Origin of the sequence: Nocardioides furvisabuli (assembly GCF_021083185.1) — a bacterium.
Classification (GTDB): domain Bacteria; phylum Actinomycetota; class Actinomycetes; order Propionibacteriales; family Nocardioidaceae; genus Nocardioides; species Nocardioides furvisabuli.
Window position 1 is genome coordinate 337,636 of record NZ_JAIGQB010000005.1, and the last position, 54,530, is coordinate 392,165.

60 protein-coding genes (1 of these 60 running past the window's edge) are annotated in these 54,530 nt (G+C 71.9%); 29 read left to right on the top strand and 31 right to left on the bottom strand.

What is annotated here, in order from left to right; translation table 11 throughout:
- On the bottom strand, positions 1-1,967 hold the 5' portion of the coding sequence (gene paaZ, locus K4G59_RS12675) for a phenylacetic acid degradation bifunctional protein PaaZ (protein WP_231251416.1). Its footprint begins 55 nt before the window's first position; 1,967 of the gene's 2,022 nt are visible here — the first part of the coding sequence; its start codon is at positions 1,965-1,967; the stop codon falls past the left edge of the window.
- 129 nt (positions 1,968-2,096) lie between these two features.
- Here paaZ and paaA point away from each other — a divergent pair, with 129 nt between their 5' ends.
- Genes paaA through paaI form a run of 6 tightly spaced genes read left to right on the top strand, consistent with a single transcriptional unit; the run spans position 2,097 to position 6,403 of the window.
- Positions 2,097-3,062: a 1,2-phenylacetyl-CoA epoxidase subunit PaaA gene (paaA, locus tag K4G59_RS12680; protein WP_231251417.1), complete on the top strand. Its 966-nt coding sequence runs from the start codon at positions 2,097-2,099 to the stop codon at positions 3,060-3,062.
- Positions 3,059-3,427, top strand: coding sequence for a 1,2-phenylacetyl-CoA epoxidase subunit PaaB (gene paaB / locus K4G59_RS12685; RefSeq protein ID WP_425572362.1), 369 nt, complete (start codon positions 3,059-3,061; stop codon positions 3,425-3,427). The genes paaA and paaB overlap by 4 nt, the downstream gene beginning before the upstream one ends.
- Before the next feature lie 8 nt (positions 3,428-3,435).
- On the top strand, positions 3,436-4,389 hold the full coding sequence (gene paaC / locus K4G59_RS12690; RefSeq protein ID WP_231251418.1) for a 1,2-phenylacetyl-CoA epoxidase subunit PaaC: 954 nt from the start codon (positions 3,436-3,438) through the stop codon (positions 4,387-4,389).
- The gene (gene paaD, locus K4G59_RS12695) at positions 4,386-4,874 is read left to right on the top strand and encodes a 1,2-phenylacetyl-CoA epoxidase subunit PaaD (protein ID WP_231251419.1); all 489 of its coding nucleotides are present in this window, start codon (positions 4,386-4,388) and stop codon (positions 4,872-4,874) included. Before paaC ends, paaD begins: the two co-directional genes overlap by 4 nt.
- Complete coding sequence (paaE, locus tag K4G59_RS12700; protein ID WP_231251420.1) at positions 4,874-5,959, top strand: 1,2-phenylacetyl-CoA epoxidase subunit PaaE; 1,086 nt, start codon at positions 4,874-4,876, stop codon at positions 5,957-5,959. Before paaD ends, paaE begins: the two co-directional genes overlap by 1 nt.
- A gap of 21 nt (positions 5,960-5,980) precedes the next feature.
- A complete protein-coding gene (gene paaI / locus K4G59_RS12705) occupies positions 5,981-6,403 on the top strand; it encodes a hydroxyphenylacetyl-CoA thioesterase PaaI (protein ID WP_231251421.1) in 423 nt (140 codons plus the stop codon).
- On the opposite strand, the gene K4G59_RS12710 is transcribed toward paaI, so the two are convergent.
- Positions 6,324-6,992 carry a TetR/AcrR family transcriptional regulator gene (locus tag K4G59_RS12710; protein ID WP_231251422.1) on the bottom strand — a complete coding sequence of 223 codons (669 nt, stop codon included), beginning with the start codon at positions 6,990-6,992 and terminating at the stop codon, positions 6,324-6,326. The genes paaI and K4G59_RS12710 overlap by 80 nt on opposite strands.
- Before the next feature lie 59 nt (positions 6,993-7,051).
- Here K4G59_RS12710 and paaK point away from each other — a divergent pair, with 59 nt between their 5' ends.
- From paaK to K4G59_RS12725, 3 genes are all read left to right on the top strand, one after another.
- Positions 7,052-8,359 carry a phenylacetate--CoA ligase PaaK gene (paaK, locus tag K4G59_RS12715; RefSeq protein WP_231251423.1) on the top strand — a complete coding sequence of 436 codons (1,308 nt, stop codon included), beginning with the start codon at positions 7,052-7,054 and terminating at the stop codon, positions 8,357-8,359.
- 202 nt (positions 8,360-8,561) lie between these two features.
- Positions 8,562-10,676, top strand: a complete 2,115-nt coding sequence (locus K4G59_RS12720; protein ID WP_231251424.1) for a DEAD/DEAH box helicase — start codon at positions 8,562-8,564, stop codon at positions 10,674-10,676.
- A 72-nt stretch (positions 10,677-10,748) separates the two neighbouring features.
- Positions 10,749-11,216 (top strand): DUF5709 domain-containing protein, encoded by a 468-nt coding sequence (locus K4G59_RS12725; RefSeq protein WP_231251425.1) that lies wholly within the window; start codon positions 10,749-10,751, stop codon positions 11,214-11,216.
- Positions 11,217-11,359: 143 nt separating this feature from the next.
- Here the strand turns inward: K4G59_RS12725 and K4G59_RS12730 are convergent, their stop codons facing one another.
- The 6 genes from K4G59_RS12730 to K4G59_RS12755 form a co-directional block, all read right to left on the bottom strand.
- A complete protein-coding gene (locus K4G59_RS12730) occupies positions 11,360-11,863 on the bottom strand; it encodes a CHRD domain-containing protein (protein WP_231251426.1) in 504 nt (167 codons plus the stop codon).
- A gap of 100 nt (positions 11,864-11,963) precedes the next feature.
- Positions 11,964-12,707 (bottom strand): SDR family oxidoreductase, encoded by a 744-nt coding sequence (locus tag K4G59_RS12735; RefSeq protein WP_231251427.1) that lies wholly within the window; start codon positions 12,705-12,707, stop codon positions 11,964-11,966.
- Positions 12,708-12,715: 8 nt separating this feature from the next.
- The gene (locus tag K4G59_RS12740; protein WP_231251428.1) at positions 12,716-13,396 is read right to left on the bottom strand and encodes a histidine phosphatase family protein; all 681 of its coding nucleotides are present in this window, start codon (positions 13,394-13,396) and stop codon (positions 12,716-12,718) included.
- On the bottom strand, positions 13,393-14,475 hold the full coding sequence (locus K4G59_RS12745) for a phosphotransferase family protein (RefSeq protein ID WP_231251429.1): 1,083 nt from the start codon (positions 14,473-14,475) through the stop codon (positions 13,393-13,395). Before K4G59_RS12745 ends, K4G59_RS12740 begins: the two co-directional genes overlap by 4 nt.
- Positions 14,472-15,233: an SDR family NAD(P)-dependent oxidoreductase gene (locus K4G59_RS12750; RefSeq protein ID WP_231251430.1), complete on the bottom strand. Its 762-nt coding sequence runs from the start codon at positions 15,231-15,233 to the stop codon at positions 14,472-14,474. The genes K4G59_RS12745 and K4G59_RS12750 overlap by 4 nt, the downstream gene beginning before the upstream one ends.
- On the bottom strand, positions 15,230-16,480 hold the full coding sequence (locus K4G59_RS12755) for an acyl-CoA dehydrogenase family protein (RefSeq protein WP_231251431.1): 1,251 nt from the start codon (positions 16,478-16,480) through the stop codon (positions 15,230-15,232). The genes K4G59_RS12750 and K4G59_RS12755 overlap by 4 nt, the downstream gene beginning before the upstream one ends.
- Before the next feature lie 40 nt (positions 16,481-16,520).
- Here K4G59_RS12755 and K4G59_RS12760 point away from each other — a divergent pair, with 40 nt between their 5' ends.
- On the top strand, positions 16,521-17,129 hold the full coding sequence (locus tag K4G59_RS12760) for a TetR/AcrR family transcriptional regulator (RefSeq protein ID WP_231251432.1): 609 nt from the start codon (positions 16,521-16,523) through the stop codon (positions 17,127-17,129).
- A 3-nt stretch (positions 17,130-17,132) separates the two neighbouring features.
- Here the strand turns inward: K4G59_RS12760 and K4G59_RS12765 are convergent, their stop codons facing one another.
- Both K4G59_RS12765 and K4G59_RS12770 read right to left on the bottom strand, forming a co-directional pair.
- Complete coding sequence (locus K4G59_RS12765; protein WP_231251433.1) at positions 17,133-18,746, bottom strand: MXAN_6640 family putative metalloprotease; 1,614 nt, start codon at positions 18,744-18,746, stop codon at positions 17,133-17,135.
- A gap of 51 nt (positions 18,747-18,797) precedes the next feature.
- Entirely contained in the window at positions 18,798-19,193 is a 396-nt protein-coding gene (locus K4G59_RS12770) for an FAD synthase family protein (RefSeq protein WP_207084559.1), read from the bottom strand.
- Between the two features lie 37 nt (positions 19,194-19,230).
- On the opposite strand from K4G59_RS12770, the gene K4G59_RS12775 reads away from it, so the two are divergent.
- Positions 19,231-20,517, top strand: coding sequence for a DUF445 domain-containing protein (locus K4G59_RS12775; RefSeq protein WP_231251434.1), 1,287 nt, complete (start codon positions 19,231-19,233; stop codon positions 20,515-20,517).
- A 25-nt stretch (positions 20,518-20,542) separates the two neighbouring features.
- Here K4G59_RS12775 and K4G59_RS12780 read toward each other — a convergent pair whose 3' ends face one another.
- A complete protein-coding gene (locus tag K4G59_RS12780) occupies positions 20,543-21,733 on the bottom strand; it encodes a phospholipase D-like domain-containing protein (RefSeq protein ID WP_231251435.1) in 1,191 nt (396 codons plus the stop codon).
- A 36-nt stretch (positions 21,734-21,769) separates the two neighbouring features.
- Here K4G59_RS12780 and K4G59_RS12785 point away from each other — a divergent pair, with 36 nt between their 5' ends.
- Positions 21,770-22,030, top strand: coding sequence for an RNA-binding S4 domain-containing protein (locus K4G59_RS12785; RefSeq protein ID WP_231251436.1), 261 nt, complete (start codon positions 21,770-21,772; stop codon positions 22,028-22,030).
- 6 nt (positions 22,031-22,036) lie between these two features.
- On the opposite strand, the gene K4G59_RS12790 is transcribed toward K4G59_RS12785, so the two are convergent.
- The 3 genes from K4G59_RS12790 to K4G59_RS12800 form a co-directional block, all read right to left on the bottom strand.
- Positions 22,037-22,378 (bottom strand): FKBP-type peptidyl-prolyl cis-trans isomerase, encoded by a 342-nt coding sequence (locus K4G59_RS12790; RefSeq protein WP_207085415.1) that lies wholly within the window; start codon positions 22,376-22,378, stop codon positions 22,037-22,039.
- A 55-nt stretch (positions 22,379-22,433) separates the two neighbouring features.
- Positions 22,434-22,865 carry a CBS domain-containing protein gene (locus K4G59_RS12795; protein WP_231251437.1) on the bottom strand — a complete coding sequence of 144 codons (432 nt, stop codon included), beginning with the start codon at positions 22,863-22,865 and terminating at the stop codon, positions 22,434-22,436.
- Between the two features lie 80 nt (positions 22,866-22,945).
- Entirely contained in the window at positions 22,946-23,842 is an 897-nt protein-coding gene (locus tag K4G59_RS12800; RefSeq protein ID WP_231251438.1) for an inositol monophosphatase family protein, read from the bottom strand.
- A 41-nt stretch (positions 23,843-23,883) separates the two neighbouring features.
- Between K4G59_RS12800 and K4G59_RS12805 the strand changes: the two genes are divergently transcribed.
- Entirely contained in the window at positions 23,884-24,345 is a 462-nt protein-coding gene (locus K4G59_RS12805; protein ID WP_231251439.1) for a DUF2231 domain-containing protein, read from the top strand.
- A gap of 9 nt (positions 24,346-24,354) precedes the next feature.
- Here the strand turns inward: K4G59_RS12805 and rsgA are convergent, their stop codons facing one another.
- The 4 genes from rsgA to K4G59_RS12825 all read right to left on the bottom strand — a co-directional run bounded on the left by rsgA (position 24,355) and on the right by K4G59_RS12825 (position 28,994).
- Complete coding sequence (rsgA, locus tag K4G59_RS12810) at positions 24,355-25,362, bottom strand: ribosome small subunit-dependent GTPase A (RefSeq protein WP_231251440.1); 1,008 nt, start codon at positions 25,360-25,362, stop codon at positions 24,355-24,357.
- Positions 25,359-26,648 (bottom strand): 3-phosphoshikimate 1-carboxyvinyltransferase, encoded by a 1,290-nt coding sequence (gene aroA, locus K4G59_RS12815; protein ID WP_231251441.1) that lies wholly within the window; start codon positions 26,646-26,648, stop codon positions 25,359-25,361. Before aroA ends, rsgA begins: the two co-directional genes overlap by 4 nt.
- A 16-nt stretch (positions 26,649-26,664) precedes the next feature.
- A complete protein-coding gene (locus tag K4G59_RS12820; protein ID WP_231251442.1) occupies positions 26,665-27,195 on the bottom strand; it encodes a DoxX family membrane protein in 531 nt (176 codons plus the stop codon).
- A gap of 68 nt (positions 27,196-27,263) precedes the next feature.
- Positions 27,264-28,994 carry a sigma-70 family RNA polymerase sigma factor gene (locus tag K4G59_RS12825; protein WP_231251443.1) on the bottom strand — a complete coding sequence of 577 codons (1,731 nt, stop codon included), beginning with the start codon at positions 28,992-28,994 and terminating at the stop codon, positions 27,264-27,266.
- Positions 28,995-29,225: 231 nt separating this feature from the next.
- On the opposite strand from K4G59_RS12825, the gene K4G59_RS12830 reads away from it, so the two are divergent.
- The 6 genes from K4G59_RS12830 to K4G59_RS20665 all read left to right on the top strand — a co-directional run bounded on the left by K4G59_RS12830 (position 29,226) and on the right by K4G59_RS20665 (position 32,544).
- On the top strand, positions 29,226-29,957 hold the full coding sequence (locus K4G59_RS12830) for a hypothetical protein (RefSeq protein WP_231251444.1): 732 nt from the start codon (positions 29,226-29,228) through the stop codon (positions 29,955-29,957).
- Positions 29,958-29,994: 37 nt separating this feature from the next.
- Complete coding sequence (locus tag K4G59_RS12835; protein WP_231251445.1) at positions 29,995-30,741, top strand: SOS response-associated peptidase; 747 nt, start codon at positions 29,995-29,997, stop codon at positions 30,739-30,741.
- Positions 30,738-31,400, top strand: coding sequence for an alpha/beta hydrolase family protein (locus tag K4G59_RS12840; RefSeq protein WP_231251446.1), 663 nt, complete (start codon positions 30,738-30,740; stop codon positions 31,398-31,400). Before K4G59_RS12835 ends, K4G59_RS12840 begins: the two co-directional genes overlap by 4 nt.
- A gap of 63 nt (positions 31,401-31,463) precedes the next feature.
- The gene (locus K4G59_RS12845; protein ID WP_231251447.1) at positions 31,464-32,123 is read left to right on the top strand and encodes a sigma-70 family RNA polymerase sigma factor; all 660 of its coding nucleotides are present in this window, start codon (positions 31,464-31,466) and stop codon (positions 32,121-32,123) included.
- On the top strand, positions 32,120-32,392 hold the full coding sequence (gene rsrA / locus K4G59_RS12850) for a mycothiol system anti-sigma-R factor (RefSeq protein WP_231251448.1): 273 nt from the start codon (positions 32,120-32,122) through the stop codon (positions 32,390-32,392). The genes K4G59_RS12845 and rsrA overlap by 4 nt, the downstream gene beginning before the upstream one ends.
- A 77-nt stretch (positions 32,393-32,469) precedes the next feature.
- Entirely contained in the window at positions 32,470-32,544 is a 75-nt protein-coding gene (locus K4G59_RS20665) for a 50S ribosomal protein bL37 (RefSeq protein ID WP_369759046.1), read from the top strand.
- Between the two features lie 74 nt (positions 32,545-32,618).
- Here K4G59_RS20665 and K4G59_RS12855 read toward each other — a convergent pair whose 3' ends face one another.
- Both K4G59_RS12855 and K4G59_RS12860 read right to left on the bottom strand, forming a co-directional pair.
- Entirely contained in the window at positions 32,619-32,819 is a 201-nt protein-coding gene (locus tag K4G59_RS12855; RefSeq protein WP_231251449.1) for a hypothetical protein, read from the bottom strand.
- A 129-nt stretch (positions 32,820-32,948) separates the two neighbouring features.
- Positions 32,949-33,323, bottom strand: coding sequence for a thioesterase family protein (locus K4G59_RS12860; protein WP_231251450.1), 375 nt, complete (start codon positions 33,321-33,323; stop codon positions 32,949-32,951).
- Positions 33,324-33,447: 124 nt separating this feature from the next.
- Between K4G59_RS12860 and K4G59_RS12865 the strand changes: the two genes are divergently transcribed.
- The gene (locus K4G59_RS12865) at positions 33,448-33,966 is read left to right on the top strand and encodes a SigE family RNA polymerase sigma factor (RefSeq protein ID WP_231251451.1); all 519 of its coding nucleotides are present in this window, start codon (positions 33,448-33,450) and stop codon (positions 33,964-33,966) included.
- On the top strand, positions 33,963-35,372 hold the full coding sequence (locus tag K4G59_RS12870; protein WP_231251452.1) for a hypothetical protein: 1,410 nt from the start codon (positions 33,963-33,965) through the stop codon (positions 35,370-35,372). Before K4G59_RS12865 ends, K4G59_RS12870 begins: the two co-directional genes overlap by 4 nt.
- A gap of 1 nt (position 35,373) precedes the next feature.
- Here K4G59_RS12870 and K4G59_RS12875 read toward each other — a convergent pair whose 3' ends face one another.
- The 3 genes from K4G59_RS12875 to K4G59_RS12885 are packed head-to-tail and all read right to left on the bottom strand — an operon-like array spanning position 35,374 to position 38,433.
- Positions 35,374-35,856: a GNAT family N-acetyltransferase gene (locus K4G59_RS12875; protein WP_231251453.1), complete on the bottom strand. Its 483-nt coding sequence runs from the start codon at positions 35,854-35,856 to the stop codon at positions 35,374-35,376.
- A gap of 10 nt (positions 35,857-35,866) precedes the next feature.
- Positions 35,867-37,546 (bottom strand): acetolactate synthase, encoded by a 1,680-nt coding sequence (locus K4G59_RS12880; RefSeq protein WP_231251454.1) that lies wholly within the window; start codon positions 37,544-37,546, stop codon positions 35,867-35,869.
- 32 nt (positions 37,547-37,578) lie between these two features.
- Entirely contained in the window at positions 37,579-38,433 is an 855-nt protein-coding gene (locus tag K4G59_RS12885) for a DUF2785 domain-containing protein (protein ID WP_231251455.1), read from the bottom strand.
- A gap of 69 nt (positions 38,434-38,502) precedes the next feature.
- Here K4G59_RS12885 and K4G59_RS12890 point away from each other — a divergent pair, with 69 nt between their 5' ends.
- A complete protein-coding gene (locus tag K4G59_RS12890) occupies positions 38,503-39,972 on the top strand; it encodes a sensor histidine kinase (RefSeq protein ID WP_231251456.1) in 1,470 nt (489 codons plus the stop codon).
- A gap of 33 nt (positions 39,973-40,005) precedes the next feature.
- Here K4G59_RS12890 and K4G59_RS12895 read toward each other — a convergent pair whose 3' ends face one another.
- Positions 40,006-40,257, bottom strand: coding sequence for a WhiB family transcriptional regulator (locus K4G59_RS12895; protein ID WP_056601527.1), 252 nt, complete (start codon positions 40,255-40,257; stop codon positions 40,006-40,008).
- 204 nt (positions 40,258-40,461) lie between these two features.
- Here K4G59_RS12895 and K4G59_RS12900 point away from each other — a divergent pair, with 204 nt between their 5' ends.
- Positions 40,462-40,833 (top strand): hypothetical protein, encoded by a 372-nt coding sequence (locus K4G59_RS12900; RefSeq protein WP_231251457.1) that lies wholly within the window; start codon positions 40,462-40,464, stop codon positions 40,831-40,833.
- A 12-nt stretch (positions 40,834-40,845) separates the two neighbouring features.
- Here the strand turns inward: K4G59_RS12900 and K4G59_RS12905 are convergent, their stop codons facing one another.
- The 3 genes from K4G59_RS12905 to sodN form a co-directional block, all read right to left on the bottom strand.
- Positions 40,846-41,682 (bottom strand): RNA polymerase sigma factor SigF, encoded by an 837-nt coding sequence (locus K4G59_RS12905; RefSeq protein WP_231251458.1) that lies wholly within the window; start codon positions 41,680-41,682, stop codon positions 40,846-40,848.
- A gap of 1 nt (position 41,683) precedes the next feature.
- A complete protein-coding gene (locus K4G59_RS12910; RefSeq protein WP_231251459.1) occupies positions 41,684-42,406 on the bottom strand; it encodes an ATP-binding protein in 723 nt (240 codons plus the stop codon).
- A gap of 289 nt (positions 42,407-42,695) precedes the next feature.
- Positions 42,696-43,097, bottom strand: a complete 402-nt coding sequence (gene sodN / locus K4G59_RS12915; RefSeq protein ID WP_231251460.1) for a superoxide dismutase, Ni — start codon at positions 43,095-43,097, stop codon at positions 42,696-42,698.
- Between the two features lie 50 nt (positions 43,098-43,147).
- Between sodN and K4G59_RS12920 the strand changes: the two genes are divergently transcribed.
- The 4 genes from K4G59_RS12920 (at position 43,148) to K4G59_RS12935 (ending at position 46,494) form a co-directional block, all read left to right on the top strand.
- Entirely contained in the window at positions 43,148-43,489 is a 342-nt protein-coding gene (locus tag K4G59_RS12920; RefSeq protein WP_231251461.1) for a S24 family peptidase, read from the top strand.
- Between the two features lie 20 nt (positions 43,490-43,509).
- The gene (locus tag K4G59_RS12925) at positions 43,510-44,682 is read left to right on the top strand and encodes an NAD(P)-dependent malic enzyme (protein ID WP_231251462.1); all 1,173 of its coding nucleotides are present in this window, start codon (positions 43,510-43,512) and stop codon (positions 44,680-44,682) included.
- A gap of 151 nt (positions 44,683-44,833) precedes the next feature.
- Entirely contained in the window at positions 44,834-45,802 is a 969-nt protein-coding gene (locus tag K4G59_RS12930) for a zinc-binding dehydrogenase (RefSeq protein WP_231251463.1), read from the top strand.
- On the top strand, positions 45,799-46,494 hold the full coding sequence (locus tag K4G59_RS12935; protein WP_231251464.1) for an SDR family oxidoreductase: 696 nt from the start codon (positions 45,799-45,801) through the stop codon (positions 46,492-46,494). Before K4G59_RS12930 ends, K4G59_RS12935 begins: the two co-directional genes overlap by 4 nt.
- On the opposite strand, the gene K4G59_RS12940 is transcribed toward K4G59_RS12935, so the two are convergent.
- The 3 genes from K4G59_RS12940 to K4G59_RS12950 are packed head-to-tail and all read right to left on the bottom strand — an operon-like array spanning position 46,495 to position 51,048.
- Positions 46,495-47,019 carry a nitroreductase family deazaflavin-dependent oxidoreductase gene (locus tag K4G59_RS12940; RefSeq protein WP_231251465.1) on the bottom strand — a complete coding sequence of 175 codons (525 nt, stop codon included), beginning with the start codon at positions 47,017-47,019 and terminating at the stop codon, positions 46,495-46,497.
- Between the two features lie 6 nt (positions 47,020-47,025).
- Entirely contained in the window at positions 47,026-47,202 is a 177-nt protein-coding gene (locus tag K4G59_RS12945; RefSeq protein ID WP_207084593.1) for a DUF6104 family protein, read from the bottom strand.
- Between the two features lie 21 nt (positions 47,203-47,223).
- Positions 47,224-51,048, bottom strand: a complete 3,825-nt coding sequence (locus K4G59_RS12950) for a multifunctional oxoglutarate decarboxylase/oxoglutarate dehydrogenase thiamine pyrophosphate-binding subunit/dihydrolipoyllysine-residue succinyltransferase subunit (RefSeq protein WP_308189395.1) — start codon at positions 51,046-51,048, stop codon at positions 47,224-47,226.
- 162 nt (positions 51,049-51,210) lie between these two features.
- Between K4G59_RS12950 and K4G59_RS12955 the strand changes: the two genes are divergently transcribed.
- Entirely contained in the window at positions 51,211-51,831 is a 621-nt protein-coding gene (locus K4G59_RS12955; protein ID WP_231251466.1) for a hypothetical protein, read from the top strand.
- Positions 51,828-52,757, top strand: coding sequence for an LCP family protein (locus K4G59_RS12960; RefSeq protein WP_231251467.1), 930 nt, complete (start codon positions 51,828-51,830; stop codon positions 52,755-52,757). Before K4G59_RS12955 ends, K4G59_RS12960 begins: the two co-directional genes overlap by 4 nt.
- Before the next feature lie 15 nt (positions 52,758-52,772).
- On the opposite strand, the gene K4G59_RS12965 is transcribed toward K4G59_RS12960, so the two are convergent.
- A complete protein-coding gene (locus tag K4G59_RS12965; protein WP_231251468.1) occupies positions 52,773-54,224 on the bottom strand; it encodes a choice-of-anchor P family protein in 1,452 nt (483 codons plus the stop codon).
- Between the last annotated feature and the right edge of the window lie 306 nt (positions 54,225-54,530).

Here is a 54,530-nt window from a genome sequence, read left to right on the forward strand (position 1 = left end):
TCGTCGCCGTTGACCACCAGGGCGTCCCAGCGGACCTCGCCGTAGTCGGCCGAGGAGCGCGGGGTGATCTGCTTGACCGTCAGCGTGACCCGGATCGCGTCGCCGGCCTTGACGGGGGTGAGGAAGCGGAGGTTGTCGACGCCGAAGTTCGCCAGCACCGGACCGGGCGCGGGGTCCACGAAGAGGCCGGCGGCCATCGAGACGATGAGGTAGCCGTGCGCGACGATCCCGCCGAAGAGCGGGTTCTGCGCCGCCGCCTCGGGGTCGGTGTGGGCGTAGAACGTGTCGCCGGTGAAGTCGGAGAAGTGGTCGATGTCCTCGCGCGAGATCGCGCGCGGCTCGGAGACGATCGTGTCGCCGACAGCGAGCGTCGCCAGCGAGTGGCGGAACGGGTGCTCGGGCGTGACCGTGCGCTGCGAACCGCGCGTCCAGCGACCGGTGATCGCGGTGAGCATGTCGGGCGAGGCCTGGATCGCCGAGCGCTGCATGTGGTGCAGCACCCCGCGCACGCCACCCAGCTCCTCGCCGCCGCCGGCGCGACCGGGCCCGCCGTGCACCAGCATCGGCAGCGGCGAGCCGTGGCCGGTCGACTCGGGCGCGTCGTCGCGGTCCAGGACCAGGATGCGGCCGTGCCACGGTGCCAGGCCGAGGACGAGGGCGCGGGCGACGCCGGGGTCGTGCGTCACGACGGAACCGACGAGCGAGCCCTTGCCGCGCGCGGCGAGCGCCATCGCCTCGTCGAGCGAGTCGTACGTCATCACCGTCGACACGGGCCCGAAGGGCTCGACGTCGTGGGGCTCGACCGCTCCGGCGCGGGCGCGCAGCAGCACCGGCGACATGAAGGCGCCCCGCCCGTCGTCGCCGGTGACCTCGACCTCGTCGAGCACGACGTCGCACGACGACCGCAGCGCCTCGACGGCCTTCCGGACCTCTTGGCGCTGGCCGAGCGAGGCGAGCGGACCCATCCGCACCGACTCGTCGTCCGGGTGCCCGACCGTGATCGAGGCGAGCCTGGTCCGGATCGCCTCGGTCATCTCGTCGGCGACCGCGGAGGGGACGACGACGCGGCGGATGGCGGTGCACTTCTGGCCGGCCTTGGCGGTCATCTCGGTGACGACACCCTTGACGAACAGGTCCCACTCGGGGTCTCCGGGAGCGACGTCTGGCCCAAGCACGGAGCAGTTCAGCGAGTCGGCCTCGACCTGGAGCTGCACGCCCCCGTGCAGCACCGACGGGTGCTGGCGCAGGATGCCGGCGGTGTGCGCCGAGCCGGTGAAGGCGACCGAGTCCTGGACGCCGAGGTGGTCGAGCAGGTCGCCCGCCGAGCCGGACAGCAGCTGGAGGGACCCCTCGGGCAGGATGCCCGACTCGATGATCCGGCGCACGACCAGCTCGGTGAGGTACGCCGTCTGGCTGGCCGGCTTGACGAGCGACGGGAGACCGGCGACGAAAGCCGGCGCGAGCTTCTCCAGCATGCCCCAGACGGGGAAGTTGAAGGCGTTGATCTGCACGGCCACGCCCGGGCGCGAGGTGTAGACGTGCTGGCCCATGAAGACGCCGGTGCGGCCGAGCTGCTCGAGGTCGCCGTCACACACGACGACGTCGTTGGGGAGCTCGCGGCGGCTCTTGGAGGAGTAGCTGAAGACCGTGCCGAACCCGCCGTCGATGTCGATCATCGAGTCGCGCCGCGTCGCCCCGGTGCGCAGCGACAGCTCGTAGAGCTCGTCCTTGAGACCCGTCAGGTGGGTCGCGAGCTCCTTGAGGAGCAGGGCGCGCTCGTGGAAGGTCAGCGCGCGGATGGCGGGCCCGCCCACGCTGCGGGCGTGGTGGGCCATGGCGCCGAGGTCGAGGCCGGTGCTGGAGATGCGCGCGACCTCTTCGCCCGTGGAGGCGTCGAGCAGTGGGTCGCCCTCCGCCGTGGAGGTGAACCAGCGTCCTGCGGCATAGCTCTCGAGCAAACGGGTCACGACGACTCCATCGGGTCCGGGGGAGGGGCGGCGCACGCGGGTGCTCCCCGGGTGCTTGCACGCACGGGGCGCGTCGTGCAAAAGTAATACAGACCGTTCGGTCAGTAAAGCCCATCCGGAGGAGGAGCGGTGACCACGAGCGACACGGCGACCGACGCCCAGCTGTCCGCGCTGGAGACGCGCTTCGAGGACACGATCGCGCGCAGCGAGCGCATCGAGCCCCGCGACTGGATGCCGGAGGGATACCGCAAGACCCTCGTGCGCCAGATCGCCCAGCACGCGCACAGCGAGATCATCGGCATGCAGCCGGAGGGCAACTGGATCACCCGTGCCCCGAGCCTGCGCCGCAAGGCGATCCTGCTGGCCAAGGTGCAGGACGAGGCCGGCCACGGGCTCTACCTCTACTCCGCCGCCGAGACCCTCGGCGTCTCGCGGGGCGAGCTCACCGAGATGCTCATCGAGGGCCGCCAGAAGTACTCGTCGATCTTCAACTACCCCACGCTGTCGTACGCCGACGTCGGCACCATCGGCTGGTTGGTCGACGGTGCGGCGATCTGCAACCAGGTGCCGCTGTGCCGCACGTCGTACGGCCCCTACGGCCGCGCGATGATCCGGGTGTGCAAGGAGGAGTCCTTCCACCAGCGCCAGGGCTACGAGCTGCTGATGACCATGATGCAGGGCACCGACGAGCAGCGCGCGATGGTGCAGGAGTCGGTCGACCGGTTCTGGTGGCCGGCGCTGATGATGTTCGGCCCGCCCGACGAGGACTCGCCCAACACCGCCCAGTCGATGGCGTGGGGCATCAAGCGCAACACCAACGACGACCTGCGCCAGCGCTTCGTCGACATGTCGGTGCCGCAGGCCGAGGCCCTCGGCGTCACCTTTCCCGACCCGGACCTGAAGTGGAACGCCGAGCGCGGGCACCACGACTTCGGCGAGCCGGACTGGGAGGAGTTCATGCAGGTCGTGAAGGGCAACGGTCCGTGCAACGCCCAGCGCATCGCCCACCGCCGCGCGGCCCACGAGGACGGCGCCTGGGTCCGTGAGGCGGCCCTGGCGTTCGCCGACCGCCAGCGAGAGGCGGCGCGCGCGTGAGCGGGCAGGACTTCACCGCCGAGGGCGGTCACGGCGCGGTCCCGCTGGAGGGTGTCCCCGCGGCCAAGGCGGGCCACGGCTCGGAGCGCGAGTGGCCCCTCTACGAGGTGTTCGTGCGCGGCAAGCGCGGGCTCAACCACGTCCACGTCGGCTCGCTGCACGCCGCCGACGACGAGATGGCGCTGCGGCACGCCCGCGACGTCTACACCCGCCGCAACGAGGGCGTCAGCGTCTGGGTCGTGCAGGCGCGCCACGTCGCGGCGTCGAGCCCGGACGAGAAGGACCCGATGTTCGCCCCGAGCGGCGACAAGGTCTACCGCCACCCCACCTTCTACTCCATCCCCGACGACGTCCCGCACATGTGAGGAACCCGATGTCGCACCTCACCCCCGACCCCAACGAGTCCGCGGGCAGCGCCTACGACGGCCTGCTCGAGCACCACGAGGTCGCCGGAGACTCCTCCCAGTGGGCCTTCGGCACCGACTTCGAGGACCCGCTCGCCGGCGTCGACACCACGGTCCCCGCCGACGTCGACCCGGCGGCCCTGGCGGTCTACTGCCTGATGCTGGGCGACGACGCGCTCGTGATGTCGCACCGGCTCTCGGAGTGGTGCAGCCGTGCCCCCGACCTCGAGGAGGACATCGCGCTGGCCAACACCGCGCTCGACCTCCTGGGCCAGGCCCGGCTCCTGCTGGCGCGCGCCGCGGCCGCCGACCCCGGCGTCGTGCCTGCGCTGCCCGAGGGCTCCCCGGTCCCGGCCGAGGACGCACTGGCGTTCTTCCGCGAGGCCGGCGACTTCCGCAACGTCCGGCTCGCGGAGGTCCCCAACGGCGACTTCGCGCACACGGTCGTGCGGCTCCTGCTCTTCTCCAGCGTGCGGCTCGCCCTGTTCGAGCAGCTCGCCTCCAGCAGCGACCCGGTCCTGTCGGCCATTGCGGTCAAGGGCGTCAAGGAGCTGGCCTACCACCGCGACTACGCGGGTCGCTGGTTCCTCACGCTCGCCCAGGGCACGGACGAGTCACGCCACCGCCTCGAGGAGGCGCTGCGCGATCTCTGGCCGCTCTACCCCGAGCTCCTCACCACGCACCCGGTCGAGCAGGTCGTGTCCGAGGCCGGCGTCGGCGTCGCGCCGGACTCCGTGGCCAGTGCGGTCGAGGTGGTGCTCGAGCAGGTGCTCGCCGTGAGCGAGGTCGACCGGCCCCAGGGCCAGCCGCTGGCCGGCGTACGCGGTCGCACCGGGCGCGACGGCCTGCACTCCGAGGCGCTCTCGCGGATGCTCGCCGAGATGCAGGTCGTGGCGCGCGCCCACCCCACGGGCCGGTGGTGAACGTGCGCGCGCGCGAGGTCGCCGCGTCGGTCACCGACCCCGAGATGCCGATGCTGACGCTCGAGGACCTCGGCGTGCTGCGCGGGGTGCGCGAGGAGGCGGACGGTGTCGTCGTCACGATCACCCCCACCTACTCCGGCTGCCCGGCGATGGCCACGATGCGCGACGACCTGGTCCACCGACTCGCCGACGCCGGCTACGCCGCCACGGTGGAGGTCTCGCTCTCCCCGGCGTGGTCCAGCGACTGGATCACCGACCGCGGCCGGCAGGCGCTGCGCGACCACGGCCTCTCCGCCCCCGGTCCCGCACCGCACCGCGCCGGACCCGTCCCGCTGACGCTCCTGCCCGTGCGTCGCGACCTCACCTGCCCGCGCTGCGCCTCGGCCGCGGTGGAGCTGACCTCGGAGTTCGGCGCCACCGCCTGCAAGGCCCTCTACCGCTGCACCGCGTGCGCGGAGCCCTTCGAGCACGTCAAGGAGATCTGATGACCGTCCTCGACACCCCACGGCGTACGCGCTCGGCGGCCTTCCACACGCTCACCGTGGCCCGCGTCGAGCCGCTGACCGACGACTCCGCCGCGATCACCTTCGACGTCCCGGCCGACCTGGCGGGGGAGTACGACTTCGCGCCCGGGCAGTCGCTGACCCTGCGGCGCACAATGGACGGGCGCGAGGAGCGCCGCACCTACTCGATCTGTGCCCCCGCGGGCGCGGCCCCGCGCATCGGCGTGCGGGAGATCCCGGACGGCCTGTTCTCCCGCTGGTTGGTGCGGGAGGTCCGTCCCGGCGACGAGGTCGACGTGCAGGTCCCCAGCGGCAGCTTCACCGTCGATCCCGCCACCGGTGGTCGGCACCTGTGCCTCGCCGCGGGCTCCGGGATCACCCCGATGCTGTCGATCGCGGGGTCCCTGCTCGCGGGCGGGGACGCCGAGGTGGCGCTCGTATACGGCAACCGCACGACCTCCTCGGTGATGTTCTCCGAGGAGCTCGGCGACCTCAAGAACGCCCACGGCGCGCGCCTGCAGCTGGTGCACGTGCTGTCGCGGGAGCCGCGCGACGTCGAGCTGTTCTCCGGACGGCTCGACGCCGACCGGATCCGGCGCATCCTCACCTCGCTGCTCCCGGTCGACCGGTTCGACCACGTGTGGCTGTGCGGGCCGTACGCCATGGTCGAACAGGCCCGCGAGGTGCTGCGCGAGCTGGGTGTGGCCGACGACCAGGTGCACGCCGAGCTGTTCTACGTCGACGCGCCGCCGCCCGAGCTCCACCGCCCCGTCGCGGTGCGCGAGGGCGCGACGACCGACGTGACGGTGGTGCTCGACGGCCTCTCGGCCACTGCGGCGCTGCCACAGGACCAGAGCATCCTCGACAGCGCCCAGGCGACGCGCTCGGACCTGCCCTTCGCCTGCAAGGGCGGCGTGTGCGGCACCTGCCGCGCGAAGGTGGTCGAGGGTGAGGTCGACATGCGCCGCAACTACGCCCTCGAGCCCGCCGAGGTGGAGGCCGGGTTCGTCCTGACCTGCCAGAGCTTCCCGCTCGGGGACGCCGTCACCGTCGACTTCGACGCCTAGGCCGACGTGCACGACGCGGCGATGGGGATGTGGGCCGACGACGCGGCGAGCGCGATGCTCGGCATGCAGGCCGTCAAGGTCGCTCCCGGTCGCGCGCGGGTGTCGATGCTCGTGCGCCCCGACATGGTCAACGGCCACGACCTCTGCCACGGCGGGGTGATCGCGAGCCTGGCCGACTCCGCCTTCGCACTGGCCTGCAACTCCCACGGCCCGGTGACGGTGGCGGCGGGGTTCGCGATCGACTTCCTCCTGCCGGGACGGCTCGGCCAGGTCCTCCACGCCGAGGCGCGCGAGGTCTCGCGGCACGGCCGGTCGGGGATCTACGACGTCACGGTGCGCGCCGACGACCCGGAGGCCGGCGAGGTCATCGCGGAGTTCCGCGGCCGGAGCCGGACCCTGCCTGATTCGAGGGGCGCCGACCGGGGGAGTGCGCCCCGTGCGTGAGCCCGTCGAAGGCCAGCGCCACGACGGCATCGGTCAGCGGTGCCGCATCGGTGCCCGGGCGCACCCACTCGACCAACGAGTTCACCATCCCGAAGAGCAGCCGGCTGATCACGAGCGGGTCGAGGTCGTCGCGGAGCACGCCGTCGTCGACCGCCTCGCGGACCATGTCGGCCAGCCGCTGGTCGATGCCGCGCCGCCGTGCGAGCGCCGCCTTCTCCACCGGGGTGTTGCCGTGCACGCGCAGCAACAGGGTCACTGCGGGCAGGTGGTCGACCAGCACGGTCACGCTGCTGCGTACGGCGGCGCGCAGGCGCTGCTCGGCGTCGAGGCCAGCGGTGGCCGAGACGGCGTCGAGCGCCGCGGTCAGCGCGTCGAGGGCCTCGTCCACGGCGCTCTGGAGCAGGTGCTCCTTGCTCGGCACGTGGTGGTAGATCGCCGACTTCGTCAGCCCCAGCTCCCTGGCCACGTCGCCGACGCTCGTGGCGTCGTAGCCCTGCCGGTTGAAGAGGTCGACGGCCACCCGCACGACGGCCTGCTGGTCGTGACCGGGGCGTCCCCGGCGCGACGCGCCCTCCGACCTGTCTGCCATGCCGGACACCTTCCCACGACCGACAGTCCCGACACGCCCGCGACCCGGAGGACCACACCGTGCTCGACCTGACACCCCGGCCCGGCGACCTCGACCCGATCGAGACCGCACCGCTGGAGGACCTGCGCGCACTGCAGCTCGAGCGGCTCCGGTGGTCGGTGCGCCACGCCTACGACCACGTCGCCCACTACCGCCGCGCCTTCGACGCGGCCGGCGTCGGCCCGGACGACATCAGGTCGCTGGCCGACCTGGCCCGGCTGCCGTTCACGACCAAGGCGACGCTGCGCGACAACTACCCGTTCGGCATGTTCGCGGTGCCGCGCGAGGACGTCGTACGCCTCCATGCCTCCAGCGGCACGACCGGCAAGCCGACCGTGGTCGGCTACACCCACGACGACCTCGACATGTGGGCCGACGTCGTCGCCCGGTCCATCCGCGCGGCGGGTGGGCGGCGCGGGATGGTGCTGCACAACGCCTACGGCTACGGGCTCTTCACCGGCGGTCTCGGCGCCCACGGCGGGGCCGAGCGCCTCGGTTGCACGGTCGTGCCTGTGTCCGGCGGAATGACGCAACGCCAGGTGCAGCTGATCCTCGACTTCGAGCCCGACGTGATCATGGTGACGCCGTCCTACATGCTCTCGATCATCGACGAGCTCGAGGCGCAGGGCGTCGACCCGCGCTCGACCTCGCTCAAGGTCGGGATCTTCGGCGCCGAGCCGTGGACCAACGACATGCGCCGCGAGATGGAGGAGCGCACCGACATGCACGCCGTCGACATCTACGGCCTGTCCGAGGTGATCGGTCCCGGCGTCGCGAGCGAGTGCGTGGAGACCAAGGACGGCCTGCACGTGTGGGAGGACCACTTCTACCCCGAGATCATCGATCCCGTGACCGGCGAGGTGCTGCCCGACGGTGAGGAGGGCGAGCTGGTCCTCACCACGCTCACCAAGCAGGCGATGCCGGTCATCCGCTACCGCACGCGCGACCTCACTCGGCTGCTGCCCGGCACCGCCCGCACGATGCGGCGGATGGAGAAGATCACCGGCCGCACCGACGACATGATCATCCTGCGCGGGGTGAACCTCTTCCCGACCCAGATCGAGGAGATCGTCCTCGGGCTGCCGGCGCTGTCGCCGCACTTCCAGTGCCACCTCGACCGCAGCGGCAACCTCGACACCCTCACCGTCCGCGTCGAGCGCCGCGAGCACACCACGCCGGACGAGGTCGCTGCCGCCGAGGCCGAGCTCGCCCGCAGGATCAAGGCGTCGATCGGTGTCAGCGTGACGGTGGACGTCGTCGACGTGGCGTCGATCGAGCGCTCGGTCGGCAAGATGCGCCGCATCGTCGACCACCGCCCGGCACGCTGATCTCCAGGACATTTACCGACAACCACCGGGCGGGGGCTACAGTGGTCGCAGCGTTCCAGACGCCGTGCCGCTGTGATCACCCCCGATCCGCCGGCCGCTGCGCACCTGACGCCCGCTCCACACCTCCACGCCGTGGCGTGCGGGCAGAGCCGCACCCGGGCTCGCCCTTGCTGCGACGCGTACCCAAGTCCGGGAGGACCCCTTGGCCCAGCGCCAGCGCTCACGCGGCGGTCGTCGCACCCCTGCGCAAGCCCGTCACAAGGACAACGAGGGCATCGTCCCCGTGCTGGCCCGCGCCGTGCGCGAGCTCGAGTCCGCCGTCCAGCGCGGACCGCTCGCGCCGGGGCAGCGGGTGCGGTTCCAGGTGGTGGCCCTGCTGGTGCGCGAGCACCGCGGCGACGTACGTGCCTCGTCCGAGCTGACCGACGCCCAGAAGGCCGACGAGCTCAAGCGCCTCGACGGCATCGCGACGATCCTCGCCAAGACCGCCACCCGCGACCCCTCGCTCTTCGCCCTGCTCTCGGAGGACGCAGTGGTCACCGACAGCGCCCGTGACCTGCGCCTGGAGATGCTGCGCAAGGCCGGGGTCGAGGTCGTCCCCGAGGAGCCCAAGCCCGACGACGAGGCCGGTCCCGGCCTCGGTGAGCGCCGGGTCGTCCCGCAGTCGGTCGTGCAGCACCAGCTGGCCAACCCGTTCCTCGTGCCCGACTTCGGCATCGGCCGCGAGCGCCGGCGCGTGCACGGCCGGTTGGCGACGTGGGAGCTCCTCGGCCCGCTGTTCCGCTCCTTCGAGCTCGGCGGCGCCTCCTCGTGCATGGACCTGCCCGAGGCCACCTCCCTCAACGCTCCCGGCAAGCTCGAGCTGATGCCCCACCAGGCGCGGCTGATCGCCTCGGCCGCTGAGGGCCACCGCACCTTCCTCCTCGCCGACGAGCCCGGCCTCGGCAAGACCGCGCAGGCGCTGCTCGCCGCGCAGGCCGCTGACGCCTTCCCGCTGCTCGTGGTGTGCCCCAACGTGGTCAAGACCAACTGGGCGCGCGAGACCGAGCGCTGGACCCCGCGTCGCCGCGCCACCGTGATCCACGGCGACGGCGACCGGGTCGACGCGTTCGCCGACGTCATCATCGTCAACTACGAGATCCTCGATCGCCACGTCGGCTGGCTCGGCGACTTCGGCTTCCGCGGGATGGTCGTCGACGAGGCCCACTTCATCAAGAACAAGACCTCGCAGCGCTCGCGCCACGTGCTCGAGCTCTCCGAGCGGTTGCGCGCCCGCACCGCGCGCCCGCTGCTGATGGCGCTCACGGGCACGCCGCTGATCAACGACATCGAGGACTTCCGCGCGATCTGGCAGTTCCTGGGCTGGATCGACGACACCATGCCGATGGCCCGGCTGATGGAGGCGCTCGAGGAGACCGAGCTGACGCCGGCCGACCCGCCGTTCTACCCGGCGGCGCGCAAGGCCGTCATCGACCAGGGCATCGTGCGCCGCCGCAAGGTCGACGTCGCCTCGGACATCCCGGCCCGCCGCATCGCCGACATCCCCGTCGAGCTCGACGACGAGGACACCCGCTCGATCCGGGGCGCGGAGCAGGAGCTCGCGCGCAGGCTCGTCCAGCGCTACAAGGCCGCGCTCGAGACCCGGCGTACCGGGTCCGTTGTGGAGGGCATCGACCACGAGCTCGTGCGCCGCGTCGCGACGTGGGAGCGCGAGGAGATGGACTCCGGCACCGGTGGGGAGAACGTCTTCTCGATGTTCCGCCGCATCGGCCGCGCGAAGGCCGGCCTCGCTGCCGACTACGCCGCCCAGCTGGCGCGCAACGTCGGCAAGGTGGTCTTCTTCGCCCGCCACGTCGACGTCATGGACATCGCCGAGGAGACCTTCACCCGGCGCGGGCTCAAGCACGCCTCGATCCGTGGCGACCAGTCGCCGAAGGCGCGCGAGCGCGCGATCGAGTCGTTCGTCAACGACCCCGACGTGCAGGTCATCGTCTGCTCGCTCGCCGCCGCCGGCGTGGGCGTGAACCTCCAGGTCGCGTCCAACGTGGTGCTCGCGGAGCTGTCGTGGACCGACGCCGAGCAGACCCAGGCGATCGACCGCGTGCACCGCATCGGCCAGAGCGACCCGGTCACGGCGTGGCGGATCATCGCCGCGCAGACCATCGACACCCGGATCGCGGAGCTCATCGACTCCAAGGCCGGGCTCGCGGCGCGGGCGCTCGACGGCTCCGACGAGGAGGTCTCGTCCTCGGCCAACATCCAGACCGAGGCCCTGGTCGCGTTGCTCACCGACGCGCTGGAGCGCGAGCTGGGCTGAGTCCCACCCCTGCGGACCTGCTGGGGACCCCCGGCCCTTGTCCCGCCGGTCCTCGGCCGGTAGGCAGGAGGCATGAGCGAAGATCGCGAAATCTACGGCGACATGTCGGTCGACGACGAGGACCAGCTGCAGCCCGGGGACACGCTGGACGACGGCGACCTCGAGGACGTGCTCGACCGCGGCTACTCGCCGCCGGACCGGGCCCCGAAGGGATACGAGGACTACCCGACCGAGGCCGAGCGCCTCCAGGGCGAGTCCCTCGACGAGAAGCTCGCCGAGGAGGAGCCCGAGCCCGACCCGTACGCCGAGGCGGAGGCCGAGGACGCCACCGACCGCGAGGACGAGAACGCCCTCGACGAGCAGCTCGGCCTCGACGAGGCCGACGAGCGCAGCGGGCGGCTGGTGCAGCCGGACGAGGGGCTCGGTGAGGACGTCGACAAGCAGGAGGTCGCCCTCGACGTCGGCATCGACGGTGCCGGCGCCTCGGCCGAGGAGGCCGCCATGCACATCACCCGTGAGCCGGAGCCGCCGACGGGCTGAGGGTCGGGCCCTTCCCCGCGTCGCGATCCCCGGGTACCCGGGGATCCTCGAGCCTCACCCCCGAAGCTTCGGGGGTGAGGCTCCAGTCTGGAGGGGGAGGCCTACTCCGGGACGCCCGGACCCACGACCTCGGACCCGCGACTTCAGCGCTCGACGGCCAGCTGCCCGCGGACCGCGCCGCCCGGGTACTCGGCGTTGTGCACGTTCACGTAGTAGCTGCCCGGGTCGGCCAGGATCTCCGCAACGGTCTGGTCCCCGACGAACTTGCCCGCCTCGCCCTCGGTCAGGCAGTCGGCCGCGTTGCCGTCGGCGGGTGCGGCCAGGTTGACCACGACCGGACCGTTCGTGCCGGCGGCTCCTTCATGGATGTGTGCCGCCACGGGGGTGCCGACCTTGTCGACCGTCAGCACGTAGCAGAGCGTGGTCGGGTCGCCATCGACACCGAAGACGTAGGCCTCGCCCCTGCCGTTGGGATCCCCTGCCAGGCGGTTGCTGGTGCCGACCTCTGCGCGGCCGGTCAGGTCGGCCTCGAGCACGACGTTGGTGTGGCCGGCGACGGCCATGCCCATGGGAACCACGGCGGCGGTGATGGCCGCTGCGGCAACCGCGCCCGCGATCGCGAAGCGCTTCTTCTTGGTGTCGAACATGTGAGTCTCCTGGCTGGTGGTCGGACCCCGTCGACAGGGTTCGTGACGGAGGTCACATCGGATTGGTCCGACCTCCGGCATGCGCCGGACCTCCTCCTGCCTAGCTCATCCTCCGCAGCACGCCCACCGGCACCCGCTTGATGGCGAACCCGAGCGGCACCCAGGGCCAGGCCGGCACGACGGCGGACTTCTTCTCCTTCTCGATCGCCTCCACCATGGCGCGCACGCCCTTCTCGGTCGAGGCCATGAGCGGAGTCCTGGCCGAGGTGCCGGACATCTCGGAGACGATGTAGCCCGGGTAGAGGACGGTCACCTTGATCGGGGTGCCGTGCACGTCGGCGCGGAAGCCCTCGGCGAGGTGCGCGACCGCAGCCTTGGTGGCGGCGTACGTCGTGATGTTCCTCGGCATCCCGCGCAGCGCGGAGAAGCTCGAGACCATCACGAGGTGGCCGGAGTTCTGCGCCCGGAAGATCTGGGCTGCGGCCTCTGTCTGGGCCAGCGCGCCGATGAAGTTGGTCTCCGCGGTCTCGCGGTTGGCGTCGAAGCGGCCGGTGCCGAGCGGCTGGCCCTTGCCGAGGCCGGCGTTGACGACGACCTTGTCGATGCCGCCGAGCTCGTCGCGGAACTCCTCGAAGACGCGGAAGACGGCGTCGTGGTCGGTGACGTCGAGCGCCTTGATGCCGACGCGCGCCTGGGGGTGAGCGGTGGTGATCTCGACGGCGAGCTCGTCGAGCCGGTCCGTACGCCGCGCGCACAGCGCGAGGTCGTGGCCGAGGGCGGCGAACTGGCGTGCCATCTCGGCGCCCAGGCCGCTGCTGGCGCCGGTGATGAGGATGGTCGACATGGGGGTTCCTAGCGGTAGGTGAGCAGGTCGGGGGAGCCGTCGGCGAAGAGGTGGTCGTGGGCGTTGTACGTCACGAGCGTGGTGCCGCTGGCGCCGCACACCACGGTGGAGGCGCCGGTGTTGACCGACACCGGGTTGAGCCGCAGCCAGAGGTCCGTGCGGGCACGCGCGTCGTCGGCGAGCAGGGACGCGGCCGCCCACGCGACAGGGCCCCCGCTGGTCAGCACGACCGCGGTGCCGCTGCGGGGCAGCGCGGTCACGAGCCGGTCGAGGGCGGCCTCCACCCGGGAGGTGAAGGCGCCGAACGACTCGTCGTAGGCGTCGTCGTGGTCACCGGAGGTCCAACGCAGCGTGGCCTCGGTGAACCAGCGCTGGAAGGCGGCCTTCTCGGACTCGCCCTCCACGGTCGTCGGCTGGTCGTGCACCGCGAGCACCTGGACGTGGTCGAACTCGTTCCACCCGGCGTCGACGTCCACGCCAGTGGTCCACCCCGCCCCCTCGAGGACGCCGCCGGCGGTCTGGGCGTGCCGCTTCATCTCGCCGGCCACCACGACGTCGGGGCTCACGCCCCGTGCTGCCAGTGCGGCTCCGAGCACGCGCGACTGCTCGTGGCCGGTCGGCGACAGGTTGTCGTAGTCGTCGGCGCCGAAGGACGCCTGCCCGTGCCGCACCAACAGGATGCGGCTCACGTGCTCGCGTCCTGGATGAGCCCGTCGAGCCGGCGCCCGATGATCTGCACGGCCGGTCCGAAGAGGGCATACATCTCGTTGGTCGTCTGACCGTGGAAGTACCGGTAGTAGATCTGCTGGGCGATCACGGCCATGCGGAAGAGCCCGAAGACCTCGTAGAAGCGCCACTGCTCGCGGCTCACCGACCGGCCGGTGCGCTCGGCGTACGCCGCCACGAACTCGTCGCGCGTCAGCATGCCGGGCAGGTGGGTGGGCACCCGCCGCATCATCTGGAACTCCTCGGTGTCGTCGGCCTGGACCCAGTAGGCCATCGAGCCCGCGAGGTCCATCAGCGGGTCGCCGAGGGTCGCCATCTCCCAGTCCAGCACCCCCACGACCCGCGTCACGTCGTCGGCGTCGAGCACGAGGTTGTCGAGCTTGAAGTCGTTGTGGATCACGCAGGTGGCCACGTCGTCGGGCTGGTGGGCGTCGAGCCACGCCATCACCTGCTCGAGGTCGGGCACGTCGTCGGTGCGGGCGTTGCGGTAGCGCGTCGACCAGCCCTCGACCTGGCGGCGGACGTAACCCGCACCCTTGCCGAGGTCGGCGAGCCCGGTCGCCTCGGGGTCGATGCCGTGGAGCTCGGCGAGCACGTCGACGGCATCGAGGCAGAGCGCGCGCGCCTGCTCCGGCGACAGCGGCACGTCGGCCGGCCACTCGCTGCGCGGGATGACACCGGCGATGCGGTCCATGGCGTAGAAGTCGCCGCCGACGATGTCGGGGTCGTCGCAGAAGGCGACCATCGGGGCGACGTAGTCGAAGACCGGCGCCAGTGCCGACTGGATGACGTGCTCGCGGTGCATGTCGTGCGCGCCCTTGGCCTTCGTGCCCTTCGGCGCGCGGCGGACGATGAGGTCGCGACCGGACGGGAAGCGCAGCAGGTAGGTCAGGTTGGAAGCCCCACCCGTGAACTGCTGGACGGACGGCTCGCCGTCGAGACCCTCCGGCGTCGTGGCGTGCTCGCGCAGCCACGCGGCCACGCGGGCCACGTCGAAGGCGTCCTCCTCACGCACCTCGCGGGCGCCCGGCACGGCGCTCACGAGCCGGCCGCCTGGAGCTTCGCCGCCTGGTCGCGCATCACGGCGTCGTAGGCGGGCCGGTCGGCCCACTTGAGGAAGTAGGCCTGGCGTGCGGCCTCGTCGGGCACGATCACGTCCTCACCCGCCTCCATCCCGGCCAGCACGGCCGCGGCGATCTCGTCAGCGGTGACCCGCGAGCGCTCCACCAGCCCGCCCACCACGCGGCCGACGAGCTCGTCGGAGCCCTGCATGGAGTCCATCAGGTTGGTGCGGAAGTAGGACGGGCACACCACGCTCGCGCGGATGCCGTACGCCGCCAGCTCGTGGCCGCAGGTCTCGGTGAAGGCCACGACGGCGGCCTTCGTGGCGTTGTAGGAGCCCATCCCGGCCGGGTGCACGAGGCCGGCGAGCGAAGCGACGTTGACCAGGTGGCCCGACCCCTGCTCCTTGAGCATCGGCGTGAACGTGCGCGTGCCGCGCACCAGGCCGAAGAGGTTGATGTCGGTGATCCACTGCCATTCCTCGAGCGTGCAGCGGTCGACCCGCCCGCCGCCGGCGACGCCGGCGTTGTTGACCAGCACGTCGAGACCGCCCCAGCGCTCGCGTACGGCGTCGAGGGCGGCGGCCCAGTCGTCGTCCGAGGTGATGTCGAGGACGAGATCCACGCCTTCTGCGGCGACGCGGTCGGTGGCCATCACCTCGTCGCCACGGTCCCGGAAGGCCGTCACGAGCGCCGCGCCGAGACCGGAGGCGGCTCCGGTGACCAGGACCCGGTTCACGCGTGCTTCCCGAGCTCGATCTTGGCGATGACGTTGCGGTGCACCTCGTCGGGCCCGTCGGCCAGGCGCAGGGTCCGCGCGCCGACCCACGCCGCGGCGAGGGGGAAGTCGTCGGACATGCCCGCGCCGCCGTGCAGCTGGATGGCCATGTCGATGACGTCGAGCGCCATGTTGGGCACCTCGACCTTGATCTCGCTGACCGCGGAGTAGGCCTCGCGGCTCATGCCCTGGTCGAGCAGCCACGCGGCGTGCATGACCAGCAGGCGGGAGCGGTTGATCGCGATGCGGGCGTCGGCGATGCGCTCGCGGTTGCCGCCGAGGTTGGCGATCGGCTTGCCGAAGGCGGTGCGCGACACCGCGCGGGCGCAGGCCAGCTCGAGGGCGCGCTCGGCGAGGCCGATGGCCCGCATGCAGTGGTGGACCCGGCCGGGACCGAGGCGGCCCTGGGCGATCTCGAAGGCGCGCCCGGGGCCGAGCAGGACGTTGGAGACCGGCACGCGCACGTCGTCGAAGGAGACCTCGCCGTGGCCGAGCGGCTCGTCGTAGTAGCCCATCGTGGTGAGCATCCGCTCGACCTTCACGCCGGCGGCGTCGCGGGGGACCAGCACCATGGTGTGCCGGGAGTGACGGTCGGCGTCGGGGTCGGAGAGACCCATGAAGACGAAGACCTTGCAGTCTGGGTTGCCGACGCCGGTGGACCACCACTTGCGGCCGTTGATGACGACCTCGTCGCCCTCGACCGTCGCGGTGGCGGCCATGTTGGTGGCGTCGGAGGACGCCACCTCGGGCTCGGTCATGCAGAAGGCGCTGCGGATCTCCGCCCGCAGGAGCGGCTCGAGCCACTGCTCGCGCTGCGCGTCGGTGCCGTACTTGAGCAGCACCTCCATGTTGCCGGTGTCGGGGGCGTTGGAGTTGAAGACGATGGGCGCCATGAACGATCGGCCCATCACCTCCGCCACCGCGGCGTAGTCGACGTTGGAGAGTCCCTCGCCGCCGTCGGTGCCGAACTCGGCGGCGTAGCGACCGGCGTGCGCGGCCGGCAGGAAGAGGTTCCACAGGCCCTGCGCGCGGGCCTTGGCCTGGAGCTCGGCGATGACCGGGTCGGGCGTCCAGCTGTCGCCGCCCGACTCGCGCAGCCGGGTGATGCGCCGGTGCGCCTCGGCCTCGATCGGCTCGATCTCGTCGCTGACGAAGGCGTGCACCCGGGCCCGCAGGTCCGCGGCGCGGGGGGAGAGGGAGAAGTCCATGACGTTGACCTTCGCACACTGTTGAGCAATGCTCAACAGTGTGTCCGAAGGTTCCGCAGCGCCCGCCACCCGGCCCGTACGCCGACGGCTGAGCGCGCTCGACCGGCGCCGCCAGCTCGTGGGCATCGGGCTGGCCAAGATCGTCGAGACGCCCATCCAGGACCTCTCGATGGACGACGTCGCAGGGGAGGCGGGCATCTCGCGCGGGCTGCTCTTCCACTACTTCCCGACCAAGACCGACTTCTACCTCGCCTGCATATCCGCGGCCGGTCGGCGCATCCTGCGCAACACCGCCCCCGACGAGGCCCTGGCCGGGCCCGAGCAGGTGGAGCAGGCGACCCGCCTGATGATCGAGCAGATCGAACGGCGCCGTGACTTCTACCTCGCGCTCGTCCACGGGCACGGCGTGGCCGACCCGCGGGTGAGCGAGGTGATGGACTCCGTGCGCGAGGGCAGCACCGACCGGGTGGTGAAGGCGCTCGGCATCGAGGAGCGCCAGCGTGCCGTCGTACGTGCGTGGTGGGCCTACACAGAGGACCGGGCGCTCACCTGGTCGGCAGTGCCGACCGGTGAACGCCCGGTCTCGTTGTCCCAGCTGGTCGCGGAGTGCGTCGCGGCGCTCCACGCCCTGCTGTCGATCAGGGTGTGAGGCTCAGCGCTTGGTGACGCGACCCGTCACGGCGAAGCGGGCCCGGTCGTCGAGCGGACGGCCACCGCAGGCCAGCAGGGTGCGCTGGTTGCAGCGGTAGCGCGTGGACGCGTTGACCAAGGTCACCGACACCGCGGCCACCGACCGGTTGCTGAAGGCGACCTTGGTGTGGCCGTCGCCGCCGCGGTTGAGGCGGACCAGCTTGACCTTGCGCTTGCCGTTGGCGAGGTAGGTCACGACCACGGCGGCGGGGGAGGTGCGCTTCGCCGGCCCGGCGACGCGCACGGCGAGCTTCCACTTCTTCGCCCCGAGGCCCTTGCCGGGGACGTAGACGTAGGACGCCGACGACAGGTGGTTGATCCGGGTGGCGAAGCGCTTCGCGCGCTTGTTGCGGCGCAGCGCCTTCGCACCGCGCACCTTGGGGGCGGGGTACTCCACGCCCTCGGGGTAGTTCAGGGCGGGGATCAGGTTGCCGGCCGCGAACTTCGCGTAGACCTTGGTCAGCCCGCCCTTGCCGCGCAGGACGCGCTGCAGCGCCGGGATGGAGCTCTTGCCGCCGTCGGACTTCAGCGAGCCCGCCTGCTTCCAGGCCTTCTTGACCAGGCCGATGCCGTAGCGGTTGGTGAGGTACTCCCAGAACACCCAGTTGCCGTACTGGTAGGTCGAGGTGCGGCTGAAGGTGTCGAGCGGCACGTAGGGCGCATAGATCTGGCTGGTCGGGAAGTACTGGCGGTTGTCGTTGACCTGCGAGGCGATCCGCTCCTCCATCCAGGTGGCCGTCGACTCCATCATCCACGGGTCCTCGGCGTAGTCGTAGGCGAACTGGACGGCGTGGAAGAACTCGTGGCCGGCGGTGACCGCCAGGTTGTCGTTGGGGGTGCCGGACGGGAACTGCGCCGCCGCGTAGTCGTTGTCGAGCACGCAGTAGCCCGAGGCGGTGCGCTTCTTGACGCGGCGCTCGGGGGCGCAGAAGCCGTAGAGGCCGGTGCCGAGGTCCTTGAGGTAGACGTCGAAGAGCGCGTTGCCACCCTCGGCGCGGTCACCCAGCGGCGCGCGGTAGCCCAGGCCGTCGACGATCGTGGACCACACCGAGTCCATCGTCGCGAGGTTGTGCGCGGCCCACTCCGGCGACGGCGGCGCGTCGGCGCCGGTCGGCACGTAGTGGAGGCAGATACGGGTGTTGCACAGCGGTGCCGCCTCGGGGACGGTGTAGCCGAAGCCCTGGTTGTCGCCGGCACCGTCGGTCGGCCGGGCGAGCAGCGCATCGGCGCCGCGCAGGTCCTCGCCCCGCAGCTGCGAGCGCTTCACGAACAGGTCACGCAGGGCGATGGTGGCGGACGGGTCGCGACGCGTCGCGTTGCCCGACAGCACCCGTCGCGCGGTCGCGAGGGTCTCGGGAGCCGTGGCGTCCGAGACCTCCGGCACCGCGCCGGGCGCGAGGCCGAGGCCGTTCTCCAGCGCCTTGTCGGCAGCCTTCTCGAGCGCCCTGGTCTGCTGCTGGACACCGGTGGTCGCCTTGCCGGCAGGCCTGTCCCCGTCGGCGGCGACGGCGGGGGCGGACAGCGCCGCGCCACCCACCAGTGCCATGGCCACAGCGGTCGTGACGATTCTGCGCATGATTCCCCTCGTGGTTGTCATCTGGTGGGCGAGCCTAACCGGCGCACCGCCTCAGAGGTCGGCGATGTGCTCGATGATCGCGGTGGTGGAGATGGCGGGCGTGCGCTCGAGGTAGACGACCTCGCAGGCGTCGGAGAGCTCGTCGAACTTGCCGGCCCAGTCGTCGCCCATCACGAGCACGTCCGCGCCGTGCTCCACGATGTAGTCGCGCTTCTGCTCCAGGCTCTCCTCGACGAAGACCTCGTCGACCACCTTCAGCGCCCCGACGATCGCCAGCCGCTCCCGCTCGCTGAAGATCGGCGCACGGCCCTTCTTGCGCTCGTTGAGCGCATCGGCGGAGACGCCGACGACGAGCCGGTCCCCGAGCGCGGCAGCCCGCTCCAGCACCCGCAGGTGCCCGACATGGAACACGTCGAACGTTCCGAAGGTGATCACGGTGCGAGGCATGCGCGGCATTCTGGCACGGTCGGGGAGGATGGTCCGCATGCCCACCACGGCCGCACCGAGGCAACCCTCCCTCTCGCTCGTCACGCCGGATCCGGGCGCTGACGAGGCTCGCCGACGCGGTCTGCGCCAGATGCGTACGGTCGCGGTCGGGCTGCTGGTCCTCGCCGCCTGCGTGTACGTCGCGACGCTGGGCCGCGACGGGTTCTGGGGCTTCGTCAATGCCGGCGCCGAGGCGTCGATGGTCGGTGCGATCGCCGACTGGTTCGCGGTGACGGCGCTCTTCAAGCACCCGCTCGGACTGCCGATCCCGCACACCGCGCTGGTCCCCCAGCGCAAGGACGAGCTGGGCAAGGGGCTCGAGGAGTTCGTGGGGGAGAACTTCCTGCAGGAGGACATCATCCGCGAGCGCGTCGCCGCCGCGACGATCTCGGCCCGCGTCGGCGAGTGGCTCGGTGAGGAGGCCCACGCCCGTCGCGTGGTCGACGAGGTCGCCGACGTCGCGGTCATCGCGCTGGGGAAGGTGCGCGACGACCATGTCGCCGACCTGGTGACGCAGGCGCTGGTGCCGCGCTTCCGTGAGGAGCCGATCTCGCCCCTGCTGGGCACCACGCTGATGGAGGTCCTGCGCGACGACCTGCACCACGGGCTGGTCGACCTCGCCGTGGACGAGCTGCACAGCTGGCTGGTCGACAACCCCGAGACGTTCACCCGGGTGCTCGAGGAACGTGCCCCGTGGTGGGCGCCGCCGAAGCTCAACGACGCGGTCACCTCACGGCTGCACGTGCAGGCCCTCGCGTGGCTGGAGGACATCCGCGACGACCCGCACCACCGGGCTCGGGAGGCGCTGGACTCGATGCTCGGCCAGCTGGCCCACGACCTGCTCAACGACACCGAGACCCAGCATCGCACCGAGGGCCTCAAGGAGCGCCTGCTCGACCACCCGCAGGTCGTCACGACCGCGATCTCGCTCTGGAAGGCGATGCGCTCGGCGCTGCTCGGCTCGATCCAGGACCCGCAGGGTGCGGTGCGGCGACGCCTGCTCGACGAGCTGAGCGCGTTCGCCGGGCGGCTCCGCGACGACGCCGCGCTGCGCGAGCGCCTCGACCGCACGGCGGCCGACCTGACGGTCTTCGCCGTCGAGCGCTACGGCGCCGAGCTCACGACCGTGATCACCCACACCATCGAGCGGTGGGACGGCAAGGAGGCCGCGCGCCGCATCGAGCTGCACGTGGGTCGCGACCTGCAGTTCATCCGGATCAACGGCACGATCGTGGGCGGACTGGTGGGCGTCGTCATCCACGCCCTCAGCCTGGCTGTCCACTGAGCCGGCCGGACCTCGGCGGCAACCCTCAACGGCAGGGCTTCATCACGGGCATGACCCGCGAGCGGCCCTGCCAGGCGCGGGCGTACGCGTCGTCGAAGTGCGCGAGGTACTGCCCGTGCAGCCAGCGGTTGCCGACGATGCGCAGCATCACCTCGTCGTTGTAGAGCAGGCCGCCGCACGTGGTGTTGGACGTGCCGGTCACGACCAGGTGCGTGGCCCGGCCGCGGAACTTCGCGTGCACCGCGAGCATCTTGTCGTGCGTCAGCACCGTCCGCACCCGGGCGTCGGGGACGTCGCCGACCGCGAGCGGCTGCTCAAGCCAGTTCTCCACGGTGTCGCGCGAGGTGACGATCCGGACCCGGCAGCCCGACCGCGACAGCCGCGCCAGCTGGTCGCGTACGTCGGCGCGCTGGATCACCGCGAACATCGCCGACACGTCCCGGGCCCTTCGCGTGCACGAGATGTCGCGCAGCGTGGAGAGCAGCAGGTCGTCGCGGTTGGGGTAGACGGCGGCGGTCGTGTCGCCGCTCCTCCACACCTTCTGCCGGTCCTTCCAGCGCACCCCGTCGACCTTGAGGCTCTGGGCCTGGAGGCGGGCGAAGTAGTCGACGCCGAACTGGTGCAGGCCGGGGTCGTCGATCTTGAGGAACGAGTTGTACTGCCGGTACTGCCGGTCCTCGAGGTTGGCCGAGGACGTGATGAACGACTGCACCCCGCCGATGTCGGTCACGTAGAACTTCAGGTGCTGCACGTTCTGGCTGTCCGGGAAGGGGCCCTTGGCGCGCCAGGGCAGGCAGGCGCCGCGGCAGATCGTGACATTGGTCCGCGCCGGGTCCTGCTCCTCGAGCGTGCTGATCAGCCGGCGGCCCTGCTTGTTGAGCCGTAGGTCGTCGTCGCCGACCAGGAGCACCGTGGCGCCCCGTCGCTGCGCGGCGAGGATCGCGTCGGTGGGGGGCTTGATGTCCCAGCGGAACATGGCGATCCGGATCGTGTCGCCGGGGCCGGCGGTGTCGAAGAGCCGGGCCGGCCGGTCCAGCACGGTCGGGTCGTTGCGCCGGGAGGGCGGCGAGGTGAAGCACACCTCGATGCCGCCGCGTGCCTCGCACCCGCTCTTCCCGGGCCGCGCCGCCTCGCGGGCCTGGGTGGGCGCGCCGAGCGTGAGCAGGGGAGCCAGCAGGCCCAGGACCAGGACGGTGAGCAGGGTTCGTGTCCGCACGGTGGTCCACCCTAGGTGTACTGGTTGACTGGGCCCATGCCTGACGACCACCGACCCGTACCGATCGACGTCCCGATCCGCGACGAGTCGATCCGGCTCGGCCAGTTCCTCAAGCTCGCCAACCTCGTCGAGACCGGCGCGGAGGCCAAGCCGGTGATCGCCGACGGCGCCGTCCGGGTCAACGACGAGGTCGAGACGCGCCGGGGCCGCCAGCTGGCCCCCGGTGACGTGGTCACGCTGGGGCCGCTGGCTGCCCGGGTCGCCCACGGAGAGGTCGAGATCGACGTCCCCTGGTGACGCTCGCTAGCGGACCTCGAGCAGGTCCACCACGAAGATCAGCGTCTCACCGGGCTTGATCGCGCCGCCCGCGCCGCGGTCGCCGTAGCCGAGGTGCGGCGGGATGACGAGGCGACGACGGCCGCCGACCTTCATGCCCTGCACGCCGGTGTCCCAGCCGGAGATGACCTGGCCGATGCCGAGGCGGAACTGCAGCGGGGTGCCGCGGTTGTAGGACGCGTCGAACTCCTCGCCCGTGGAATGGGCGACGCCGACGTAGTGGACCGAGACGGTCGATCCGGACGTGGCTTCGGGGCCCTCGCCCTCGACGAGGTCGGTGACCTCGAGGTCGGCGGGCACCTCGCCCATGTGCGGGTCGACGTCGGGCTTCTGGCTCACGGTGGTTCCCATCAGTAGTCGGGTGTCAGGTCTGGTGGACGTAGTGGTCGAGCTGGTCGCGCTCGAACTCGAGCTCGCCGATGCGGCTCTTGACCACGTCACCGATGGAGATGATGCCGGTCAGCCGCCCGTCGGCCACCACCGGGACGTGCCGGATGCGGTGCTCGGTCATCGTCTGCATGAGGTCGGTGAGGCCGTCGGTGCCGGTGCAGGTGCGCACGTCCGCGGTCATGATGGTGCTCACCGGGGCGCCCAGGACAGCGTCGTCGTCGTGCAGGCGGCGGACGACGTCACGCTCGCTGACGATGCCGGAGACGCGCTCGCCGTCGTCGCTCACCACGAGGGCGCCGACGTTGTGCTCGGCGAGCAGCGCGACCAGCTCGCGCACGGTGGCGTCGGGGCTGATGGTCACCACGGCCTGCTGCGCCTTGGCGTGGATGACGTCGTTGATCTTCATCGGGGCACCTCTCGTCCGGTCGTGCACGGTGACGGTGACCTCACCGTAGCCAAGCGCGGCCGTGGGCGACAGACCTCCTGTCAGTCCAGGACGGGCGGGGCCTGCCGGTCACGCAGGTTGCTCACCGAGCCGGGCCCGCGGCGCGGGACGTCGGGGTCGGAACCGTCGTCGCCCAGCGAGCCCAGGAAGGACAGTGCGGCGTCGTGGAGGTGGCCGTTGGAGGCCAGCGCGTTGCCGCCCCACGGGCCGTCGGTGCCGTCGAGGGAGGTGAACCGGCCGCCGGCCTCGCGCACGATGACGTCGAGCGCCGCCATGTCGTAGAGCTCGAGCTCGGGCTCGGCCGCGATGTCCACGGCGCCCTCGGCGAGGAGCATGTAGGACCAGAAGTCGCCGTAGGCACGCGTGCGCCAGCAGCGTCGCGACAGCGACACGAAGTCGTCGAGCCGGTCGCGCTCGTCCCAGCCCCCCAGCGAGGAGTAGCTCAGCGAGGCGTCCTCGAGGCGGCGTACGTCGGAGACCTCGCACTTCGTCGCCTTGAGCAGGGACCGGCCCGTCCAGGCGCCGTTGCCGACCGAGGCCCACCACCGGCGCTGCAGCTGCGGTGCTGACACCACCCCGAGGACGACCTCGTCGTCGACCGCGAGCGCGATGAGCGTGGCCCAGACGGGGACTCCGCGCACGAAGTTCTTGGTGCCGTCGATCGGGTCGACGATCCAGCGGCGCTGGCTGTGGCCGGTGCTGCCCTGCTCCTCCCCGACGACCGCGTCGCGCGAGCGCACCCGCGACAGGGTGCGGCGGATGCCTTCCTCGACGGCCTTGTCGGCGTCGGTGACCGGCGTGAGGTCCGGCTTGCTCATGACGTGCAGGTCGAGCGACTTGAAGCGCGCCTGGGTGATGGAGTCCGCGTCGTCGGCGAGGACGTGCGCCAGGCGCAGGTCGTCGGTGTGGTCGTGTGAGCCGGGGCCGGTGATGGGCATGTCCACAGGCTATTCCCAGCATCGGGTCCTACCCTGCACGGATGGAGCTCAACGGTGTGCCGCTGCACCCGCTCGTGGTGCACGCAGTCGTCGTCCTGGGTCCGCTGGCGGCGCTGACCGGCCTCGCGTACGCGTTCGTGCCGCGGTGGCGCTGGCTGCTGCGGTGGCCGCTGGTCGTGCTCGCGGTGGTCACCGCGGCCACCTCGCTGCTGGCCGTCGCCGCGGGTGAGGACCTGCTGGCCTCACGTCCGGAGCTCGCGCCGATCGTGGCGGAGCACGAGGAGGACGGCGAGCTGCTGCGCACCGTGTCGCTGGCCTACGTCCTCGTCTCCGGTCTCGCCGCGTGGGCGCTGGGCGGGGCCTCGGCGCTGGCCTCGGGTCGCGGCGCGCGCGAGACCCGCTTCGGCGTCCCGGTCATGGCGCTGCTCGCGGTCGGTGCGGTCGCGCTGCTCGTCACCGTCTACCTCGCCGGCGACTCCGGCGCACAGGCCGTGTGGGGCTGAGCGGCAGGACTACCAGTCGCTGGAGGCCTCGCGCGCGGCCAGCAGCCGCCGGAACGACTCGACCCGGTCGGCGTCGGCCTCGCCCGCGGTGATCGCCTCGTCGAGCCCGCACTCGGGCTCGCCGGTGCCGTGGGAGCAGCCGCGCGGGCAGGTCTCGGTCATCTCGTCGAGGTCGGGGAAGGCCTCGATGAGGTTCTCCGGCTGCACGTGAGCGAGGCCGAAGGATCGGATGCCGGGGGTGTCGATGATCCAGCCCTCGGCGTCGGGGAGCTCGAGCAGGTAGGCGCTGGTGGAGGTGTGCCGGCCGCGGCCGGTCACGGCGTTGACGATGCCGACCTCGCGGTGCGCGTCGGGGATGAGTGCGTTGACGAGGGTGGACTTTCCGACTCCGCTGTGGCCCACGAAGACGCTCGTGCGCCCACGCAGCCGGTCGCGGAGCTCGGTGAGGTCTCCTGCGCCCTCGCCCCTGAGCTGGGTCACCACCCACGGCACCCCGAGGGAGCGGTAGGTCGACAGCAGCACCTCGGGGTCGGCCAGGTCGGCCTTGGTGAGGCACAGCAGTGGCGCCATCTGGGCGTCGTACGCCGCCACGAGGGCCCGGTCGATGAGGCGCGGGCGCGGCTCGGGGTCGGCCAGCGCGGTGACCACGACGAGCTGGTCGGCGTTGGAGACGATCACCCGCTCGACGGGGTCGTCGTCGTCGGCGGTGCGCCGCAGGGTCGTGCTGCGCGGGACGACCTCCACGATCCGGGCCAGCGAGCCGTCCACCCCGCTGGTGTCCCCGACGACCCGCACGTGGTCGCCGACCACGACGCCCTTGCGCCCCAGGGGGCGCGACTTCATCGCCATCACGCGGCGTCCGTCGAGCAGGAGCGTGAAGCGACCGCGGTCGACGGTGACCACGCGCGCGTCGACGGCGTCGTCGTAGCTCGGCCGGTCCTTGGTGCGCGGGCGGGTGCGGCGCCGGGGGCGTTCGTAGTGCTCGTGGTCGTGCTCGCCGTAGCGCCCGGTCGTCACGCGGACCCGCCCCGCACGGCGGTGCTCCACGCGGTCGCGAAGTCGGGGAAGGTCTTGGCCGTGGTGGCGATGTCCTCGACCAGCACGTCGTCGACGGCCAGGCCGAGGATGACCCCGGCGTGGGCCATGCGGTGGTCGGCGTAGGTGTGGAACGTTCCGCCGTGCAGCGCGGAGGGTCGGATCGACAGGCCGTCCTCGCGCTCGGTGACGTCCGCGCCGAGCCGCCCGAGCTCGGTGGCGAGCGCCGTGATGCGGTCGGTCTCGTGGCCGCGGATGTGCGCCACCCCGCGCAGGTGGGAGGGGGAGTCGGCCAGGGCGCAGAGCGCGGCGATCGCGGGCGTGAGCTCGCCGACGTCGTGCAGGTCGAGGTCGACCCCCGAGAGGCGCGCCGGTCCCTGCACGGTGAGGTCGCCGTCGACGAGGCTGACCTCGCAGCCCATCAGCGTGAGGATCTCGCGCAGCTCGTCGCCGGGCTGGGTGGTGGTGGCCGGCCAGTCGGTGACCGTCACGCGACCGCCCGTGGCGGCGCCGAGCGCGAGGAAGGGCGCGGCGTTCGACAGGTCCGGCTCGATGGCGTGATCGACGGCGGCGACCGGCCCGGGGGCGACCGCCCACCGGTCGGCGTCGCTGTCGTCCACCCCGACACCGTGCTGGCGCAGCATCTGCACGGTCATCTCGATGTGGGGGAGCGAGGGCACCGGCTTGCCGACGTGGCGTACGTCGACCCCGTGCTCGTAGCGGGCGCCGGCGAGCAGCAGCGCCGAGACGAACTGCGACGAGGCGCTGGCGTCGATGGTCACGGTGCCGCCGGACACCGTGCCGCTGCCGCGCACGGCGAAGGGGAGGGCGCCGCGGCCGTCGTCGTCGACGTGGACGCCGAGGTCGGCCAGCGCCGTCAGCATCTGCCCGACGGGCCGCAGGCGCATGTGGGGGTCGCCGTCGAAGCCCACCGTGCCACGCGCGAGCCCCGCCACGGGCGGGACGAACCGCATGACGGTGCCGGCGAGCCCGCAGTCGACGTCGGCGTCGCGGTCCCACGCCTGCGGGGTCACCGCCCAGTCGCCGCCCCCCGGTCCGGCGGTGTCCTCGATGCCGGTGCCGAGCGAGGTGAGCGCGGCAGCCATCAGCAGGGTGTCGCGCGAGCGCAGCGGACGGCGTACGACGCTCGGGCCGTCGGCGATCGCGGCCAGGACCAGCGCGCGGTTGGTCAGCGACTTGCTGCCCGGCAACGAGACGACCCGGTCCACGGGGTCGAGGGGACGGGGCGCCGGCCAGAGCTCATTCACCCGCGCACCCTATCGATCAGGTGAGCTGGGCCTTGGCGAGCTTCGCCTCGCGGCGGGCGTCCTTGGCCACCTGCCTGGCCTCGCGGCGCACGTCGGCGGCGGCGCGACGCGCGCGCCAGGCCAGGCCGGGCCGGCCGTCGGTGTCGACGCCGGCGAGGAGCAGGCCCCCGAGGATGGAGGTGTTCTTCATGAACTGCAGCCGCTGGGCGGCCTTGGCCTGCGGGTCGGACTCCTCCCAGAAGGGGTGCCCGGCGAGCGTGGTGGGCACCAGCGATGCGGCGAGCACGGTGGCGCTCAGGCGCGGCGCACGCCCGGTCGCGAGGGCGGCGGCGGCGAGGATCTGGGCGCCGGCGTTGATCCGGACGAGCGTCTGCGTGTCGGTGGGGATCGGTGCCCCGGGCACGGCCCGCTGGGCCAGCGGCACCATCCGGTCGGCGACCTTCTTCGCCTTGACGGCGTGCGCCTCGGTGTTGCGGATGGCGTTGATGCCGCCGGCGACGAAGATCGTGGCGAGCATCGGACGGGCGAGCAACCGGGTGATCGTCATGGCCCTTGTCTACACGATGCGCCGAAGGGGCGCCCCGCCCGCAGGGAGGCGTCCGGAGCGGGTCGTCCTCAGCCGAGGACGGCGCGCCACGTGTTGTTGGACACGTCGGTGTCCGGCTGCGCCGTGGACAGCGAGGCCACGACCTGCGCGCCCTGCGGTGCGACGACCTCGAAGGAGACCGGGGCGAGGTTCGCGCCCGAGATCTGGCAGGTGGCGCGGGCCCGGTTGGTGGTGCACCGTCCGTCGTTGGTGCGCACCACCTCGGCGCCTGCGGCCTCGACCGTGAGGACGGCGCTGGAGCCGGACGCGAGGGCGGCGACCCGCAGCACCACGTCGTACGTCGGTCGCGTCCCGGACGCGGAGCCGCCCAGGGAGACGTCGGCGGCCGCGGGCGGCGGCGTCGTCGGGGCCTGGGTGGGTGTCGGGTTGCCCGTCGGCTGGGCCGTGGGGCTGGAGGCGGGGCTGGACGTGGGACTCGAGGTGGGGCTGGACGTGGGACTCGGGGGGGTGGACGTGGGGCTGGAGCTCGGGTTCGAGGTGGGCGTCGGCTTCGAGGTCGGCGAGGTCGAGGGGGTGGTCGTGGGGGTGCTGGTGGGACCGGTCGTGGGGTCACCGGTCGGATCCGTCGTGGGATCGCCGGTCGGGTCGGTCGTCGGGTCCGTGAGCGGATCCGTGGTCGGGTCGCCCGGGGTGGTCGTGCCGGGCACCACCACCTCCTCGCCGGGCGCGATGACCACGGCGTCCGGACCGGTGGCCGAGCGGCGCGGCGAGCCACCAGCAGGGGCAGCCGCCGACGGGTCGGTCGTGGACGGCGTCGACGTCGACGTCGGCGCGCGGAGTGCCGCGGGTTCGCCGGGCGCTCGGTCGGGGCCGCCGATGCCGAGCGCGATGCCGCCGGCCACGACCACGGTGCTGGCGGCCACGCCCGCCACGGCGGCGGCGCCGGCGTTGCCGGCGACGAGGTCGCGGACCCGCCCGACCAGCAGGCCGATCCCGCCAGTCACGGTGCCGGTCACGGCGGCACCACCGAGGTAGGCGGTCGCCACGCCGCCCAGCAGCAGGGGGGCGAGGAGGCCGCCGAGGTTGCTGTTGACCTCGGTGAGCTCGAGGTAGATGGCCATGCACGATCGGCACTCGTCGAGGTGCCCCTGCACCCGGGCGGCGTCGCGGCGCGAGACGGCGTTGCGGACGAAAGCTCCGAGCTGGCCGTGGGTCCAGCGGCAGTGGTCCTGCTCGAGCTCGGCGACGTGCTGGGTGAGGAACGCCTGGCGCAGTCCCTCGCGGGCACGGTAGGCCAGTGCGGAGACCGAGTTGGCGCTCATGCCCAGCAGCGGCGCGATGTCGGCGGGCTTGTCGCCCTCGACCTCGGTGTGCCAGAGCACCAGCTGCCACCGCTCGGGCAGCGAGGCGAAGGCGCGGGCGGCCGCGGCGCTCTCGAAGCCCTCGACGGCGGTGTCGCGGAACGGCACGCCCGGGTCGAAGGCCTCCATGTCGTCGGTGGTGTGCAGCTTCGCCCCGGCGCGGAACCGGTCGACCTGGAGCCGGCGCACCGAGGTGAGCAGGTAGGCGCGGAAGGCGACGTCGGGGCCGCCGCCGCGCTGCAGCACGCCGAGCACCTTGACGAACGCCTCGGAGACGAGGTCCTCGGCGTCCCCGGCCGGGACGAGCTGGCGGGCCAGGCGTCGGGCCGCGCCGACGTGCCGTTCGAAGAGGGTGCCGTAGGCGTCGAGGTCCCCGCCGCGGACCGCCGAGATCAGCTCGGCGTCACCCGGCGCTTCGACGCTGGTGGCAATGCTCATGTGGATCGACGCTTCCCGAAGCACTCCTGACCCGGCTGTCAGGCTCCTCGAACTGTAGACCTCCACGGCGCGACGCGGGGTCGCGATGGCCGAATCGTGATTTCCGCCCGGGTCCGCGTCATGGACCGGTGGGGACGACGTCACACCAGTGAGCAAGACCGGATCCGGGAGGGAGCTGCCGTGAAGAACTTCGCCACACGTGGGCGACGACTCGCGGCACCTGGTCCTGGGGTGAGCGGTTCGCAGTCCCTCGAGGTGCGGTCGGGGTTGCCGCACCGTTTCGAGGCCGTGGGGGAGGCGCTCACCTCAGGATCGGACGTCCTGCCCGCCTGCAGCGTCGCGGGCCAGGACCTGGCCCGCGACGGCGCCTCGGTGGAGGAGACGCTCGAGGGGCTGCGTGGCACGTGGCACCGCCTCACGGGCACCGATCCGGCGTACGACGTCGTCGCGGCGCTGCTCACCGCATGGAGCGAGACCACCCTGGGCTACCTCCACCAGCTGTCCTGCGAGGACCCGATGACGGGCCTCTCCAGCCAGGCCCACCTGCGCAGCCGGCTCTCCGAGCTCTACCGGCTCGCCACCAGTGACGCGAGGGACACGGTGGCCGAGACCGCGGACGTCGTCGGCGCCCACGCGCTCGTGGTCTGCGCACTGCCGTTCGGCGACGACCCGTCGGACGAGCCGGGCGACCACTTCACCCGCGCCATGCGCCTCGCGCGTGCCGGCGAGATCGTGCGCACGGCCTTCGTCCGCGACGAGACCGTGGCGCGCCTGGGCATGCACCGCGTCGCGATCCTCACCCGCCGCGACGAGCGTCTCGGGCGACGGGTGCGGGTGCTGCGCACCCTGCTCGACGGCGTCCAGGCCGAGTCGGGCGGCGCCTCGGTGCGGGTGTGGATCGAGGGCCTGCCCGCCACGGACGCCGGAGCGGGGATGCTGCTCGACGAGCTGGCCCGCGGCTGAGCGGATGCCGTCGCCCGGCTCCCCTAGGGTGGGCCTCGTGTGTGGTCGCTACGCCTCGTCCCGCAGCTCCGAGGACCTCGTCGAGGAGTTCGAGGTCGTCGAGAGCCGGATCGCCGCGCCCCTGGCGCCCGACTACAACGTGGCCCCCACCAAGGAGGTCTACGCCGTCGTCGAGCGCCCGCCCTCGCGGGAGTCCGGTGAGCCCGCCCAGCGCCAGCTGCGGGTGCTCACCTGGGGACTGGTCCCGTCCTGGGCCAAGGACCCCTCGATCGGCAACCGGATGATCAACGCGCGGATGGAGACCGTGGCGGAGAAGCCGGCCTTCCGCAAGGCCTTCGCCAGTCGGCGCGCGCTGCTGCCGGCCGACGGCTACTTCGAGTGGTACGCCACCTCACAGACCGACGCCCGTGGCAAGCCGGTCAAGCAGCCCTTCTTCATCCGGCCGCGTGACGGCGGGGTCCTGGCGATGGCGGGGCTCTACGAGATCTGGCGCGACCCCACCCGCGCCGAGGACGACCCGGACCGCTTCCGCTGGACGTGCACCGTGCTGACCACGCAGGCCGAGGACTCCCTCGGGCACATCCACGACCGGATGCCGCTGATGGTCGAGCGCGAACGCTGGCACGAGTGGCTCGACCCGACCACCCCCGGCGACACCGCGCTCCTGGTGCCGGCCGCGCCCGGTCGCCTGGAGGCGTACGCCGTGCCCGCCCTCGTCAGCAACGTGCGCAACAACGGCCCCGAGCTCGTGGAGCCCCTGCCCGCCGAGGAGACCCTGCAGTGAAGAAGGCCACCGTTCGCTCCGTCGCGACCCCCCACGGCGAGGGCCGGCTGCACACCCGCCGGGCCGCCAGGCCCATCGCCACGCTCCTGCTGAGCCACGGCGCCGGTGGCGGCATCGAGTCGCGCGACCTGTGGGCGCTGGCCGACGCGCTCCCCGCGCAGGGCGTCTCGGTCGTGCTGTTCGAGCAGCCGTGGCGTGTCGCGGGGCGCAAGGTCGCGACCGCGCCGCCGACCCTCGACGCGGCGCTGACGTGCGCGGCCGACGTGATGCGTGTGCGTACGCCGCTCGTGGTCGGCGGCCGTTCGGCGGGGGCGCGCTCCGCCGCGCGCACGGCCCGGTCGCTGGGAGCCACCGGATGCCTGGTCCTGTCCTTCCCGCTCCACCAGCCGGGCCGCACCGAGCCCACCCGGCTCCCCGAGCTCCGCGGCGTCGGCCTGCCGACCCTGCTCATCCAGGGTGAGCGCGACCCGATGGGGCGTCCCGAGGAGTTCCCCGGCGACCTCGACCGGGTCGACATGGTCGTGGTCCCGGGCGCCGACCACGGGCTCAAGGTGCCTGCGCGGGGCGGGGTGAGCCAGGACGAGGCGATGGGGATCGTGGTCGAGTCCACGCTGGAATGGCTGGTGCGTGACGTCGTCGGGAATCCCCGAGTGGGGTGAGGTGTTGGAGCCGGTGTGCAGGCACTGACACTCGAGAGACCCGCAGCGCTATCGTGGACCGTGATGACTGAATCACTCACGGACGACACGTCCGGCCCTGAGATCGCCGTCGAGGACGAGACCTCCGACGAGCGCTCCGTCCGCTTCGAGCGCGACGCCCTGCCGTTCCTCGACCAGCTCTACGGCGCTGCCATGCGGATGACCCGCAACCCGGCCGACGCCGAGGACCTGGTGCAGGAGACGTTCGCCAAGGCCTACAGCGCCTTCCACCAGTTCAAGCCCGGCACCAACCTCAAGGCCTGGCTCTACCGGATCCTCACCAACACCTACATCAACTCCTACCGCAAGAAGCAGCGCCAGCCGCAGCAGTCGATGTCCGAGGACGTCGAGGACTGGCAGCTCGCCCGCGCGGAGTCCCACTCCTCGACCGGTCTGCGGTCCGCGGAGATGGAGGCGTTGGAGCACCTGCCCGACTCGGAGGTCAAGGACGCGCTGCAGCGCCTGCCCGAGGAGTTCCGCCTCGCGGTCTACCTCGCCGACGTGGAGGGTTTCCCCTACAAGGAGATCGCCGAGATCATGGACACGCCCATCGGCACCGTGATGTCGCGCCTGCACCGTGGCCGGCGCCAGCTGCGCGACATGCTGGCCGACTACGTCCGCGCCAACGACCTCCTCCCCGCATCCACCGTCCCCGGCGCCGACACCGAGGGGGAGGTCAAGTGAGCACCCACGAGCACGGCAGCGACGACTGTGTCGACTACATCGAGCGCATCGTCTACTTCATCGACAACGAGCTCGACCAGGCCGATTGCGCCGTCGTCGAGATGCACCTGCGCGAGTGCGGGCCCTGCCTGGAGCGCCACGACCTCCAGAAGGCCGTCAAGCAGCTCGTCGCACGGTCCTGCTCTGAGGCGGCACCGGAGTCGTTGCGCGACCGCGTACGCCTCCAGCTGCGCGAGGTCAGCATCCAGATCACCGAGGGTGGGGCCTGACCCGGCCCTCGACCCGATTCGCCGCACCCCCGGGTTTTTGACACACTGACCCGAGCACCGATTCCAGGAGGACCACCATGGGCAAGACCGGACGCAAGCGCCGCGCGCGCAAGAAGAAGGGCGCGAACCACGGCAAGCGCCCCAACGCCTGACGCGCACCTGCACGTCATCTCGTAGAAGTCCCCGCCGCGGCGGGGACTTTTGCACGTCCGGGGCAGGCCGCGGACTAGGCGTGCTGGTCGGGGACCATCGCCCCGAGCGCGGGCTGCGTGAGCGTCGTGAGCTCCGCGACCTGCGGCAGGTGCAGGTGAAGGTGGTGCTGCGCCACGAGGGCGCGCACCTCGTCGAGCGCGATCCGCTTCTCGTACTCCGCGAACTCGATGCGCTGGCCCAGTGTCGCCAGTATCTCTCGCAGCCGATCATCCATGCTCGTTGGCCCCATTCCGTCCGTGCGCCCCCACGCGCCGTGCGCGAGCCTGCCAGACCGTGGGCCCGCCCGCGACCCATCCGGTCGAGGACGTCCGGGCGGTCTAGTCAGGTCGGACTTGACGCGAGGTCACAGCCGGGCGAGGAACCGCTCGGCGTCAACCACCACGCGGGTGATCTCTCCTGCGGCGAGCACCTTGCCGCTGGTGGTGTCGCGGGCGCTGACGGTGAAGCGGTGCAGCCGGCCGTCCTCGTAGGCGCTGGAGGCGCTGACCTCGACCTCGGCGCCGACCGGACTGGCGGCGAGGTGCTCGAGCTGCACCCGGGTGCCGACGCTCGTCGATCCCTCGGGCAGCAGCGGCACCAGCCCGGCGCACGTGGCCGCCTCGAGCCACGCGAGGAGGCGCGGTGTCCCGAGCACCGGCAGCGAGCCGCTGCCGACGGCTGCAGCCGTGTCGTCGTCACCCACGACGAAGGTCAGGGTGGTGGTCTCGGGGCGGGACATGGCGGACCTTCCGACAGATGGGTGGCGCGGTGAGGCAACCTGTGTGCCACCCACACGTCTACCAGACATGGGCACGGGGACCGCAGGACCGGGGGCAGGATCGGGGGCAGGATCGGGGGTGGCGATGGAGCCGGCAGTCGACATCACTGAGCTCTACGCCGCGCACCGGCTCGCCCTGGTGCGGCTGGCGGTGCTGCTGGTCGACGACGTCGCCTCCGCCGAGGACGTCGTGCAGGACGCCTTCGCGGCGCTCGCCCGTCGTCCTGACGCGGTGAGGGACCCGTCGAAGGCGCTGGCCTACCTGCGCGTCGCGGTGGTGAACACCGCACGCTCCGCGCTGCGGCGACGGCGTACGGCTCGGGCGTACTCCCCGCCCCACGACCTGTCGCCACCCACCCCCGAGGACAGCGCGGTGCTGGCCGAGGAGCACCGGGAGGTCATCGTGGCGCTGCACACCCTCGCCCCTCGCCAGCGGGAGGTCCTGGTCCTGCGCTACTGGTCGGACCTGTCCGAGGCGGAGATCGCCCGGACGCTCGACATCAGCCGCGGCACGGTGAAGTCGACCGCGAGCCGCGCGCTCGTGGCCCTGGAGAGGGCCATGCACGCCCCCGTCACACCGAGCTCGCGAGAGGAGGAGCGATGAGCACGACACCTGGCGCCCCCGACCTGGAGGCGCGACTGCGCGTAGCCCTCGCCGCGCGGGCCGACCTCGTGCGGGGCGAGGACCTGGCCCCGCTGGCCACGGCCACCCCGGTCCGGCGGCGGTGGCCCACGCCGTGGGTCCTGCTCGCGGCGGCCGCGGTGGTCCTGCTCGTCCTGGGCGTCGTGCTCCAGGGTGTCGGCGGCCGTACGCGCTCCGACGAGGTCGCGCCGGAGCCGGACGCACCGCAGCTCGAGCTGCCTGCCGATGTCGGCCGGGACTGGAAGGCCGACGACCTCTCCTCGCCGGCGCGCCTGGACCTGGACGGCGACGGCAGGAAGGAGCGGGTGGACTTCCTCGCCGAGCCGACGGAGGACTTCGACGGCCGGGTCCGCCTCCAGACCACCGTGAGCACGACGGGGGAGCAGGCGTACGGCATCGCCGAGCTCGGCACCACCATCGGCACCTCCGCGCTCGACCCGATCGACGCCGACGGCGACGGCGACCAGGAGCTGGTGCTCTACTTCGACGACCCGTCCGCGGTCGGTGGTGGCGGCTACCCGCTGGTGTTCGACCTGCGCGACGGGCTGCTGGTCCGGGCGGTCGTGGAGGACCCGGAGCTGCTGGTGCGGGGGTCCGTGCCCGTCGACGGGAGCGCGACCGAGCACTTCCGGATGGTCCACCTGCACGACTACTGGTTCGAGCAGGGGACGCTCTGGTCGAGCCGGTCGGTCAACGCCTACGCGGAGGGGAACATGACGCTCCTGCGTCCCGAGACGATCGTCGTCGATGCCTGGCGGTGGGCCCTCGGCGACGACGGAGTGCTCCGGCACGTGGAGGAGGCGTGCCTGCGGCAGGGCCTCGAGGCGTCGCAGCCGTGCGGTAACGACACCGAGAACGAGCTGCCCTCCATCGTCCCCGTGGCGGGGGAGACCATCGGTGCCGGGGGCCGGGCCGTCTTCGACGTCGGCTACCGCTACACCGTGAGCGTCGAGGCGGGCGACCCGGCGACCCTGGTCGTGCGGGGAGAGGACGGCCGCACGCTCCGACACGACCTCGCCGTGGCGGATGCCCGCGTGTCGACCACCCAACCCACCTCCGTCATGTCGGACGGAGCGTCCTTCTACGTCACCTCCGCCTCCGACCCGTCGTACGCCCAGGTGCTGGTGCAGGACGGCGATCGCCTGCGCGCGCTCGACACGACCGGTGACGTCGAGCTGACCGACGACGCGACCACGCGCACCTGGCTCACCGCCGGCGGCGCGCTCGTCACGGCAGTGGCAGAGGAGGAGGGCGCTTGGCGGGCGTGGCAGTGGCAGATGGTCTCCGGCGCCGAGATGGCCGCGCTCCCGTCGGGGACGGTGTGCTTCGACGACCCGTCCGACCCCGCGACGGTGCGCCGCTGCTGAGTCAGAACCGCTTCGCGAAGGTGATGAGCTCGACCCCCGCCAGCGGCGACCAGTCGCGCGCGGGGTCGCGGGCGTAGCCCAGCCGGCGGTAGATCCGGTGTGCGGCTGTCATCGCAGCCAGCGAGGACAGTGCCATCCCGGCCGCGCCGTGCTCCCGCGCCCGCTCCTCGCACCGGGCGGCGAGCGCCGTGCCGGCACCTCTCCCGCGGGCGTCGAGGTCGACGGCGAGCATCCGGAACTCTCCCTCGTCGGGACGGCTGACCTCGCGGTAGGACGACCCCGGCGGGCAGCAGGTCACGCTGCCCAGCAGCCGGTCGCCGGCGACGGCGACCCACAGCTCGGCCGCCGCGGCCCGCGAGGCGGCGTCGCGCAGCCGGGCCACGTAGGGGTCGGCCGGGCCGCGCGTGTACGCCGCGTAGGCGCGCACGGTCAGCTCGCCGACCGCCTGGTGCTCCTCTGGTCGCGCGAGGCGCACCTCCACCACGGCGGCCGGCTCAGATGCCGAACGTGTTGCGGGGGTAGGCCGCCTCGACGTCGGTGATCACGTTGACGAGGTAGGGGACACCGGCGGCGTACGCGCGGTCGAGCGCGGGCCCGATCTGCTTCGGGTCGGTGACCGTCTCGCCGGCGCCGCCGAGCGCCTTCACCACGTCGTCGTACGGCGTGCGCTGGCCGAGGTCGGCGATGACGTCGTAGCCGTAGAGCATCTGCATCGGACCCTTCTCCAGGCCCCACGCGGAGTTGTTGCCCATCACCATGACGACCGGCAGGTCGTGGCGCACCAGCGTGTCGACGTCCATGAGGGAGAAGCCGGCAGCGCCGTCACCGAGCAGCAGCGTCACCTGGGCCGACGGACGAGCGATGCGGGCGGCGATCGCGGCACCCAGGCCCGCGCCGAGACAGCCGTAGGGGCCGGGGTCGAGCCAGCCGCCGGGTCGTTTCGGCTCGACGTACTTGCCGGCGAAGGAGACGAAGTCGCCGCCGTCGCCGATGACGACGGAGTCGTCGGCCAGTCGCGGCACCAGCTCGCCGTAGATGCGCGCCGGGTGGATCGGATCGGCCTCGGCGGTGAGCAGCTCGGCGTCGCGCGCCGCGGCGACCTCGACCTGGTCGGCGAGCTGGTCGGACCAGGCCTGCCAGTCGGGCTTGGCGCCGCGCTCGATCGCAGCCTGGAGGCCGTCGAGGACCGTGGTGAGGTCACCGGAGACCGATGCGGCCAGCTCGGCGTGGCCGGAGACCTGGCCGGGGGAGTCGGCGATGTGCACGACCTTCGCGAACTCGCCCTGCGGGTTCTTGTCCGGACCGCCGAAGGCGCCGTAGCCGAGGCGGAAGTCGAGCGGCGTGCCGACGACGACGACGAGGTCGGCACCGGACAGCGCGGCACCGCGAGCCTTGGTGACCAGGCAGCGGTGCCCGCCGGGGATCACGCCACGGCCCATGCCGTTGGTGAGCGTCGGCAGGCCGAGGTCCTCCACGAGCCGGAGCGCGGCGACCTCGGCGTGGTCGGCCCACACGTCGGTGCCGAGGATGAGCACGGGACGCCGGGCCGCAGCCAGCAGCCGTGCGACCTTCTCCACCGCGTCGGGGTCGGGTTCGATGCGGGTGCCCTCGCCGGAGGCGATCGTCCCGGTCGAGGAGTTGAAGAACTCGTCCATCGGCACGTCGACGAAGACGGGACCGCGGTGGCTCGAGCGGGCCAGGGTGAAGGCCTCGTCCATGCCGCCGGCCACGTCGGCTGCGGTCATGAGGGTCCGTGCGGCCTTCGCGACCGGCGCGATGATCGGCGGCTGGTCGAGCTCCTGGAGGGAGCCGCTGCCCCAGCGGTTCTGCGGGGCGCGACCGCCGACGACGACCATCGGCGAACCGGCGAACTGGGCCTGCGCGATCGCGCTGATGCCGTTGGTGACGCCGGGGCCTGCGGTGAGGACGGCGAGGCCGGGCACGCGGGTGAGCTTGCCGGTGGCCTCGGCGGCGAACGCGGCGGTCTGCTCGTGGCGCACGTCCAGCAGGCGCATCGGCGGGCCCTGTCCCTCGGCCTGCGTCCTCACCGCGCCGTCGTACATCGGGAAGACGTGGGCACCCGAGAGGGTGAACATGGTCTCGACGCCGTGGGCGCGGGCGACGTGGACGGCCAGCTCGCCGCTGTGGCCGGAGATGTCGGTGGACTCGCTCATGCTCCGCAGGCTAGTCGGTGCCGGGTCGGAGGCTAGTCCGTGCCGGGTCGCAGGAAGGGCGTGTTGGTCATCCGGAGCGCCTCGATCAGCACGAGCAGCAGGTCGGGGCGCACCTGCGGTGAGTCGGGCGCCAGGGACAGCTGGACGAAGAGCGCGCGCAGGAACGACTGGGGCGCGTGGGTGCGGGCGAACGGGTCGTGGTCGACGGGGCCGCCGAACGCGTTGGCCGCGGCACCGATGCGGTGCACCCAGGGCTCGAGGACGTCGGTGCCGAGCGTGTTGCACCGCAGGATCCGCATCGCTGCATGGGCCATCCGGTCGGGCTCGCCGGACTCGAGCGGCTGGTCGGCGGGCTGCTGGAGCAGGCGCTCGGCGAGGATGTCGAGCAGGACCCTGTGCTCGTCGCCCGTGAGGTGCGGGGACTCGGCGAGGGCACCGATCGTGTCCGCTCCGTGGGCGATCGCGTGGGCCCACCCCTTGCCCGGCACGAAGCCGCGGGTGTCGACCTCGGCGAGGAACCAGACCGCGATCCGGTCGCCCCAGTCCATGATCTTCGCCGGGGGCATCAGGTGCTCGGCGTTGTCGCGCTCGAGGCACTCGGCGAGGATCAGCGCGCTGAAGCTGCGCCGGAAGACGGTGTCGGTGCCCTGCTCGCCGAGTCCGACGGACAATCCGGTGACCATGCCGTCGCCGAGGCCGGCGAGCAGGTCGTCGTAGACGCCGCGGTCGATCCACGTCGCGAGGGCGGGGTAGGCGGTGCCGTCGCGCACCTCTGGCTGCGTGGAGCCGAGCATCGTGGTGAGCTCCGCGGTCAGGTCGCCGAGCGGGCGGTCCGAGGGGACCTCGAAACCAGCCGCCTGCACCTGGTCCCAGTAGCCGATCGACATGCGGCCCATCCTGCCAGCAGGCACCGACGTCGCCCCAGCCCGGTCCGGGGCTGGCCCTAGGGTGGCCGGGTGCCCTCCCTCCACGAGCTCGTGCGCGCCCACACCGACCTCGTCGAGGACGACATCGCGTGGCTCCAGCTGCTCATGGCCGACTGGCAGATCCTCGCCGACCTGTCCTTCGCGGACCTCGTGCTGTGGCTCCCGGACCGGGAGGGCAAGGGCTACTGGGCCGGTGGCCAGATGCGACCCACGACCGGCCCGACCGCGCTCGTGGACGACGTCCTCGGCACCTTCATCCCCACGGGCCGGCGCCGGATGCTCGACGAGGCGCTGGGCACCGGCCGCCTCGTGCGCGAGGGAGACCCCGAGTGGCGTGACGACGTGCCCGTGCGGGTGGAGGTCATCCCGGTGCGCCGTGCGGGCCGGGTGATCGCCCTGATCGCACGCAACACCAACCTGCTCGGCGTACGCACGCCCAGCCGGCTCGAGCTGAGCTACCTGCAGACCGCGGCCGACCTGACCCAGATGATCGCCTCGGGCCACTTCCCGCTGCCGGGGCAGCGCAGCGACCACGCCGACTCACCCCGCGTGGGCGACGGGTTCGTCCGCCTCGACCCGACCGGACGCGTCGTCTACGCCAGTCCCAACGGCCTCTCGGCCTACCGCCGCCTCGGCCTCCAGGGCGACCTGACCGGGCTCGTGCTCACCGACCTGACCCGCGACCTGGTGCCGGCGCGCAAGCGGATCGACGAGGAGACGCTGAGCGCGGTGCTGGGCGGTCGCGACGGGCGCGCGACCGAGGTCGGCACCGACGAGGTCACCCTCATCGTGCGGAGCATCCCTTTGCGTCCGCAGGGGGACCGGAGTGGTGCGCTGCTGCTGGTCCGCGACGTCACCGAGCTGCGCAGCCGCGACCGCGAGCTCGTCACCAAGGACGTCACGATCCGCGAGATCCACCACCGCGTGAAGAACAACCTCCAGACCGTGGCCGCGCTGCTGCGCCTCCAGGCGAGGCGTACGCAGGCCGAGGACGCCAAGGCGGCCCTCGAGGAGGCCGTGCGCCGGGTCGGGTCGATCGCGATCGTGCACGAGACGCTCAGCCACGCCGTCGAGGAAACGGTCGACTTCGACGAGATCGCCGACCGGCTCGGGGCGATGGTGGTCGACGTCAGCGGCGTCGAGGTGCCTGTCCGCGTCGTGCGCGAGGGGTCCTTCGGCAAGCTGGCGTCCGAGGCCGCGACGCCGCTGGCCATGGTGCTGACCGAGCTGCTGCAGAACGCGGTCGAGCACGGCTACGCGAGGGACTCCGGGCGCACCGAGGGGCGCGTCGTGGTCACCGCACGCCGCATCGTCGGTCGCCTGCACGTGGTCGTCGAGGACGACGGGCGCGGGCTTCCCGAGTCCTTCGACCTCGACGCCTCGACCCAGCTGGGTCTCTCGATCGTGCGCACGCTCGTGGAGTCCGAGCTCGGCGGGATGCTCGAGATCGGACCCGGGAGCCGCGGCACGCGGGTGCAGGCGGACCTGCCCGTCGAGTAGCCGGGCTGGCCGATCGACGCGAGGGGCCCGCGGTCAGGCGGTGCGGATGCGGGCGCGGGCGTTGCGGCGCTTCAGCGCGCGCCGCTCGTCCTCGCTGAGGCCACCCCACACTCCGTGGTCCTGCCCGGCCTCCAGGGCCCAGGCGAGGCACTGCTCGCGCACCTCACAGCGCCGGCACACCTGCTTCGCCTCCTCGATCTGGAGGATTGCGGGACCGGTGTTGCCGATCGGGAAGAACAGCTCAGGGTCCTCGTCGAGGCATGCAGAGCGACTGCGCCAATCCATGGGTAGGGAAATCCCTCTTTCTCGTCACAGGCAGGTGCTGTTCTCGGACAATCAGCTGGGCCCGGGCGCCACGCAGCGCAGCGACAAGACTCGCAAGACTTGAACGTTCACACAACCCCCAACGCTGGTCGTGTCCGTCACAACTAGTGTTGAGCCGTGCCCGTTACACCTTCTGACATTCCCCCTGGACCAGACAGTAGCGCGGTGCCCCCGCTCGTGGTCGCCGCCTCGCTCGTCTCAGTGGAGGCGTTGGTGCTCCTCGCCCTCGGTGTCCTGGAGCTGGCGAACCTCCGCGTCATCCGGCTGACCATGGGCCTGACCACCTCGGTGTTCTTCCTCGCGGCCGCTGCCGGGCTCGCGTGGTGCGCCTGGTCGCTGTGGAAGGTACGCCGCTGGGCGCGCGGACCGGTCGTGATGGCGCAGCTGATCCAGCTGGGCCTTGCGTGGAACTTCCGGGACGTCGGGACCCTCGTGCTCCCGCTGTCGCTGGCCCTCGTCGCACTGGTCGTCATCGTCGGCCTGCTGCATCCCGCGACGACAGAGGTCCTCGAGCAGGACGCACGGCTCGACCCCTGAGCGGGGCCCGGGTCATTCCGCCTCGAGCGAGGTCCGCAGCTGGGTCAGCGTGCGGGTGAGCAGGCGCGAGACGTGCATCTGCGAGACGCCGATCTCCGCGGCGATCTGCGACTGCGTCATGTTCTTGAAGAAGCGCAGCAGCAGGATGCGCTTCTCCCGCTCGCCGAGCCCCTCCAGCAGCGGCTTGATCGACTCGCGGATCTCGACGTGCTCGATGCTGGCGTCCTCGACCCCCAGCGTCGCGAGCATCGCCGGCGGGCCGTCGTCGTTGTCGTCGGAGGCGTCGAGCGACAAGGTGGCGTAGGCGTGGGAGGACTCGATGCCCTCCATGATCTCCTCCACCGAGCAGCCGATGACCCCGGCCAGCTCGCGCGGGGTGGGGGAGCGGCCGAGCGCCTGGGTCAGCTCGCCCGTCGCCCCGCCAATCTGCATGCGAAGCTCCTGGAGCCGCCGCGGCACCCGGATCGCCCAGCCCTTGTCGCGGAAGTGGCGCTTGATCTCGCCGATGACCGTCGGGGTGGCGTAGGTCGAGAACTCCACGCCCCGATCGGTCTCGAAGCGGTCCACCGCCTTGATGAGCCCGATGGTGCCGACCTGCACCAGGTCCTCGAAGGGCTCGCCGCGGTTGCGGAAGCGCCGCGCGCAGTGCTCGACGAGCGAGAGGTGCAGGTGCACCAGGTCGTCGCGCGCGCCGGCGCGCCGGGCGTCGCCGGCGTCGGTGTCGCGCATCAGCGCGAACAGCTCGGCGCTGCGCGCGCGTACGTGCTCGAGACCGGTGGGGACGACGTCGTCGTCCTCCCGGTCCAGGGCGGCCCCCACCGCCAGGTCGTCCCCCGTGTCTGCGCTCATGTCAGAGCTCGGCACCCGTCATTCCCGCGGTGACGCTCGAGGTCACCGTGAACCGGACGTGGAACCGTCCGTCCTCGGAGCCCGCGGACGCGTCCCGCGCCATCGTGTCCAGCACCTGCCAGGCGAAGCTCTCGGTGTCGAGCGTCGGCTCGTCGGCCGCCTCGGTCTCGAGCGTGACGGTCAGCGCCCCCGCGCCGAAGTGGAAGCACGCCACCAGGTCCGTACCCGGGTCGGCGGCCGGCATCGCGAGCGCGGTGGCCTCGCCGATCGCGATCCTCAGGTCCTCGATGTCGTCGATCGTGAAGTCGAGCCGAGCGGCCAGCCCGGCGGCCGTGGTGCGGACCACCGAGGCGTAGGCACCCTCGGCGGGGATGCGGAGCTCGACATCGGCGCGAGAGCCCCCCGTGTGATCTGCCATCAGCGTCCAGTCCCGTCGTCGAGGCGCTTGTGCTCGCCACACCCTAGCCCGGCTGAGGGCGGAACCAGGGGCAGACATGGTCACGCGTGCGCAGTGCGTGGCGGTGCGCCTGTCCTGCAGCAGCGGGGCCTGCCGGACGTCCCGGGGCGCCGCCTCGTCGGTCGTACGCCCGGGCGCTGCGCCGAGCTCGACCACCACGCCGTACACCCCGAAGCCGTCGTCCTGCTCCGTGACGCGACCCAGCCGGCGCAGCATCCCCGAGGACGCGGGGTTGTCCTCGAAGACCTCGGTCACGATGCGGTGCACGCCGGGCGGACGAGGGGTACGACGATCGCGTCGGTGCCGTCGCGCAGGCGGACCTCCTCGATCATCGCGGGGGATCCTCTCGGGTCGACAGGTCCGAGGATGCACGACGCCGCCCCGGTCTGCGTGGACCGGGACGGCGTGCGTGGAGGTGACGTGCGGAGCGGCAAGCCGCCCAGACGGTGCGGAGTGGCAAGCCGCCCAAGGTGCGGAGCGGCAAGCCGCTCGGAAGGTGCGGAGCGGCAAGCCGCTCGGAAGAAGTCCTGAGCAGTCCCCGCTCCGCGGTGCCTGCTCAGGCCTTCTTCGTCTCCCAGAAGATCTCGGCGATCTCGTCGATCTTGGCGAGCAGCTCGTCGGCCCTGGCCGCGTCGAGCTCACCCTTGGTGCCCGAGGCGCCGGCGAGCTTGGTGGCCTCGTTGAACAGCGTGTGCAGCTGGGGGTACTTCTCGAAGTGCGGGGGCTTGAAGTAGTCGGTCCACAGCACCCACAGGTGGTGCTTCACGAGCTCCGAGCGCTGCTCCTTGATGAGGATCGCGCGGGTGCGGAAGTCGGGGTCGTCGTTGTCGGCGACCTTGGCGATGATGCCCTTGATCGACTCGGCCTCGATGCGCGCCTGGGCGGGGTCGTAGACACCGCAGGGCAGGTCGCAGTGGGCCGAGACCTCGATGGTCGGGGCGAAGAAAGTGCGAAGCATGTGCAACCTCTCGAACGTCGGGGAATTGCTCTCCTGCGACACTACTCCGCGTGGAACGTGCGGGTCAGTGGGGTCTCGCCCGCGTGGGTGGGCGCTCGATGCTCCCCGCGCTGCGCGACGGTGATCGGTTGCTCGTGAGGTACGGCGCGCAGGTGCGGCCGGGTTCCCTGGTGGTGGCGCGCTTCCCGGACGGGACGCTGGCGGTCAAGCGCGCCCTGGACCGGCGGCGTACGGCGTCCGGGCGGTCGGGCTGGTGGCTGGTGAGCGACAACCCCGACGAGGGCGTGGACTCGCGGCACCGAGGGCCGGTGGCCGAGGAGGCGGTGCTGGGCGTCGTACGCCTGCGGGTGTGGCCTTCCCCACGTGTGGGACGGGCCCTGCGCGCCCGTTGAGCTGTGCGAGTATCGCCGACATGGCCTCGCACCCGCACCCAGGCGATCCCGTGTTCGACCTGCACGTCGGCGGCAAGCTGGAGACCGTCTCGACCGTCGCCCTCACCGGTCCCGACGAGCTCTCGCTCGCCTACACCCCCGGTGTGGCGCGGGTGTGCGAGGCGATCGCCGCGGACCCGTCGATGACCCAGCACTACACATGGGTCCCCAACGTCGTCGCCATCGTCAGCGACGGCACCGCCGTCCTCGGCCTCGGTGACATCGGCCCCGCGGCCGCGATGCCCGTGATGGAGGGCAAGGCGGTGCTGTTCAAGCAGTTCGGCGGCGTCGACGCCGTGCCGATCTGCCTCGACACCACCGACGTCGACGAGATCATCGAGACCGTGGTCCGGCTGGCCCCCAGCTTCGGCGGCGTGAACCTCGAGGACATCTCGGCGCCGCGCTGCTTCGAGATCGAGGCCCGGCTCAAGGAGCGCCTCGACATCCCGGTCTTCCACGACGACCAGCACGGCACCGCGGTCGTCGCTCTCGCCGCGCTGACCAACGCGTTCCGGCTCACCCGTCGCGATCCCGGCACCGCCCGGGTCGTGATCCAGGGCGCCGGTGCCGCCGGGGTGGCGGTGGCGCGCATCCTGCTCGAGGCCGGCGTGCGCGACATCGCGGTCCTCGACCGGCAGGGCGTGCTCAACTCCGAGCGTCACGACCTCACCGAGGTCAAGTCCGCGCTGGCCCGCGACACCGCCGATGTCTTCGGCCGTCGCGGCACGCTGGCCGACGTGATGGACGGTGCCGACGTCTACATCGGCGTCTCCGGCGGGCAGGTGCCCGAGGAGATCGTCGCCTCGATGGCGCCCGAGGCGATCATCTTCGGCCTGGCCAACCCGACACCCGAGGTGCACCCGGACCTCGCGCACAAGTACGCCCGCGTCGTGGCCACGGGTCGCTCGGACTTCCCGAACCAGATCAACAACGTCCTGGCCTTCCCCGGCATCTTCCGCGGGGCCTTCGACGTGCACGCCACCGCGATCACCGAGGGGATGAAGGTCGCCGCCGCGAACGCGCTCGCCGAGCTGGTCGGCGACGCGCTGAGCGAGGAGCTGATCATCCCGTCGCCGTTCGACCCCCGGGTGCCGGGTGCGGTGCGCGAGGCCGTGGCTGCTGCTGCTCGAGCCGACGGGGTCGCTCGCCGCTGACCCGGCAGCGCCGGACCAGACGGGCCGGTCGGTGGCCAGGTACGTCTCGGCGACGGACGAGGGGCGTGCGTCGATGCCCACGCAGCCGACCTGACAGCTCGCAGTGAGGACCTGCCACCGGTTGACGCCGCCCAGTCGCTAAGGTCGGGGAATGTTCGCCGTCTACGCCGAGTCCTTCTCCTTCGACGACCCGATGAGCGGGCTGGTGGTGGGGGAGCGCCCCGCACCCGAGGCCCCCGACGGGTGGTCCACGGTCACCGTCAAGGCCGCCAGCCTCAACCACCACGACCTCTGGTCGCTGCGCGGCGTGGGCCTGCGGAAGGAGGCACTGCCGATGATCCTTGGCTGCGACGCCGCCGGGGTCGACGAGGACGGCAACGAGGTGGTCGTCCACGGTGTCATCGGAGACCCGGCCTGGACCGGCGACGAGGCCGATGACCCGGGCCGCTCGCTGCTCTCCGAGCGGCACCAGGGCACCTTCGCCGACCAGGTCGTCGTCCCGCGCCGCAACCTGGTGCCCAAGCCGGCCTCGTTGTCCTTCGAGGAGGCGGCCTGCTTGCCGACCGCCTGGCTCACCGCCTACCGGATGCTCTTCGTGCAGGGTGCGTGCCAGCCCGGCGAGACCATCCTCGTGCAGGGCGCCGGCGGCGGTGTCGCCACCGCCCTCATCACGCTGGGTCGCGCCGCGGGCCTGACGGTGCTGGCGACCAGCCGCGACGAGACCAAGCGCACGCGCGCCCTCGAGCTCGGTGCGCACGAGGTCTTCGAGTCCGGCGCCCGCCTGCCGGTCAAGGTGGACGCGGTGATGGAGACCGTCGGCAAGGCGACCTGGACCCACTCGATCCGCTCGCTGCGCCCCGGTGGCCGCATCGTCATCAGCGGCACGACGTCCGGGCCCGACGTCGGCGACGCCGGACTGACGCACATCTTCTTCAAGCAGCTCTCGGTCATCGGTTCCACGATGGGCACCCGGGCCGAGCTCGACCGGCTGGTCCGCTTCCTCGACGCCACGGGCGCCCGCCCGCTTGTCGACCGTGCCATCCCGATGGAGCAGGCGCACGACGGCTTCACGGCGATGGCCGGGGGCGACGTCTTCGGCAAGATCGTCTTCACGCGGTGAGGCACGTCGTCACCGGTGCCGGGTCCGGCATCGGGCTCGCGCTGGCGCACCGGCTGGGCGACCGCGGCGACGACCTGGTCCTCGTCGCGCGGAGCACGGCCCGGGCCGACGAGCTGGGCCGCACCTTCCCGCGCGCGCAGCTGCTCGTCGCGGACCTCGCCGATCCCGGCACGCTCAACGGCCTCGGGCGCCAGGTCGACGGTGAGGTCGACACGCTCCTGCACGTGGCGGGCGTGGTCGACCTCGGCAGGGTCGACCGGCTGCGGCTCGCGGAGTGGGAGGAGCAGATCGCGGTGAACCTCACTGCCCCGGCGGTGCTGACCCGTGAGCTCCTGCCGCACGTGCGCGCCAGCCACGGCACGATCGTCTTCGTGAACTCCTCGGCCGGGCTCACCGCCAACGCCGAGTGGTCGGCGTACGCCGCCTCGAAGTTCGGGCTGCGCGCCTTCGCGGACGCGCTGCGCGCCGAGGAGGTCGAGCACGGCGTCCGGGTGAGCACGGTCTACCCCAGCCGCACCGCCACCCCGATGCAGGAGAAGGTGCACGAGCAGGAGGGCCGGACCTACGACGCCTCGCGCTGGATCAGCGTCGACACCGTTGTCGACACGATCGTGCACGTCATCGACCTGCCGGCGGACGCCACCATCCCGGACGTGACCGTGCGCCCGGTGGTGCCACGACCCGGCACCTGATCAGGCGGGCTCCAGCACGAAGGCGCGGATCCGCCGCTTCGTGCCGACGCGGCTGCGGTAGCTGACGTAGCCGGGGTAGAAGCGCCCGGCCAGCGCGAACACCTCGTCGGCCTCGGCGGGTGTCGTCGGGCGGGCCACCACCTCGCGCGCGACGCCGCGATAGCTGACCGTCGCGCGAGGGTCGGACTCCAGGTTGAGCACCCACGCGGGCGTCGAGGCCTGGCCGAAGTTGGTCCCGAGCAGCGCCAGCGTGCCGGCGTACGGCGTCGCGATGAGGTGGCTGGTGCGCCGCTGCCCGGACTTGCGCCCGGTCGTCGTCACCTCCAGCACCGCCACGCCAGCCAGCAGGCCCGGCGCGCTGTGGCGCCCACGGGAGAGCCGGACCACGACGTTGTCGAGGCGGCGCAGGGTGTGGGAGAACACCCACCCCCCACCTCTGGTCCCGGCGCCCCAGCGCACCAGGCGGTGCAGCGGGTTGGCCGAGGAGTGCGCGTAGCCGAGGTCGGCGGCGAGTCCGCTGGTCACGTCGGCTCAGTCCTCGGGGTCGTCGAGGCGGGCCAGCCAGGTGGCCAACCGCTCGACCGGCACCTCGAACTCCGGGTTGGCGTCGACGAAGGCCTGCAGCTGCTCGGCGAGCCAGGCCAGGGTGACCTCCTCGTCACCCCGGCGCCGCTCGAGCTCCTCGATCCCGCGATCGGTGAAGTACACCGGTGGTTCTCCCTGCGTGCCTCAGTAGTCGTTGCCGCGGTCGCGCGGCGTCTCGAAGGCCGCGTCGAGGAGCGTCTTCTGCTCCTCCACGTGGCGCTTGACCGTGCCCACCGAGGGCGAGGCCGACGCAGGGCGCGTGACCGGCTCGACCGGGAGGTCGAGCCCGGGCCACACGTTGAGCTGGTAGTGCGGCCACGGGCCCATGTTGCGCGGCTCGTCCTGCACCCAGCGGATGGCCTTGAGGTTCGGGTACTTCGCGATCTCGGCCTTGATCTCCTCCACCGGGTTCGGGTAGAGCCGCTCGATCCGGCCGATGGCGAACTGCGCGCCGTTGTCGCGCTTGCTCCGCTCGACCATGAGGTCCCAGGTGACCCGGCCCGAGCACATGATCAGCGTCTCGACCTGTGCGGGGTCGGCGGCGTCGTCGCCGATGAACGGCCGGAAGGTGGTGTCACCGACGAAGTCCTCCGGCTTGGAGGCGGCTTCCTTGCGCTTGAGCATCGACTTCGGGGTGAAGACGATCAGCGGCCGGTGCTCCTCGCCGAGCGAGTGCCGACGCAGCAGGTGGAAGTACGACGCCGGGGTCGAGGGCTGCGCGATGACCATCGCGTCCTCGGCGCACATCGTCAGGAAGCGCTCGATGCGCGCCGACGAGTGGTCGGGACCCTGGCCCTCGTAGCCGTGGGGAAGCAGCAGCACGACGCCGGACTGCTGGCGCCACTTGGTCTCGCCGGCGGAGATGAACTCGTCGATGACGGTCTGGGCGCCGTTGACGAAGTCGCCGAACTGCGCCTCCCACAGCACCAGCGCCTCGGGACGGGCCACGGAGTAGCCGTACTCGAAACCGAGCGCGGCGTACTCCGAGAGCAGCGAGTCGTAGACGTAGAACTTGGCCTGGTCCTCGGTGAGGTTGGTCAGCGGCGTCCACTCATCGGCGTTGGTGCGGTCGATGATGGTCGCGAAGCGCGACACGAACGTGCCGCGGCGCGAGTCCTGCCCGGCCAGCCGGACCGGGCGTCCGTCCATCAGCAGGGAGCCGAACGCCAGGATCTCGCCGGTGCCCCAGTCGATGGGACCGTCGGTGATCGCGGCGGAGCGGCGCTGGAGCTGCGGCATCACCTTCGGGTGGACGGTGAAGTCGTCGGGCGGGGTGACGTAGCTGTCCGCGATCCTCTTGAGCACCTCGGGGGTCACCGCCGTGGAGAAGTCCCCGGTCGGCTTGTCCGGGTAGTCCGGCACGGTCGTCCACTCGGTCGGTGCCTCGGAGCTCGCCTCCCGCACCTCGGTGAAGACCCGCTCGAGCTGCTGCTGGTAGTCCTTGAGGACCTGCTCGGCCTCCTCGATCGTGATGTCGCCACGACCGATGAGGGACTCGGTGTAGAGCTTGCGCACCGAGCGCTTCTGCTCGATCAGGTCGTACATCAGCGGCTGGGTGTAGGACGGGTCGTCGCCCTCGTTGTGACCGCGACGGCGGTAGCACACGAGGTCGATCACGACGTCCTTGTTGAACGTCTGGCGGTAGTCGAACGCCAGTCGGGCGACGCGGATGCACGCCTCGGGGTCGTCGCCGTTGACGTGGAAGATCGGCGCCTGGACCATCCGCGCCACGTCGGTGGCGTAGAGGGAGGAGCGCGATGACCCCGGAGCGGTGGTGAAGCCGACCTGGTTGTTGATCACCACGTGCACGGTGCCGCCGGTGCGGTAGCCGCGGAGCTGGGACAGGTTGAGCGTCTCGGCCACCACGCCCTGGCCGGCGAACGCGGCGTCGCCGTGCACCAGCAGCGGGAGGACCGGGAACTTCTCGCCCTGGTCGAGGATGTCCTGCTTGGCGCGCGCGATGCCCTCGAGGACCGGGTTGACCGCCTCGAGGTGCGAGGGGTTGGCAGCGACCGACACCTTGATCTTGTCGCCCGAGCCCGCGACGAACTCGCCCTCGGCACCGAGGTGGTACTTCACGTCACCGGATCCCTGCACGGTGCGCGGGTCGATGTTGCCCTCGAACTCGCGGAAGATCTGGCTGTACTTCTTGCCCACGATGTTGGCGAGCATGTTGAGCCGGCCGCGGTGCGCCATGCCGATGGTGACCTCGTCGAGCCCGGCCTCGGCTGCCGCCTCGCACACCTCGTCGACCAGCGGGATCGTGGTCTCGCCGCCCTCGAGGCTGAAGCGCTTCTGCCCGACGAACTTGGTCTGGAGGAACGTCTCGAAGGCCTCGGCCTGGTTGAGCTTGAGCAGGATGCGCAGCTGTTCCTCGCGCGGGGGCTTCACGTGCGGCTGCTCCACGCGCTCCTGGATCCACTTGCGCTGCTCGGGATCCATGATGTGCATGTACTCGATGCCGGTGGTGCGGCAGTAGGAGTCGCGCAGGATGCCGAGGATGTTGCGCAGCTTCATGAAGCGCCGGCCCTCGCCGCCGAACGAGCCGGTGGCGAACTCGCGGTCGAGGTCCCACAGCGTGAGGCCGTGCGACTCGATCTCGAGGTCGGGGTGGCTGCGCTGGCGGTACTCGAGGGGGTCGGTGTCGGCCATCAGGTGGCCACGGACCCGGTAGGCGTGGATCAGCTCGAGGATGCGCGCCTGCTTGACGATGTCGTCGTCGTGGCTGGCGACCACGTCGCGCGCCCAGCGGATCGGCTCGTAGGGGATGCGCAGGGAGCGGAAGATCTCGTCGTAGAAGTCGTTCTCGCCGATGAGCAGGGCGTGCACGCGCTTGAGGAACTCACCCGACTGCGCGCCCTGGATGACGCGGTGGTCGTAGGTCGAGGTCAGTGTCATCGCCTTGCTGATGGCGTTGCGGTTGATCGCCTCCTCGGAGGCGCCCTGCCACTCGGGGGAGTACTCCATCGCGCCGACGCCGATGATGGCGCCCTGGCCCGCCATCAGGCGCGGCACGGAGTGCACGGTGCCGATGCCGCCGGGGTTGGTGAGCGAGATCGTGGTGCCCTGGAAGTCGGCCACGGTGAGCTTGTTGTCGCGCGCCTTGCGGACCACGTCCTCGTACGCCGTCCAGAACCCGGCGAAGTCCATGGACTCCGCGCCCTTGATGCTCGGCACCAGCAGCTGGCGGGTGCCGTCGGGCTTCTTCATGTCGATCGCGAGCCCGAGGTTGATGTGGGCCGGGGTGATGAGGTTCGGCTTGCCGTCGACGACCTCGTAGCCGACGTTCATCTCCGGCATCGAGCGCAGGGCCTTGACCAGCGCGTAGCCGATCAGGTGGGTGAAGGAGACCTTGCCGCCGCGCGCGCGGGCGAGGTGGTTGTTGATGACGGTGCGGTTGTCCCACAGCAGCTTGACCGGCACCGAGCGCACCGAGGTGGCGGTGGGCACCGACAGCGAGGCGTCCATGTTGGCCGCGGTGCGCGCCGGGGCGCCGCGCAGGACGGTGTAGGTGGGGGCGTCGCTGGTCTGCGACGGCGCTGCCGGCTTCGGGTCCTTGGCCACAGGCGTGCTCGTGCCCTTGGCAGGCTCCTCGGCGGCGGCCGCGGGGCGCGGCGTCGACTTCGCGGGCGACTTCTGCGCCTCTGCGGGCTTCTCGGCCGGCTTCGCGGCGGTCGTCGTGGCGGGCTTCGCAGCAGCGGGGGCGGGCGCCTTGGCCGGGGCCTTCGTCGGGGCCTTCGTCGCGGCCTTCGTCGGCGCGGGAGCCGCGGCCTTCGCCGGTGCGGCAGGGGTGGCGGACGAGGTCGAGGCCCCGTTGCCGAAGTATGCAGCCCACTCCGGACCCACGCTCGAGGGATCCTTGTCGTACTGCTCCTTCATCTCGTCCACGAGCCACTCGTTGGCTCCCAGGTCGGATGAAGGTGCAACCGATGACTGGTTGCCGGACTGCCCGTTCGGGGACTGCGCCACGCTTGTTTCGCCTCTTCCAGATCTCTTCGCGCATGGGTTTGACAACTGTGCCTGTCTAGGGCGCTGACAAGGCTAGTCGCACACGCCCGCAAATGCAGGGGCGGGCTCGGGGTTTGAGGCATGGTGTGGCCCACACCCCGTTCCACCCCGCTGGAGTCGTACATGCCTAGCCCCTCGCAGGGCCGCAGCCCGTGGGCCCGCCGCTGTGCGGCGCTCGCGCTCGCCCTGCTCGTCCCCCTGTCCGCGACGGCCTGCCGGTCGACCTCGGAGCCCTCCGCGGCGCCCGAGCGGCTGAGCCGCAGCGACGCGCAGGCGAGCCTGGCCTCGCACCCGGTCGAGACGCGCACCCGGATCCGTCGCGTGCACGGACGGCTTCCCGACCGGCGTCGCAAGGCCGTACGCACCGAGGTCGGCGCGGTCGTCGACCGCTGGTGGGACGCGGCCTACCTCGGGGGCACCTACCCGCGCCGCAGCTTCCCGTCGGCCTTCCCGGGCTTCACCGACGGCGCCGAGCAGCGGGCCCGCGCCGAAAAGGCGCTGCTCACGAACCAGACCCGAGCCCCGTACGTCGACGCGGTGACGCCGCGGCGGCGCACGGTCTCCCTCGACATCCTGGCCACGCAGGGACGGGCACGCAGCGTCACCGCCCACGTCCTGCTCCGCTTCGACAGCACGGGGGAGCGACCGGCGACCACCACGGTGCGCGGACGACTGTTCCTCACCCACAAGCGCGGCGCGTGGCGCATCTTCGGCTACGACCTGGCGAAGGGAACGACTCGATGACCTCCCCGTCGACCACGCTGCTCCGGGCCCGACGAGCCGTTCGGGCGGCGGTCCTCGTCGGCCTGCTGGCCCTCACCGCGCTGGTGGTCCCGCAGTCCTCGGTGCAGTCCTCCGAGGTCAGCCTGGTGAAGATCCGTCACGCCCAGGGGGTGGCCACCGGGGGCGCCGACGTCGTGTGGATCCTCGCCGTCGGTTCCGACGCGCGTCCCGGTCAGGCGATGACCCGCGCCCGCGGCGACGCGCTGCAGATGGTCGGCATCAACACCCGCACCGGCGCCGCCACCGCCATCGGCGTACCCCGCGACTCGTGGGTCGTCATCCCGGGCCACGGCCGCGAGAAGATCAACTCCGCGCTCTACTTCGCCGGCCCGCGCGGCATGGCCGGGGCGATGAGCAACCTCATCGGCATCGAGCCCGACTACGTGATGGTGACGCGCTTCCCGTTCTTCGAGGACATGGTCGACGACATCGGCGGCATCACCGTCAACAACCCGCGCCGGTTCTCCGACCCCAACCTCAAGAAGGAGGGGTTCGCGAAGGGCCGGATCCACCTCGACGGCTACGGCTCGATGGCCTTCTCCCGCATCCGCTACGGCCTGGCCGGCGGCGACTTCGACCGCTCGGCCAACCAGCAGCGCACCCTGCGCGGGATCCACGCGCGGATCCGCGCGCAGGCCGACGTGCCCGGCTTCATCGAGCGCGGCGTGTTGACGGTGCTGGAGCACACCGACACCAACGCCTCGCCGGCCGAGCTGTTCGAGCTCGCCCAGGCGGTGGCCCAGGTCGTCCCGTCGAAGATCACCACGTGCGTCGTCCGCGGCCGGATCGGCTTCGTCGGTGCGGCGAGCGTGGTGTTCCCCGACGTCGCGCAGGCCCGGCGCCTGGGGCGCGAGGCCCGCAGCGACGCGCAGCTGCGGGGCTGCTGAGCGGCGGGCTGCCGATCAGTAGGGGTGGATCCGGCCCGCGGTGCGGGCCAGGTCGATGACCACGGCCTCGGAGTAGAGCTTGATCCGCAGGCCGATGACCTGCGAGCCGCGGAACCCGGTGTCGACCAGCTGGCGCTGGATCTCGCCCGCGCCGTTGGGGAGCTCGACCACGCCCCCGGGCGCCGGGACCTCCACGGTTTGCCCGCCGACGGTGATGGACCCGATGGCGGTCGAGATCTTCGAGCGCACCCGCTTGCCGGCCTTCCGGCGCATCGCCGCGCGCGAGCTGACGTCACTGATGACCAGCTGGGCGGTGGGGATGGACACCGACCGGATCGCGGTGCGAGACCAGCCCTTCGCGACCCGCTTGGCCCGGGACTGGTCTCCGTTGACCTGGTAGGTGACGCCCTCGAGCAGCACCGGCACCGGGAGGAGCTGGCTGGCGTGGGGGACCCGGTAGGTCTGGGTGCGTCCCTGCGAGCCCTGGCACGGCAGCGCCTTGTGCTGGACGTTGCCGAACTTCAGGGCTCCCTGGAGGGCCTGGTAGTCCATGGCCGTGCCGCCGGAGCGGAAGACTCCGACGGGGGCGGGGCCACCCATCCGCACGCGCGCGGTGCCGAGCTCGACGAGCTGGCGCCGCTCGCCCGCGGTGACCTCGATGCGCAGGGCGGAGGCCTGCGACTGCGCGTTGTGGTCGTTGGCCCGCCCGTTCTCGTAGCCGAGGGCGATGCTGCCGAGGCCGGGGATCTGGATCGGCCCGGTGACGTCGCCCAGCACCTGGAAGACCTCGTGGGCTGCCTGCTGGGTGCCGGTGAAGACCGTGTCGGTGACCTGCTGCAGGGGCGCGAGGAGCTCCTGGAGCTCGGGCGGCAGGCTCTCCACGACCGTGTTGTCGAGCAGGCTCAGCGAGATGCTCGCGAAGGTGAAGCCCTCGTCGTGTCCGTAGCCCTGAGGGGTGTGGAAGGCGTGGGCCGTCGTGCGGAGCCCCTTGATGACGAGCTTCGGCGTGGTGAGCGGCCCGACGGTGCCGCCGATGCTGATGTCACCGATGGTGTTCGTCCCGCGCACGCCGTGCGTGGCGCCGTCGACGTACGTCTCGGTGCGGCTGGTGCTGGCCGAGACGTTGATGAGCGGGTTGTCCGGCACCGACGCGATGCTGTCCGCCTCGACGACCTTCCCGACTGCGCGCGTGCACAGCTGCTGCGCGTGGGCGTCCTTGACGTTGAGCGCCTCCACGCTGTCGGTCACCAGCTTCACGCCGTAGACGTCACCGCGATAGCCGAAGCTGCTGGGCCGGTCGGCGCGGGCAGCCATTGCGGCACTCGCCCCGGTGGCTGCCTCGGCGGCGGTCGCGGGTGCGGTGGTGCCCGTGCCGAGGACGAGCCCGACGACGAGCCCGGCGCTGAGCCCGACGTTGAGCGCCGCGGTCGCCCGGCGGTGGATGGTGCGTCGTGCGTGGCCCCTCATGGTCCCTCCCAAGGATCGGGAGCCGACGATGCGACCGCATCCCATGTGACCGGCCGGTAGCTCCTTCGCGCGATCAACGACGCAGGCACGGATGGGTGACGCCGGTCACCGGCAGTGGAATCCGGGAAACGAAGAGCGGCAGCACCCTGCTGGGTGCTGCCGCCGATCGGCGCCTCCGGCAGTGTGCTGGCTCAGGACATCGGAATGGGGTGTCTCACGACATCGGAATAGTGATGTCTCACGACATCGGCATGGCGTCGTAGCAGGCTGGTGCCCCCGCTCGAGGCTGCGAGGTGTCGAAACGTC

Excerpts from the sequence above, each read along its gene's own strand:
- paaC (WP_231251418.1), top strand. The coding sequence starts at position 3,436 with ATGTCGCACCTCACCCCCGACCCCAACGAGTCCGCGGGCAGCGCCTAC.
- paaE (WP_231251420.1), top strand. The coding sequence starts at position 4,874 with ATGACCGTCCTCGACACCCCACGGCGTACGCGCTCGGCGGCCTTCCAC.
- paaI (WP_231251421.1), top strand. The coding sequence starts at position 5,981 with ATGGGGATGTGGGCCGACGACGCGGCGAGCGCGATGCTCGGCATGCAG.
- K4G59_RS12710 (WP_231251422.1), bottom strand. The coding sequence starts at position 6,992 with ATGGCAGACAGGTCGGAGGGCGCGTCGCGCCGGGGACGCCCCGGTCAC.
- K4G59_RS12725 (WP_231251425.1), top strand. The coding sequence starts at position 10,749 with ATGAGCGAAGATCGCGAAATCTACGGCGACATGTCGGTCGACGACGAG.
- K4G59_RS12730 (WP_231251426.1), bottom strand. The coding sequence starts at position 11,863 with ATGTTCGACACCAAGAAGAAGCGCTTCGCGATCGCGGGCGCGGTTGCC.
- K4G59_RS12735 (WP_231251427.1), bottom strand. The coding sequence starts at position 12,707 with ATGTCGACCATCCTCATCACCGGCGCCAGCAGCGGCCTGGGCGCCGAG.
- K4G59_RS12755 (WP_231251431.1), bottom strand. The coding sequence starts at position 16,480 with ATGGACTTCTCCCTCTCCCCCCGCGCCGCGGACCTGCGGGCCCGGGTG.
- K4G59_RS12765 (WP_231251433.1), bottom strand. The coding sequence starts at position 18,746 with ATGCGCAGAATCGTCACGACCGCTGTGGCCATGGCACTGGTGGGTGGC.
- K4G59_RS12770 (WP_207084559.1), bottom strand. The coding sequence starts at position 19,193 with ATGCCTCGCACCGTGATCACCTTCGGAACGTTCGACGTGTTCCATGTC.
- K4G59_RS12775 (WP_231251434.1), top strand. The coding sequence starts at position 19,231 with ATGCCCACCACGGCCGCACCGAGGCAACCCTCCCTCTCGCTCGTCACG.
- K4G59_RS12785 (WP_231251436.1), top strand. The coding sequence starts at position 21,770 with ATGCCTGACGACCACCGACCCGTACCGATCGACGTCCCGATCCGCGAC.
- K4G59_RS12790 (WP_207085415.1), bottom strand. The coding sequence starts at position 22,378 with ATGGGCGAGGTGCCCGCCGACCTCGAGGTCACCGACCTCGTCGAGGGC.
- K4G59_RS12795 (WP_231251437.1), bottom strand. The coding sequence starts at position 22,865 with ATGAAGATCAACGACGTCATCCACGCCAAGGCGCAGCAGGCCGTGGTG.
- K4G59_RS12800 (WP_231251438.1), bottom strand. The coding sequence starts at position 23,842 with ATGCCCATCACCGGCCCCGGCTCACACGACCACACCGACGACCTGCGC.
- K4G59_RS12805 (WP_231251439.1), top strand. The coding sequence starts at position 23,884 with ATGGAGCTCAACGGTGTGCCGCTGCACCCGCTCGTGGTGCACGCAGTC.
- K4G59_RS12820 (WP_231251442.1), bottom strand. The coding sequence starts at position 27,195 with ATGACGATCACCCGGTTGCTCGCCCGTCCGATGCTCGCCACGATCTTC.
- K4G59_RS12825 (WP_231251443.1), bottom strand. The coding sequence starts at position 28,994 with ATGAGCATTGCCACCAGCGTCGAAGCGCCGGGTGACGCCGAGCTGATC.
- K4G59_RS12845 (WP_231251447.1), top strand. The coding sequence starts at position 31,464 with ATGACTGAATCACTCACGGACGACACGTCCGGCCCTGAGATCGCCGTC.
- K4G59_RS12855 (WP_231251449.1), bottom strand. The coding sequence starts at position 32,819 with ATGGATGATCGGCTGCGAGAGATACTGGCGACACTGGGCCAGCGCATC.
- K4G59_RS12860 (WP_231251450.1), bottom strand. The coding sequence starts at position 33,323 with ATGTCCCGCCCCGAGACCACCACCCTGACCTTCGTCGTGGGTGACGAC.
- K4G59_RS12865 (WP_231251451.1), top strand. The coding sequence starts at position 33,448 with ATGGAGCCGGCAGTCGACATCACTGAGCTCTACGCCGCGCACCGGCTC.
- K4G59_RS12870 (WP_231251452.1), top strand. The coding sequence starts at position 33,963 with ATGAGCACGACACCTGGCGCCCCCGACCTGGAGGCGCGACTGCGCGTA.
- K4G59_RS12880 (WP_231251454.1), bottom strand. The coding sequence starts at position 37,546 with ATGAGCGAGTCCACCGACATCTCCGGCCACAGCGGCGAGCTGGCCGTC.
- K4G59_RS12885 (WP_231251455.1), bottom strand. The coding sequence starts at position 38,433 with ATGTCGATCGGCTACTGGGACCAGGTGCAGGCGGCTGGTTTCGAGGTC.
- K4G59_RS12895 (WP_056601527.1), bottom strand. The coding sequence starts at position 40,257 with ATGGATTGGCGCAGTCGCTCTGCATGCCTCGACGAGGACCCTGAGCTG.
- K4G59_RS12905 (WP_231251458.1), bottom strand. The coding sequence starts at position 41,682 with ATGAGCGCAGACACGGGGGACGACCTGGCGGTGGGGGCCGCCCTGGAC.
- sodN (WP_231251460.1), bottom strand. The coding sequence starts at position 43,097 with ATGCTTCGCACTTTCTTCGCCCCGACCATCGAGGTCTCGGCCCACTGC.
- K4G59_RS12925 (WP_231251462.1), top strand. The coding sequence starts at position 43,510 with ATGGCCTCGCACCCGCACCCAGGCGATCCCGTGTTCGACCTGCACGTC.
- K4G59_RS12930 (WP_231251463.1), top strand. The coding sequence starts at position 44,834 with ATGTTCGCCGTCTACGCCGAGTCCTTCTCCTTCGACGACCCGATGAGC.
- K4G59_RS12955 (WP_231251466.1), top strand. The coding sequence starts at position 51,211 with ATGCCTAGCCCCTCGCAGGGCCGCAGCCCGTGGGCCCGCCGCTGTGCG.
- K4G59_RS12960 (WP_231251467.1), top strand. The coding sequence starts at position 51,828 with ATGACCTCCCCGTCGACCACGCTGCTCCGGGCCCGACGAGCCGTTCGG.
- K4G59_RS12965 (WP_231251468.1), bottom strand. The coding sequence starts at position 54,224 with ATGAGGGGCCACGCACGACGCACCATCCACCGCCGGGCGACCGCGGCG.